56 protein-coding genes and 4 tRNA genes (1 of these 60 only partly in view) are annotated in these 53,424 nt (G+C 66.6%); 39 read left to right on the top strand and 21 right to left on the bottom strand.

Annotated features, from left to right (window positions below; genetic code table 11):
• Nucleotides 1–344: 344 nt before the first annotated feature.
• From G7Y50_RS09125 to G7Y50_RS09135, 3 genes are all read left to right on the top strand, one after another.
• The gene (locus tag G7Y50_RS09125; RefSeq protein WP_165053381.1) at nt 345–821 is read left to right on the top strand and encodes an FRG domain-containing protein; all 477 of its coding nucleotides are present in this window, start codon (nt 345–347) and stop codon (nt 819–821) included.
• A gap of 56 nt (nt 822–877) precedes the next feature.
• Nucleotides 878–1,120: a hypothetical protein gene (locus G7Y50_RS09130; RefSeq protein ID WP_165053384.1), complete on the top strand. Its 243-nt coding sequence runs from the start codon at nt 878–880 to the stop codon at nt 1,118–1,120.
• 84 nt (nt 1,121–1,204) lie between these two features.
• Nucleotides 1,205–2,116: a hypothetical protein gene (locus G7Y50_RS09135; RefSeq protein ID WP_165053387.1), complete on the top strand. Its 912-nt coding sequence runs from the start codon at nt 1,205–1,207 to the stop codon at nt 2,114–2,116.
• A 187-nt stretch (nt 2,117–2,303) separates the two neighbouring features.
• Here the strand turns inward: G7Y50_RS09135 and G7Y50_RS09140 are convergent, their stop codons facing one another.
• Both G7Y50_RS09140 and G7Y50_RS09145 read right to left on the bottom strand, forming a co-directional pair.
• Nucleotides 2,304–2,648 (bottom strand): type II toxin-antitoxin system PemK/MazF family toxin, encoded by a 345-nt coding sequence (locus tag G7Y50_RS09140; protein ID WP_165057034.1) that lies wholly within the window; start codon nt 2,646–2,648, stop codon nt 2,304–2,306.
• Nucleotides 2,635–2,910, bottom strand: coding sequence for a type II toxin-antitoxin system Phd/YefM family antitoxin (locus G7Y50_RS09145; RefSeq protein WP_165053393.1), 276 nt, complete (start codon nt 2,908–2,910; stop codon nt 2,635–2,637). Before G7Y50_RS09145 ends, G7Y50_RS09140 begins: the two co-directional genes overlap by 14 nt.
• A gap of 165 nt (nt 2,911–3,075) precedes the next feature.
• Between G7Y50_RS09145 and G7Y50_RS09150 the strand changes: the two genes are divergently transcribed.
• Nucleotides 3,076–3,243, top strand: coding sequence for a hypothetical protein (locus G7Y50_RS09150; protein ID WP_165053396.1), 168 nt, complete (start codon nt 3,076–3,078; stop codon nt 3,241–3,243).
• Nucleotides 3,244–3,442: 199 nt separating this feature from the next.
• Here G7Y50_RS09150 and G7Y50_RS09155 read toward each other — a convergent pair whose 3' ends face one another.
• Both G7Y50_RS09155 and G7Y50_RS09160 read right to left on the bottom strand, forming a co-directional pair.
• Nucleotides 3,443–3,715, bottom strand: a complete 273-nt coding sequence (locus G7Y50_RS09155; RefSeq protein WP_165053399.1) for a type II toxin-antitoxin system RelE/ParE family toxin — start codon at nt 3,713–3,715, stop codon at nt 3,443–3,445.
• Nucleotides 3,699–3,935, bottom strand: coding sequence for an antitoxin (locus G7Y50_RS09160; protein WP_165053402.1), 237 nt, complete (start codon nt 3,933–3,935; stop codon nt 3,699–3,701). The genes G7Y50_RS09155 and G7Y50_RS09160 overlap by 17 nt, the downstream gene beginning before the upstream one ends.
• Nucleotides 3,936–4,645: 710 nt before the next feature.
• Here G7Y50_RS09160 and G7Y50_RS09165 point away from each other — a divergent pair.
• Both G7Y50_RS09165 and G7Y50_RS09170 read left to right on the top strand, forming a co-directional pair.
• A complete protein-coding gene (locus G7Y50_RS09165; RefSeq protein WP_165053405.1) occupies nt 4,646–5,947 on the top strand; it encodes an AAA family ATPase in 1,302 nt (433 codons plus the stop codon).
• A gap of 1 nt (nt 5,948) precedes the next feature.
• Nucleotides 5,949–6,701 carry a hypothetical protein gene (locus tag G7Y50_RS09170; protein ID WP_165053408.1) on the top strand — a complete coding sequence of 251 codons (753 nt, stop codon included), beginning with the start codon at nt 5,949–5,951 and terminating at the stop codon, nt 6,699–6,701.
• 156 nt (nt 6,702–6,857) lie between these two features.
• On the opposite strand, the gene G7Y50_RS09175 is transcribed toward G7Y50_RS09170, so the two are convergent.
• Genes G7Y50_RS09175 through G7Y50_RS09185 form a run of 3 tightly spaced genes read right to left on the bottom strand, consistent with a single transcriptional unit; the run spans nt 6,858 to nt 7,678 of the window.
• Nucleotides 6,858–7,106 (bottom strand): hypothetical protein, encoded by a 249-nt coding sequence (locus G7Y50_RS09175; protein WP_165053411.1) that lies wholly within the window; start codon nt 7,104–7,106, stop codon nt 6,858–6,860.
• Nucleotides 7,107–7,130: 24 nt separating this feature from the next.
• A complete protein-coding gene (locus tag G7Y50_RS09180) occupies nt 7,131–7,433 on the bottom strand; it encodes a Txe/YoeB family addiction module toxin (protein ID WP_241156466.1) in 303 nt (100 codons plus the stop codon).
• Nucleotides 7,427–7,678 carry a type II toxin-antitoxin system Phd/YefM family antitoxin gene (locus G7Y50_RS09185; protein WP_165053414.1) on the bottom strand — a complete coding sequence of 84 codons (252 nt, stop codon included), beginning with the start codon at nt 7,676–7,678 and terminating at the stop codon, nt 7,427–7,429. The genes G7Y50_RS09180 and G7Y50_RS09185 overlap by 7 nt, the downstream gene beginning before the upstream one ends.
• A gap of 277 nt (nt 7,679–7,955) precedes the next feature.
• Between G7Y50_RS09185 and G7Y50_RS09190 the strand changes: the two genes are divergently transcribed.
• Both G7Y50_RS09190 and G7Y50_RS12255 read left to right on the top strand, forming a co-directional pair.
• Complete coding sequence (locus tag G7Y50_RS09190; protein WP_241156467.1) at nt 7,956–8,219, top strand: helix-turn-helix domain-containing protein; 264 nt, start codon at nt 7,956–7,958, stop codon at nt 8,217–8,219.
• 126 nt (nt 8,220–8,345) lie between these two features.
• Nucleotides 8,346–8,492: a hypothetical protein gene (locus G7Y50_RS12255; RefSeq protein WP_370458019.1), complete on the top strand. Its 147-nt coding sequence runs from the start codon at nt 8,346–8,348 to the stop codon at nt 8,490–8,492.
• A 214-nt stretch (nt 8,493–8,706) separates the two neighbouring features.
• Here the strand turns inward: G7Y50_RS12255 and G7Y50_RS09195 are convergent, their stop codons facing one another.
• A complete protein-coding gene (locus G7Y50_RS09195; protein WP_165053417.1) occupies nt 8,707–10,251 on the bottom strand; it encodes an NYN domain-containing protein in 1,545 nt (514 codons plus the stop codon).
• Nucleotides 10,252–10,440: 189 nt separating this feature from the next.
• Here G7Y50_RS09195 and G7Y50_RS09200 point away from each other — a divergent pair.
• The 3 genes from G7Y50_RS09200 to G7Y50_RS09210 all read left to right on the top strand — a co-directional run bounded on the left by G7Y50_RS09200 (nt 10,441) and on the right by G7Y50_RS09210 (nt 13,184).
• Nucleotides 10,441–10,517: transfer RNA gene (locus G7Y50_RS09200), tRNA-His, on the top strand.
• A gap of 85 nt (nt 10,518–10,602) precedes the next feature.
• Nucleotides 10,603–10,678, top strand: a tRNA-Lys gene (locus tag G7Y50_RS09205).
• Nucleotides 10,679–11,153: 475 nt separating this feature from the next.
• Nucleotides 11,154–13,184 (top strand): sodium:proton antiporter, encoded by a 2,031-nt coding sequence (locus G7Y50_RS09210; protein ID WP_165053420.1) that lies wholly within the window; start codon nt 11,154–11,156, stop codon nt 13,182–13,184.
• Nucleotides 13,185–13,318: 134 nt separating this feature from the next.
• Here G7Y50_RS09210 and G7Y50_RS09215 read toward each other — a convergent pair whose 3' ends face one another.
• The 5 genes from G7Y50_RS09215 to G7Y50_RS09235 form a co-directional block, all read right to left on the bottom strand.
• Nucleotides 13,319–13,807 (bottom strand): pyridoxamine 5'-phosphate oxidase family protein, encoded by a 489-nt coding sequence (locus tag G7Y50_RS09215; RefSeq protein WP_165053423.1) that lies wholly within the window; start codon nt 13,805–13,807, stop codon nt 13,319–13,321.
• 136 nt (nt 13,808–13,943) lie between these two features.
• The gene (locus G7Y50_RS09220) at nt 13,944–14,705 is read right to left on the bottom strand and encodes a TSUP family transporter (protein WP_165053425.1); all 762 of its coding nucleotides are present in this window, start codon (nt 14,703–14,705) and stop codon (nt 13,944–13,946) included.
• 104 nt (nt 14,706–14,809) lie between these two features.
• A tRNA-Ile gene (locus G7Y50_RS09225) sits at nt 14,810–14,884 on the bottom strand.
• 150 nt (nt 14,885–15,034) lie between these two features.
• Entirely contained in the window at nt 15,035–15,499 is a 465-nt protein-coding gene (locus G7Y50_RS09230) for a type II toxin-antitoxin system HicB family antitoxin (protein ID WP_165053428.1), read from the bottom strand.
• A gap of 23 nt (nt 15,500–15,522) precedes the next feature.
• Entirely contained in the window at nt 15,523–15,711 is a 189-nt protein-coding gene (locus tag G7Y50_RS09235; protein WP_165053431.1) for a type II toxin-antitoxin system HicA family toxin, read from the bottom strand.
• A gap of 200 nt (nt 15,712–15,911) precedes the next feature.
• Here G7Y50_RS09235 and G7Y50_RS09240 point away from each other — a divergent pair, with 200 nt between their 5' ends.
• From G7Y50_RS09240 to G7Y50_RS09255, 4 genes are read left to right on the top strand one after another with little or no spacing between them, the layout of a single operon-like run.
• A complete protein-coding gene (locus tag G7Y50_RS09240; RefSeq protein WP_206214822.1) occupies nt 15,912–16,520 on the top strand; it encodes an RNA polymerase sigma factor in 609 nt (202 codons plus the stop codon).
• Nucleotides 16,513–17,313, top strand: coding sequence for a hypothetical protein (locus G7Y50_RS09245; RefSeq protein WP_165053434.1), 801 nt, complete (start codon nt 16,513–16,515; stop codon nt 17,311–17,313). Before G7Y50_RS09240 ends, G7Y50_RS09245 begins: the two co-directional genes overlap by 8 nt.
• Nucleotides 17,292–18,260, top strand: coding sequence for an ABC transporter ATP-binding protein (locus tag G7Y50_RS09250; protein WP_165053437.1), 969 nt, complete (start codon nt 17,292–17,294; stop codon nt 18,258–18,260). The genes G7Y50_RS09245 and G7Y50_RS09250 overlap by 22 nt, the downstream gene beginning before the upstream one ends.
• Nucleotides 18,257–19,489, top strand: a complete 1,233-nt coding sequence (locus G7Y50_RS09255) for a hypothetical protein (protein ID WP_165053441.1) — start codon at nt 18,257–18,259, stop codon at nt 19,487–19,489. Before G7Y50_RS09250 ends, G7Y50_RS09255 begins: the two co-directional genes overlap by 4 nt.
• A 72-nt stretch (nt 19,490–19,561) precedes the next feature.
• On the opposite strand, the gene G7Y50_RS09260 is transcribed toward G7Y50_RS09255, so the two are convergent.
• Nucleotides 19,562–19,636: transfer RNA gene (locus G7Y50_RS09260), tRNA-Val, on the bottom strand.
• 210 nt (nt 19,637–19,846) lie between these two features.
• Between G7Y50_RS09260 and trpS the strand changes: the two genes are divergently transcribed.
• Entirely contained in the window at nt 19,847–20,893 is a 1,047-nt protein-coding gene (gene trpS, locus G7Y50_RS09265) for a tryptophan--tRNA ligase (protein ID WP_165053596.1), read from the top strand.
• Between the two features lie 124 nt (nt 20,894–21,017).
• Here trpS and G7Y50_RS09270 read toward each other — a convergent pair whose 3' ends face one another.
• The gene (locus G7Y50_RS09270; protein WP_165053444.1) at nt 21,018–22,145 is read right to left on the bottom strand and encodes a glycoside hydrolase family 5 protein; all 1,128 of its coding nucleotides are present in this window, start codon (nt 22,143–22,145) and stop codon (nt 21,018–21,020) included.
• Nucleotides 22,146–22,464: 319 nt separating this feature from the next.
• Here G7Y50_RS09270 and G7Y50_RS09275 point away from each other — a divergent pair, with 319 nt between their 5' ends.
• The 15 genes from G7Y50_RS09275 to G7Y50_RS09345 all read left to right on the top strand — a co-directional run bounded on the left by G7Y50_RS09275 (nt 22,465) and on the right by G7Y50_RS09345 (nt 40,871).
• The gene (locus G7Y50_RS09275; RefSeq protein ID WP_165053447.1) at nt 22,465–24,630 is read left to right on the top strand and encodes an ABC-F family ATP-binding cassette domain-containing protein; all 2,166 of its coding nucleotides are present in this window, start codon (nt 22,465–22,467) and stop codon (nt 24,628–24,630) included.
• On the top strand, nt 24,630–25,091 hold the full coding sequence (locus G7Y50_RS09280; protein ID WP_165053450.1) for a tRNA (cytidine(34)-2'-O)-methyltransferase: 462 nt from the start codon (nt 24,630–24,632) through the stop codon (nt 25,089–25,091). The genes G7Y50_RS09275 and G7Y50_RS09280 overlap by 1 nt, the downstream gene beginning before the upstream one ends.
• 626 nt (nt 25,092–25,717) lie before the next feature.
• Nucleotides 25,718–26,398: a site-2 protease family protein gene (locus tag G7Y50_RS09285; protein WP_165053453.1), complete on the top strand. Its 681-nt coding sequence runs from the start codon at nt 25,718–25,720 to the stop codon at nt 26,396–26,398.
• 19 nt (nt 26,399–26,417) lie between these two features.
• On the top strand, nt 26,418–27,209 hold the full coding sequence (locus G7Y50_RS09290) for a ScpA family protein (RefSeq protein WP_165053456.1): 792 nt from the start codon (nt 26,418–26,420) through the stop codon (nt 27,207–27,209).
• Nucleotides 27,210–27,211: 2 nt separating this feature from the next.
• The gene (scpB, locus tag G7Y50_RS09295) at nt 27,212–28,102 is read left to right on the top strand and encodes an SMC-Scp complex subunit ScpB (protein ID WP_165053459.1); all 891 of its coding nucleotides are present in this window, start codon (nt 27,212–27,214) and stop codon (nt 28,100–28,102) included.
• Nucleotides 28,103–28,336: 234 nt separating this feature from the next.
• Nucleotides 28,337–29,164: a pseudouridine synthase gene (locus tag G7Y50_RS09300; RefSeq protein ID WP_165053599.1), complete on the top strand. Its 828-nt coding sequence runs from the start codon at nt 28,337–28,339 to the stop codon at nt 29,162–29,164.
• 220 nt (nt 29,165–29,384) lie between these two features.
• A complete protein-coding gene (locus G7Y50_RS09305; RefSeq protein ID WP_241156469.1) occupies nt 29,385–30,701 on the top strand; it encodes a prephenate dehydrogenase/arogenate dehydrogenase family protein in 1,317 nt (438 codons plus the stop codon).
• Nucleotides 30,691–32,079: a 3-phosphoshikimate 1-carboxyvinyltransferase gene (gene aroA / locus G7Y50_RS09310; protein ID WP_165053462.1), complete on the top strand. Its 1,389-nt coding sequence runs from the start codon at nt 30,691–30,693 to the stop codon at nt 32,077–32,079. The genes G7Y50_RS09305 and aroA overlap by 11 nt, the downstream gene beginning before the upstream one ends.
• Before the next feature lie 3 nt (nt 32,080–32,082).
• The gene (gene cmk, locus G7Y50_RS09315) at nt 32,083–32,769 is read left to right on the top strand and encodes a (d)CMP kinase (RefSeq protein ID WP_165053465.1); all 687 of its coding nucleotides are present in this window, start codon (nt 32,083–32,085) and stop codon (nt 32,767–32,769) included.
• Nucleotides 32,766–33,614 (top strand): lysophospholipid acyltransferase family protein, encoded by an 849-nt coding sequence (locus G7Y50_RS09320; protein WP_165053468.1) that lies wholly within the window; start codon nt 32,766–32,768, stop codon nt 33,612–33,614. The genes cmk and G7Y50_RS09320 overlap by 4 nt, the downstream gene beginning before the upstream one ends.
• A gap of 3 nt (nt 33,615–33,617) precedes the next feature.
• On the top strand, nt 33,618–34,454 hold the full coding sequence (gene ispH, locus G7Y50_RS09325; RefSeq protein ID WP_165053473.1) for a 4-hydroxy-3-methylbut-2-enyl diphosphate reductase: 837 nt from the start codon (nt 33,618–33,620) through the stop codon (nt 34,452–34,454).
• Between the two features lie 163 nt (nt 34,455–34,617).
• Nucleotides 34,618–36,447, top strand: a complete 1,830-nt coding sequence (locus G7Y50_RS09330; protein ID WP_165053476.1) for an NAD(P)-binding protein — start codon at nt 34,618–34,620, stop codon at nt 36,445–36,447.
• Nucleotides 36,441–38,228 carry a [FeFe] hydrogenase, group A gene (locus G7Y50_RS09335; protein ID WP_165053479.1) on the top strand — a complete coding sequence of 596 codons (1,788 nt, stop codon included), beginning with the start codon at nt 36,441–36,443 and terminating at the stop codon, nt 38,226–38,228. The genes G7Y50_RS09330 and G7Y50_RS09335 overlap by 7 nt, the downstream gene beginning before the upstream one ends.
• A 3-nt stretch (nt 38,229–38,231) precedes the next feature.
• Nucleotides 38,232–39,344, top strand: a complete 1,113-nt coding sequence (locus G7Y50_RS09340) for an ABC transporter substrate-binding protein (protein ID WP_241156471.1) — start codon at nt 38,232–38,234, stop codon at nt 39,342–39,344.
• A 15-nt stretch (nt 39,345–39,359) separates the two neighbouring features.
• The gene (locus tag G7Y50_RS09345) at nt 39,360–40,871 is read left to right on the top strand and encodes an ATP-binding cassette domain-containing protein (RefSeq protein ID WP_165053482.1); all 1,512 of its coding nucleotides are present in this window, start codon (nt 39,360–39,362) and stop codon (nt 40,869–40,871) included.
• Here the strand turns inward: G7Y50_RS09345 and G7Y50_RS09350 are convergent.
• The 4 genes from G7Y50_RS09350 to G7Y50_RS09365 form a co-directional block, all read right to left on the bottom strand.
• Complete coding sequence (locus G7Y50_RS09350; protein WP_165053486.1) at nt 40,868–41,347, bottom strand: hypothetical protein; 480 nt, start codon at nt 41,345–41,347, stop codon at nt 40,868–40,870. The genes G7Y50_RS09345 and G7Y50_RS09350 overlap by 4 nt on opposite strands.
• Complete coding sequence (locus G7Y50_RS09355) at nt 41,344–41,622, bottom strand: type II toxin-antitoxin system prevent-host-death family antitoxin (RefSeq protein ID WP_165053489.1); 279 nt, start codon at nt 41,620–41,622, stop codon at nt 41,344–41,346. The genes G7Y50_RS09350 and G7Y50_RS09355 overlap by 4 nt, the downstream gene beginning before the upstream one ends.
• Nucleotides 41,623–41,766: 144 nt before the next feature.
• Nucleotides 41,767–42,189: a PIN domain-containing protein gene (locus G7Y50_RS09360; RefSeq protein ID WP_165057036.1), complete on the bottom strand. Its 423-nt coding sequence runs from the start codon at nt 42,187–42,189 to the stop codon at nt 41,767–41,769.
• Nucleotides 42,186–42,401 (bottom strand): hypothetical protein, encoded by a 216-nt coding sequence (locus G7Y50_RS09365; protein WP_165053497.1) that lies wholly within the window; start codon nt 42,399–42,401, stop codon nt 42,186–42,188. The genes G7Y50_RS09360 and G7Y50_RS09365 overlap by 4 nt, the downstream gene beginning before the upstream one ends.
• Before the next feature lie 540 nt (nt 42,402–42,941).
• Between G7Y50_RS09365 and G7Y50_RS09370 the strand changes: the two genes are divergently transcribed.
• The 4 genes from G7Y50_RS09370 to G7Y50_RS09385 all read left to right on the top strand — a co-directional run bounded on the left by G7Y50_RS09370 (nt 42,942) and on the right by G7Y50_RS09385 (nt 47,687).
• Entirely contained in the window at nt 42,942–44,477 is a 1,536-nt protein-coding gene (locus G7Y50_RS09370) for a DUF512 domain-containing protein (protein WP_241159515.1), read from the top strand.
• Nucleotides 44,478–44,540: 63 nt separating this feature from the next.
• Nucleotides 44,541–45,854, top strand: a complete 1,314-nt coding sequence (gene der / locus G7Y50_RS09375; protein WP_165053502.1) for a ribosome biogenesis GTPase Der — start codon at nt 44,541–44,543, stop codon at nt 45,852–45,854.
• A gap of 3 nt (nt 45,855–45,857) precedes the next feature.
• Nucleotides 45,858–46,565, top strand: a complete 708-nt coding sequence (locus G7Y50_RS09380; protein ID WP_165053505.1) for a glycerol-3-phosphate acyltransferase — start codon at nt 45,858–45,860, stop codon at nt 46,563–46,565.
• A gap of 117 nt (nt 46,566–46,682) precedes the next feature.
• Entirely contained in the window at nt 46,683–47,687 is a 1,005-nt protein-coding gene (locus tag G7Y50_RS09385; RefSeq protein ID WP_165053508.1) for an NAD(P)H-dependent glycerol-3-phosphate dehydrogenase, read from the top strand.
• Nucleotides 47,688–48,006: 319 nt separating this feature from the next.
• Here G7Y50_RS09385 and G7Y50_RS09390 read toward each other — a convergent pair whose 3' ends face one another.
• Nucleotides 48,007–48,498, bottom strand: coding sequence for a methylated-DNA--[protein]-cysteine S-methyltransferase (locus G7Y50_RS09390; RefSeq protein WP_165053511.1), 492 nt, complete (start codon nt 48,496–48,498; stop codon nt 48,007–48,009).
• A 403-nt stretch (nt 48,499–48,901) separates the two neighbouring features.
• Nucleotides 48,902–50,200, bottom strand: a complete 1,299-nt coding sequence (locus tag G7Y50_RS09395; protein WP_165053515.1) for a glycosyltransferase — start codon at nt 50,198–50,200, stop codon at nt 48,902–48,904.
• 72 nt (nt 50,201–50,272) lie between these two features.
• On the opposite strand from G7Y50_RS09395, the gene G7Y50_RS12260 reads away from it, so the two are divergent.
• From G7Y50_RS12260 to G7Y50_RS09415, 4 genes are all read left to right on the top strand, one after another.
• A complete protein-coding gene (locus tag G7Y50_RS12260) occupies nt 50,273–50,587 on the top strand; it encodes a CDP-alcohol phosphatidyltransferase family protein (RefSeq protein ID WP_165053518.1) in 315 nt (104 codons plus the stop codon).
• A gap of 90 nt (nt 50,588–50,677) precedes the next feature.
• Nucleotides 50,678–51,097 carry a YjdF family protein gene (locus tag G7Y50_RS09405; protein WP_165053521.1) on the top strand — a complete coding sequence of 140 codons (420 nt, stop codon included), beginning with the start codon at nt 50,678–50,680 and terminating at the stop codon, nt 51,095–51,097.
• A 385-nt stretch (nt 51,098–51,482) separates the two neighbouring features.
• On the top strand, nt 51,483–52,205 hold the full coding sequence (gene rpe / locus G7Y50_RS09410) for a ribulose-phosphate 3-epimerase (RefSeq protein WP_165053524.1): 723 nt from the start codon (nt 51,483–51,485) through the stop codon (nt 52,203–52,205).
• Between the two features lie 33 nt (nt 52,206–52,238).
• Nucleotides 52,239–53,424: the 5' portion of a cysteine desulfurase family protein gene (locus G7Y50_RS09415; RefSeq protein WP_165053528.1), read on the top strand. 17 nt of this gene lie beyond the right edge of the window; only the first 1,186 of its 1,203 coding nucleotides appear in the window; its start codon is at nt 52,239–52,241; the stop codon falls past the right edge of the window.

The raw sequence follows: 53,424 nt of genomic DNA on the forward strand, positions 1-53,424 counted from the left end.
TTTGACGTCACGTGCTACCCAACTTTATTGAGAGATTGGAAGATTTTTGCAAATCAACAAAGAAACGTGGGGGAGGCAGCATAAATGCCCCAAAACAGAGAAATCCCCCAACTTTTTAGAGAGAGCCGATTCGTCGCCGATAGCCTTCCGCGGTTTTAGGTGGTTCTGATGAAAGAGCGGGATTGGCGGCCTTTCCGAAAAGCCTCGTGTTGCCGCTAGGTTCAAAACAGGCCAATTTTGAGATGACGACGATCTCTCGTCTGTGATAACTTTTAGGCAACCGTAACGTCCGTGGGTGTTATCAATAGATCGAGCGTGCTGTTTTGGATCGTGGGTGAGATGCTGTGGAACAGGCGGAAGTCTCTTCGGGTACCGTAATGCTGGAGGTCCCGAAAACTCTTGCCGAGTTGCTTGAGCTGCTAAATGAAGGGGCCTTGCAGGAAAGCTATGTTTGGCGCGAGCAAAGTAATTATATGTGGCCGCTATTTCCGTCTTTGTACCGAAGGCTCAGGTGTTGTGGCTTTGCCGACTCGCAAATTGACGAGAGCTTGGTTCGCTGCGCCGAGGCTCTCCTCGTTGAGCATGCCAAGCTCGAGTCGTTGCTGGATGAAAAAGACGATGACTGCTTGGGTCTAATGGCGCAAATCCAGCATTATGGAGGAGCGACCAGGCTGTTGGACGTCACACATGACCCTTTGGTCGCATTGTTCTTTTCGTTAGGGGATTTGTCCACAAAGGGTGTTGTGCATCGCGCTGGTGCGTCGATCCGTCTTGTCGCGTCGATGTCGAGGACGGCTCTGCTTCATGGGATGATGTGCTGAGAAAGGGGGAGGGCGGGCGTCCGGTCTTGGTTTGTCCGCCAGCATGGAATAGGCGCATGAAAGTTCAGTCGGCTGCTTTTATTACGACGGTTCTTGCGAATCCGCTTAGCGAGCCGAGCATCTTTACCAACGAGACGTCGTCGTCGAGGGTTTTGACGATTTGGGTTGGGCAGCAAATGAAATCTGAGCTGCGTGATTATCTCGAATCTAAGGGAATTAGCAAGCAGACACTGCTGCCAAGCATTGAGTCTTTTGCGAGTAGGTGGGCGCGCGACAAGTCCTTTGAAGCGCTGGTGTAGCATAAATGCAGTTCCTTCGGTCGAGCATACTGGCTTGCTCGTCCTTTTCGAAATCTGGGCTCTTGATAAGAGGTGAGATTGAGCATGACCCGTTACATGGCTGAGATGCTTGAGAAGGCAACCTTGGTCCAAGTCGTGTCGGAGTACGAGCGGCAGTACTTCGACGGGGAGGTTCTCTCCCGTTCGGAGTCGGTTGAGGGTATCGATGGGTACAGGGGCATCCTCGAGTACCTCGGCTCGACGGGCTCGAGCCGAAGGAACTACAGGCACTATGCGACGCGCAGGCGAATAGCCAGCATCTTGGATGATTCGGCGTTTTACCTCACGGACGGCAGAAGCTGGAACGACAAGTATGACAGGGAGCGATTCAACCCTCGCGACTCATCGTTCAAGAGGTTTGGAATCTGCTTCTCGGCGATGACGAGCGAGAGCATCGCGATGTGGATGCTGTACGGCGGCATAGACGGAAACGGCGCGATGATCAACTTCGACAAGGGGACCTTGCGCGCGGCGATGTTGGCGCCCGAGTACGAGTGCGGGTACTTCGACCACGGCAGATTCTGCCCCGTCGGAGTCCTCGACGCGTCGGACATGGAGCTCAGGCTCATGGACGTGCTGTACTTCGGCGGCGGCGATGGCGACGGGAAGATGAGCATCGGGCGCGTTGGCGAAAGCGGGAGGACAAGGATCGCTCGTGAGGCGCTTCGCGGCATAGAGCCAATAGCGAAGCACAAGTCATGGTCGTACGAGGTCGAGGTGAGGCTCGTCGCCGCCGTGAGCAAGTCGGTGCTCGGAGACGAGGGCTCGAAGATCGAGGCGATAAGGATCCCCCTGAAGCTCAGCGGCGACTTCAGGCGCAGGAGAGTCTTCGACTCGCCGGTGTCGGACGGCAGCGGCGGGAACCTCGACAGCGAGCTTCACGGCATGGTCGAGTGGGACCTCTGCTCGGGCTGCGGCTGGCGGGTGGGCGAGGGTCTGCATGCGCCGAGCGCATGAGCGGCCGTAAGCCGAGATCCTTACACGCTTTTTGAAACTTAACCCTAGCTGCGGACCCTAGGGATGAAGAAAGCGCCGGATATATGTGAAATGCTCACCAATCGGGCGCTTTGCTGCCGCGATCATACCACCCCTACTTGACGAGCGCCGTGTTGCTATGGCATGCCAGGTCGGCTGTCCCGTATCTTCACAGACCTGCGAGCGCTTTCGCTATTACCTCCATGTACGGCCAGGTCAGCTTCCCGATCGGCTCGTCCCTGAGGAGCCCCTCAAAGGCGATCTCGAGCTTCTGGTCGAGCCGGATGTACGAGGGCTTCCTCAGGCCGCACGAATCCCAGTCGATGATCGGGACGCATCGACCCGACCCATCGGCTCGCAGGTCCTTCGACGTCACCTTCGCGGCCACGGCGACGCACCGGTCTCGCCGGACGTCGACTACGACGACGGGGCGCACCTTGCCCGCGCCCGGGTGGTCGGCGAACTCAACGTAGGCCAGCCAGACGTCGCCGACCTCCACCTCACGCGAGGTCATCGTAGAGCCCGTCGTCCTCGGGGTCGTCCCACTCCGCGGGGAGCGTCGTCTTGCGGGTCTCCTCGTCCATGCGCACCACGTCCTGCTTGGACCAGTCGATGTTCGGGATGCGGTCGCCGTACCCCCTGCCGACGGGTGCGACGAGCACCCAGGGCTTCGAGTTCCTGAACACGGTGACGGGCCTCCCCGTCGCGTTCACCGTCGCGGCGATCTTGGAGAAGTTGGCCCTCGTCTCGGCCACGGTCGCGGTCAGCTCGCTCATTGTGCTCTCCTTCGATGGCGGAGTGTGCTTTTCATCTAGCGCTTATTATAGCCATAAAAACGTACATGGGCGTGCATTCATGAGAGTATCAGGGTATCCAGGATTTAGCGTGAGTGCTTTAATCGTGCATGGTTCGGGAAGGGGCAGTAATGAGAGATGGGTCGCATGAGCTCAGAACGCCCGGACTTGTCGCTATGCGGTTATCTGCTGTTCTGCCTGCCCTACTATTTCAGGTGCCAGCTCTTGCACGGAGTCAAACCGATTCCCCTGTTCGTCTACAAAACCGACGAGCGGGTGTGGTTCCTGTCGTTCCTCAGCGGCTTCATCGAGTAGTTTCTCGATGAAAACCCGTGGAAACTCTTCGACGCAGACGAACTTGATGCTATCGACCAGAAGTTGCAGAGCCTGTAGCCGTCGGGATTCTGAGTCCTGGGGCGAACTCGCCCTTTGCCCGGCGAGGTGCGGTGGGTGCTAGGCACGAAGAAAGCGCCGGATATATGGGCTCTGAGGCCGGAGCGTGATGGGCTGCACCTCATCTGCGGTGTTTATATACCTCGCTGCGGTGGGCGACGTCCACGACGAGGACCAGCAAGACCTCATCCTCGATGTCACAGATGATCCGATAATCCCCGACGCGGTAGCGCCATAACCCCGCCAGGTTCCCGACGAGCGCTTTCCCCGCGCTTCTCGGGTCGTCGAGCTGGGCGATCTCGCGCAGCTTCGACGTGATGCGCCTGGCGGTTTGCTTGTCGAGTTTTGCAAGGGAGCGCTCGACGTCCTTGTCGAGCTCAATCCGCCAAGCCAAGGTGATCCTCCAGCTCGTCGAGCGTCACGGTCTCGAGGCGGCCAGCGCGGAAGTCCTCGACCTTCCTGAGGATGTCGTACTCGTACTCGAGCCTGTCTATCGAGCTCGAGAGCGCTTCTGTCATGTAGAACGTCTTAGTCCGGCCCGTCGCCTTCGCCAGCCGATCGTACCGGGCTGACAGATCCTCCGGTATCCTCAATGCTGCCGTCGCGGTTGCCATCCCGCACCTCCTTGCGTCATCTGAGCTGTAAACACGTTATACACTCTAACACAAATCAGGCCTCGCCCAACGTGATGTTGCCGGTTGTAGGCATGAAAAGAGCACCGGATACGTGCGGGATGCGGCATGGTCAAGCGACATCATCTCCTGCCTGTTGAGGTCCTTTCCTGGGGGGCCGGCTACCCGAGCCCCGCCTGTCTCTTGACCCTCTCGAGCGTCTCGTCCTCGATCTCGCGGTGCCTCTTCGCCAGGACGGTCACCTCGCCGTTGGTGAACTTCTCGTGCTTCGGGCTATGGGGGCATCATACGCCGCCAGAAGACGCTTGTTCAACGGTGGGTTCGCGAATCAAATCTCACTTTAGTCAGATAACATGTCATGTTCTAATGCATGTAATTGAATCTGCAAGCGTTTTATTCAAGATGCGAAGTGTAAGTCGATACCTGTAAGTTTTTGGGAGAAGAAACTTACAGGTATGCGAATGTCAGGGCAAGAAGCACCAGGAATTCAACTCTTTGATTTGGAAACATGTCAAATGACAAGCAATAGATCCCAGCGGTCGAGATCATGCGCTACTAATTGACAGCAAGGGCATACTTGATTCTCAATGACAAACTTGTAAGTTACTATAGCAAGTGTTGTTGACTGCTTGATGTCGTTCCTGCTAGAGTGGATCTATCGCAAAGCATCCTATGCGTCGGGAGGTGCGTGCATGAGAGTCACTGCCGTCACGGTGGGCGGTTTCAGGAACGTGGCCAAGACCAGGTTCGAGCTGGGCGGAATACTCGGGCTCGTATCGCCCAATAACTACGGGAAGTCGAACGTGCTGGCGGCTCTGGACTTCGGAGTCTCCTTCCTCAATGCGAGCCCGAAGGAGCGGCAGCGGCTCATGGGCTATCTCGGTGGCATGCCACTCAACCCCGAGCTCGAGAGTGACGACTTCACGTTCGAGGTCGAGTTCGACGATGAGTCCCTCGGCGAGTACCGCTACGTGCGCTACGGCTACTCGTTCACCTGGGTGCGTGACGATGGAAGCGGCCGTCGGGTGTCCGATGAGTGGTTGCTGGCCAACTCGAAGCCGGGCGGGCTGTGGTCGAGCTACATCATGCGCCGCAAGGGCAAATACCGCGCGAGCCATGCCACCCGCTCGCAGAGGACAATGCGTCTCGACGCGGACCAGCTAGCCATCGACGTGCTCACGGCGGTGGACGACATCGACATCAATCCCGTCATTCGCAGGGTGCGCGGCTTGCGTCTCGACGTGGCCGGGCTCATTGAGGCTGAGAGCCGCTACGCCGCGAGCCCCCTCGAGTTCGACGCCGACGACGATGGTGTCACGTTCGATTCCTCCGACGTCGCCAAGCAGCTTTTCTGCCTTCGCGAGCGTCATCCGGAGGGCTACGAGGCCTTCGAGGAGGCCGTCTACACGCTGTTTCCCGAGTTCGAGGCCTTCTCTGTTGATCCCTATGAGGTGAAAGACGAGTGGAAGAAGCGCTACGCGGGCCTCGTCGAGGCAGGGGAAAGCGGCGAGCTTCCCTTTCATATTCGCGACGAGCTGTACCGAATCACCGTTAAGAGCGCCTACCTCAACCAGCCGGTCGACATCTCGCGCATGTCGGCCGGGACGAAGAGGACCATATGGCTCCTGGCCAACACCATGACCGTCTCGGCACTCGGTGACCAGCTGCTCGGCGTTGAGGAGGTTGAGACGAGCATCCACCCCCGTATGGCGGGTGATCTCCTGAACCTGCTCAACGAGGCGCTCGGCGACACCTGCATGATCGTGACTAGCCACTCGCCCTATCTCGTGCAGTACCTCAAGCCTGAAAGGGTGTACGTGGGCGCGCCGTCCGAGGACGGTGTGGCGCGCTTCAGGAGGATCAGGGCTGACCGGATAGGGGGTTTCCTGTCGGCTGCGACGGACCGCGGCATGGGGTTTGGCGAGTACCTCTACGGGCTGATGTCGGCCGACGACGACGACGCGCGCGTGCTGATGTCCTATCTGGAGGACTGACATGGCAGAGCTTGCGGGCAAGCCCGTGGTCGGGATAGCGTTCATCATGGAGGGCGTGACAGAGAAGGTCTTCTACAAGGCCTACGCGAGGCATGCCGCGGCTCAGCTCGGCCTGTCCTGCGAGGAACTGATCGTGAGCGACACTTCCGCTTTCGTTGTTGGCGGCCCGCGCGGGTCGGCGCTGCTGCTCTTCCACAGCGTCGGTTCGGTCACCCAGATTCCCAACGCCGGAAGCTGGTTCGCACGTGTCTGCGTGGGCGGGTGGCCCTCTGCGCCCTGGCATGCTTTGCTCTGCTACGACACCGACGCATACAACGCCGATGTCACCAAGTTCCACGAGGGCGACTGGCTCCAGCTCCGCAGGGAGATTGGCCGTGACGCCTCGTCGGTCGTCGACCTCGCCGCAGAAGCCGACATCGAGGATGTGATGCTGTGCGACTCCGAGGGCGTGCTCTCGTTCCTCGGTCTACCCGCCGAGACTCCAATCCCCGGGGGCAGGAAGGGGAAGCGCAAGATGGCCAAGCTCTATCGCATGGTGGCGCCGAACGTCGCTTACCATGCCGGGGATAAGGCGCGCTCTCTGGTGGAGGCGCTCGATATGCAGCTCATAGCACGCAACGCGCCTGAAGGCGTTGATCTGCTGAGGATCGACAAGCTGCTCGCGACGCTGTTGGGCGCCGGGGCTGATGATGGCCTTGACGTGCAATCCGGGGGTGACCAGGCAAACCGTAGCCTCCAGGAATCGGAGGACTGATGCGACAATGCTGCGTTCGACGAACTTGATTGGGGGCTCGGCCTTGAGGCAAAGGTCGGGTTCCTCTCTTTTCGGGCGTCGGCGCGGCGGTCTTGCAAACGGCGGCTGAGCAAGGGCCGTGCTTGTATCAACTTTTCCTCGGTGACGCCTTTGCGGTTACGGTAGCGGAAGTGGGCTATGTGGATACCGCGAAGGGCGCTCGTGTTTCGCTGCGGTCGTTCTGGGGCGTCCGGCCTTGCGCGCGTCGGCCAGACGCGCGCCCACGCTCGCCTCGGTGACCCAGGTGTTGCGGCCCTCCCGCCATCCGTCGAGGAGGCCGCTCGCCAGCATCGCGGTGACGCGCGGGCGCGTGACGCCGAGGGCGCGCGCCGCCTCGGCCGCGCTCATTCGCGGGACCTCGGACATGGCGGCGTCGCCTTGATTTGCGAGCTAGATGTTCTCGTAATGAGTCCACATGCGAACGACCTTCACGACCCCCTCGTAGGATGCCCCGTTCTCGATGACCGGCTCTGCGTGCACCTGGTAGACGAGGCGATGCTGTAAGCTGATTCGGCGGGAGTAGAGTCCGGACAAGTTGCCGACCAGCTGCTCGTATGCGGGCGGGCTTCGGAAGGGGTCTTCTCGCACCACGTCGATGAGGGCTTTCGCCTTCTTGTCCAGACCGGCGGACTTCAGCTTCTTCGCGTCCTTGGCGGCTTGCCTCGTGAACTTCACCAGGTACATGGCTACCATTCCAGCTGGTCTTCGGAGACGCAGCTGTCAAGGGGCTCTGCCGCGCCAGCTTGCAGGGACTCGGCCATTCCCGGGATGCTGTTCAGGTGGAGCGTCTCCTCGATGGCTGCCCACTCGTCCTCTCCGACGAGGACGGCGCCCTTTCCCTTGCTGTTCGTGATGGCGATGGGAGCGCAGTTGGCGTTCACCTGGGCGATGGTCTGATAGATGTTCTGGCGTAGCGCCGTTGCGGTTATCGAGGTCATGGCCGCTCCTTTTCGTTTCCGCTATCTGGCAGTATGACGTACGTATCTACGTACGTCAAGATGCATCGCATAGTTTGCAAGCCTCCAAAGCCTGCGCGGGCGGTGCTTCGGGGGCGCTGCCTTGGCATATAACCCCTATGCTGCTGCGTCGAGCGCCATAACATCGGGCTTTATTACCCGAACGCATTGCAAGGTACGAGAGAGACATTCTATTACCTATAGGTTCTAGTCTATGTTACACTGCGCAATAAAGTACCTATAGGTAATAAGGAGTGCCATGAGAACGAAGCTTGACGCGCGGTTCGACCAGGCGGCGCGCACGCAGTGCTACAGCATGGTGGAAGTAGGCCAGGTGCTGCGCTTGCGGCGCCGAGAGCTCGGCTACACCCAGACGGACATCGCCGCCTTTGTCGGTTGCAGCCAGCGACTCATCAGCGAGATAGAGCGTGGCAAGCCGACGGTTGCTTTTGAGACGGTGCTGCGTATCGCAAATGGCCTCGGCATCGACCTGTGGCTGCAGATTAGAGGGAAAGATGAGTAGCCTGTCTGTTTGGCGCGAGTACCACGGGAATCTCGAGCTCGTCGGGAGCATCGCCTCTCCTTCCGGGAGCATTGAGTTTGCCTACGACCCTTCTTACGAGGGCCAGCCCATCTCGGTGCTCTTCCTGTGCGCCGCGCGCCCTACTCGGAAGCCGAAACCGCCCGGTTCTTCGAGGCCCTCATTCCCGAAGGAACGGCACGACTGGAGTTTGCCCGGATGCTCCATGCGGAAAAGGGGGAGAAAACGCATGGCCATGTGGGAAGTAACAAATAATATGCTAAATCCCACACGTTTTAAAAGACATCCGCTCGCCCTCCAAATCGGAGGGGCTAGCGCTCGCAACCCCGAAAACTTTACGCCGTGCAAGAATGCGAGAAGGCAATCGTTTTGTGTCTGAGTTCGCTCTTGGAGGAGCTGGGGGCGGGTGGGTGCGTTCCTACTGTTCCCTAGATGATGAAGGAGCCCCTTGCGGGGCTCCGGTGCTTTGCTATTCGGCGAGCTTGACGATGATGCTCTTGCCGATCTTCTCGATGGAGAAGTCGTCGATGCTGCTCACGTACTGGCGCAGCTGCGAGAAGCCGAGGTCGCGCACCTTGAAGTCCTTGAACTTCGCGCGCACGGACTCGCTGATCTGGGCGAGCTCGATGCCCGTCGCGCCGGACTCGCGCACGAGCTGGCGAATGTAGTCCTGCGGCGTCTCGGACGCAGGCGCCGCCTTCTTGCTCGAGCGGCGACGCGACTTGCGCGCGGGCTTCTTGGCGGGAGCGGGGGCTTCGGCCTTGGCTGCGGCCTCGGGTTCGGCCGCGGGGGCAGGGGCGGGGACAGCTTCGAGCGGCGTGGGCTCAGCTGGCGCAGGCTTGGCTGCAGGTGCTGTCGCCTGCTCTGTCGTGGACGCCGCTTGTTCCGTCGCATCGGGCGTGGCCTCGGGATTTGTCGCCTTGGCGGCTGCCTTGGCCGAGACGCGGTGGCTGCGGCGGCTGCGCTTCGGGGCCGCCGGCTTCTCGGCAGGCTTCTCTGCGCCCTTCTCCACGGGTGCGCCAGCAGTCTTCTCGGCGGCCTTGTCCGCAGGCTTCTCAGCGGTCTTTTCGGCAACCTTATCGGCGTGCGCCTCGGCAGCCTCGACGCCCTCTTTACCAGCGCCTTCGCCCTCCTCGGGCTTCGCCGCCGCAGCAGCAACTTCCTCAGCTGCCTGGAGCGCGGCCTTGGGGGCTTTCGAAGACCGACGCGGGCGCTTCTCCTCGCGCCGCTCGTCCGCCTTCGCGCCCTTCTCCTCGCGACGCTCATCGGCCTTCGCGGCCTTCTCCTCGCGCTTGTCCTCGCTGCCCTCGGTGAGCTCGACGGTCACCGAGCTGTGATCCTTCGTGATGCGCACGCGCGTGAACTCGCTCAGGAGCTTCGAGAGTAGGTTCGTGCCGTAGCTGCGCACGTCGAAGTCGGGGTAGCGCTTGAGCAGGCGGCTTCCCACCTCACCGAGGCCGGTCGACTTGCCGTTGTTCTGGTTGTCGGTGATGATGTCGACCACGGCCTGCTCCACCTCGTCCTTCGACATGGCGGGGCCGTTGGCGTTGCCGCTCTTGCCGCGCCTGTCGATGAGCAGCTCGAGCGTGGTGAACACGTCGCACGCGCGGCGGAAGGGCGTGGGGGTCTTCTTCTCGCCCATGCCGATGACGGTGCGGCCGCTCTCGCGCAGGCGGCTCGCCAGGCGCGTGAAGTCCGAGTCGCTCGACACGATGCAGAACCCGTCGACCGACTCCGTGTAGAGGATGTCCATGGCGTCGATGATCATGGCCGAGTCGGTGGCGTTCTTGCCCTGCGTGTAGCCGAACTGCTGGATGGGCGTGATCGAGTTCTCGAGCAGCGCGTCCTTCCACTTGGCGTGCAGCGTGAGCGTCCAGTCGCCGTAGATGCGCTTGATGGTGACGGTGCCGTACTTCGACAGCTCGTTGAGGATGGGCTTGATGTAGCGCGCCGACACGTTGTCGGCGTCGATGAGCAGCGCGAAGCGCTTGTCGGAAGATGTCTTGATTTCCATAGGGTGCTTTCTCGAGCCGGTCCCCCGGAGGGGATGCGTGCAGATATGTTTTGCGATGCCCTAGATGATAGCGCGTGACGGGCGCGTTTGGGGCCGCGTTGCGTCGGTTCGGGCAGAAACTTCGGAAATACGCGAAATTTCCCCTTGCAAGGCGAAGGGCGCATCCCTATAATATTGCCTTGCGCCATGGTGGGTGTGGCCTAGTTGGCTAAGGCGCCAGATTGTGGCTCTGGAGATCGTGGGTTCGAGTCCCATCATCCACCCCAGCGCGCGAATTGCTTGAAAAAGGGTCTTGCGCAAACGCAGCGCTTGGCCTAAAATAGCAAAGCGCTTTGAGCGCAAGCGACTTTTGCACCATTAGCTTAGTTGGTAGAGCAGGGGACTCTTAATCCCAAGGTCGAAGGTTCGAGTCCTTCATGGTGCACCACGAATTTCGAAAGCCCCTCGTCGAGGGGCTTTTTTGCTGCACGGGAACGGCGAGGCGCTGCGGCATGGGGCGGCGGGGCGCTTGCTGCGGCCGGATCCTTCGACTGCGCGCCCTCCGGGCGCTCCGCTCAGGATGACATGGGGGGATGACGCCGCGGGCGCTCCGCCCGGGATGGCATGCAGGATGACGCAGGGCGATAAGGGCGGGTGCGTTTCTCCGCTTCTGCGCCCGCCGCACCTGCCGCCCACCTGCCCACGATGCCCTGCGCGTAACGCTTCGGTCACGTACCGCGCAGCATCCCACTGCAACGCCGCCCACCTGCCCACGATGTCTCGCGCGTAACGCTTCGATCGCGCTTTTCTGAAGAACCCGTGCCTTATGACGCGCAGGGCGGGCGCGGCCGTGCTTTTTCCCTACAATGGGGGCGAAACACGAATCATAACCAAAGAATCACTTGCCCGAAGGAGGTCCCTGCGTGGAAACGCTCACGCTCGGACTGCTGCTGCTTGCCGCCGTCCTCGTATCGTCTGTCATCGACCAGATCGTCCCCAAGGTGTCGCTTCCGCTCATCCAGATCGCGCTCGGCGTGGTGGTCGCGCTGTTCGCCTCGGGGAGCATCCAGATCGCGCTCGACCCTGAGCTGTTCTTGGTGTTCTTCATCGCGCCTCTGCTCTACGACGAGGCGAAGCATGCCGACAAGGCGCTGCTGTGGCGCGACCGGAAGCCCATCCTGTCGCTGGCCATCGGGCTCGTGGTCGCCACCACGCTCATCATCGGCTTCGCGGTGAACGCCGTCATCCCCTCGATCGGCCTGGCCGCCGCCTTCGCGCTCGGCGCTGCGCTCGGCCCGACCGACGCCGTGGCCGTGTCGTCGCTCTCCAAGCAGATCGACATCCCCGAGCGCCAGAAGAGCGTCCTCAAAGGCGAGCTGCTCCTGAACGACGCCTCGGGCATCGTGTCGTTTCAGTTCGCGCTCGCCGCGGCCATCACAGGCGCGTTCTCGCTCTTCGACGCCACCGCCGACTTCCTCGTCGAGTTCTTCGGCGGCCTGGTGGTGGGCATCGTGCTCGGCGCGGTGGGCAACTTCATCGTGCGCAAGGTGCGCGACATCGGCGTGGAGAACACCACCTTCCACGTGCTGTTCGAGGTGTTCACGCCGTTCCTCGTGTACCTCATCTCGGGCGCGCTCCACGTGAGCGGCATCATCGCCGTGGTGGTGGCGGGGCTGGTGAACGTCATCTCGCCGCGCATGATCGGGCCGTCGGTGGCGCGCATGAACATCGTGTCGTCGAGCGTGTGGCGCGTGCTCACCTTCGCGCTCAACGGCGTCGTGTTCGTGCTCTTGGGCACGCAGCTGCCCAACGCCATGCGCCACACCTGGGACGACGTGTCCATCGGCAACGGCATGCTCGTCGGCTACATCATCGGGCTCACGTTCGTCCTTCTGGCCGTGCGCTTCGCGTGGTGCCTGGCCATGGAGTTCGCCTTCGTGCGGAGGGTGGGGAAGCGCCCCTTCGGGCGTGCCGACGCGAAGAGCGCGCTCATCACCACGCTGTGCGGCGCGAAGGGGACCATCACGCTGTCGATCCTGTTCACCATCCCGGTGTTCATCGCGCCCGGCGTCCGCTTCCCGCAGCGCGACCTCATCATCTTTCTGGCCTGCGGCGTCATCGTGTGCACGCTTCTGCTCGCCACGTTCGTGGTGCCGCTTCTGGCGCCGAAGCGCGACGCGAAGAAGGCCGAGCTCGACGCGAAGATGCGCGAGGTGGAGTGCAACCTGGAGATCATGCGCAGCGTGATCGAAGAGCTCACCACGCGGCAGACGCCGCAGAACCGCTTGGAGACGCAGGCGGTCATCCGCTCGTACAACGACCGGCTCGAGCGCATCAAGGAGATCAACGACATCGAGGGCGAGCCGAACGTGAAGCTGCGCATCGAGGCGCTGCATTGGGAGCGCGAGCGCACGCTTGAGCTGATCGAGCAGAAGGGCGTGTCGGGCATGGTGGGATACGGCTACCTCGCGCGCCTCGAGCAGGTCGAGCAGCTGCTCGAGCACCATGCGGGCCGCCTGTCGCCCAAGCACCTGTGGATCCGCGTACGCGCCATCATGCGCCGCGGCCTGCACAGCCTGCTGATCGAGCTGCCCACGAACTCCGACATGAGCCTGCGCGCCGAGGAGCAGCGCAAGCTGCAGGTTGAGACGGCGACGTACGCGATCGCGCGCTTGGAGGAGAAGGTGGCGTCGACCGAGGTGCCCACCGAGGATGCCGCCGCGCTGCTGCTCGAGTACCAGGGCAACAAGCGCAAGCTCCTGAACGCCACGCCGAGCGTGTCGACGGTCATCAAGACGGTCGACCGCACCGACGACATCCGCCGCTACGCCCTGCAGCTCGAGCTCGAGCAGATCCAGACGATGTACGAGGAGGAGCGCCTGAGCCGCGCCGCCGCCAAGCGCATGCGCGAGAACGTCCACCTCATGCAGCTGGACCTGGACAACCACGTGTAGGGGGAGCGGGAGCCGCAGGCGGCGTGCGGGCGCGGGCGCGGCGCGGGATTGCGGGCGCGCGCGAGCCACGTGCGGCTCCCGCGCGCGAGCAGTCGTCGCCCGCACGCGGCTTGGCCGGCCCGCAGGCGGGCGCCTTATACGCGGGCGCGCACGAGCTCGATGGCCTCCTTGCCGCTCAGGTGCTCGATGGCGAGGCGGATCATGCAGGTGCGGTCGAAGAGCTTGTCGGCCTCGGCCTGGCGGCCCTCCTCGTCATCGGGCGTGTAGCGCGCCGCCAGCAGGTCGAGCGCGCGCCGCTTCTCCGCGGGGTTCTCGATGATGCGCGCCCGCCCGAAGGCGATCACGCTGCGGAAGTACGTGGTGTACTCCTCTTCCACCACCTCGTCTTGGTCGATCACGCAGAACGACGCCTTGTCGCTGCGTGCGAGGGCGTCGATCTTGTGCCCGGCGAGCGCGCTGTGGAAGTAGAGGCTCTCGCCGTCGAACACGTAGCTGAGCGGCACCGTGTAGGGGTAGCCTTCGTCGCCGGTGAGCGCCAGGACCCCGGAGGTTCCCCGTGCGAGGACCTCAGCGCACTCCTCGTGCGACAGCATCTGTTTCTTGCGTCTCATCTCGCGGAACATGGCTTGCGTCTCCTTTCGGAAGGGCTTTGCGCGATTCCTTCGTCATGCGCTGTTTTGTCATGCGCCATTGTAGGGCATGGGCCCCGCCCTTGTCATTCGGCGCCCTCCTTCGCGCGTGATCGGGCGGCGCGGGGCGCTACAGGCAGAGCTCGCCGGCCAAATCGGCGATCACCTTGCAGAAGAAGAGCGCCATCACCACGAGCATGACGGGCCGCGCGATGGCCGAGCCCTTGCCCGAGAACGCGCCCGCCCCCAGGTAGTTGCCCGCGATGTTGAACGCGCCCGCCGCCAGGCCCAGGGGCAGGACCACCACGCCGTTCACCAGGAACACCGCGAGCGCGGCGAGGTTGGTGGACAGGTTGATGGCCTTGGTGGTCCCCGCGGCGGTGCGCACGTCCTGGCGCGCGAGCGCCGTGAGCGCGAGCATGAGCAGCGTGCCCGTGCCCGGGCCGTAGAAGCCGTCGTAGAATCCCACGCCAAGCGCGATCGCCGCGGTGACGCAGAGCGCGCGGCGGCGTGGGATGGCGGTGCGCGCGAAGGAGTCGAGGTCCTTGGTGCGCAGGACGAACGCCGCCATGGCGGGCAGAGCCACGAGCATGACCACCTTGAGCGCCGTGTCGCTCGCGAGCAGCGCGGCGTTGCTGCCCGCGCATGAGCCGACGAGCGCGCAGGGCACGGCGGCCAGCACGAAGGCACGCACCATGTAGCCGGCGCGCGCGTAGCGGATGGTCGCGATGAGCGTGCCGAGCGAGCTCGAGAGCTTGTTCGTGCCGAGGGACGCGTGCATGGGCAGCCCCGCGAGCACGAACGCGGGAAGCGATATGAGCCCGCCGCCTCCGGCGATGGCGTCAACGAAGCCCGCAACGAATGCGAGCGGGCAGATGATCAGGTATTCCACAGCCTCGTCTTTCACGCGCGGATGAGGGGCGCACAGGCTCCGCAGGGGGTGTGCGGCGCCAGAGACAGGCGTACCCTCGCATGAGGGTACGGTCAGCGTCGAAGTGGTGGGCCCGGCCGGATTCGAACCGACAACCAAAGGATTATGAGTCCCCTGCTCCACCGTTGAGCTACAGGCCCGCTTGCGCGTTGGCTATTTTAACCCATTTCGGCGAAAGCGCCAGGTGATTCTCGGCACGCTCACATATCGCGTTGGCCAGAGGCGCAGCCCGAAGTGGTCGCAGGGCGTGGGCAAGGGCAGGGGCGAGCGCGGCAGGCTGCGATGCGGGTTCACCCCTGCAGGACTTCTTTTCGCGGCCTTCCTGCGCTGCACGGGTCGGCTTTCCGCTGCTTGATGGACTCGACGCTCACGTAGGTTCTCCTGCCGTTGCGGTAGCCGTCAAGCAGCCCCGCGTCAATCATGTGGGTTACGCGTCCTGCTGAAATGCCCAGATCACGCGCGGCTTGGGCGGCTGACACAACCTTGCCGCGTACGACATAGCTCTCGTCTGTCTCAAAGAAGACGGCTATGACGATCTCCCCGTCGCCGGCTTCGTGGCCGATGTGCGAGATGGGAACCTCATCTCCGTGCAGCAGCAGGGATGCCACATAGGTCCTCATCGCATCAGCCATCATGCTCGCAGCTTCGTTTATCGTGCTGCCTTCGCTCACGCATCCGGGAAGGTCAGGTGCGTCAACCCAGTAGCCGCCCTCTTCCGCAGCGTGAAACACGGCATCGTAGATGTACTTTCCCATGATGCTTCCTTTCGGGGGGGCGCCTACAGCCAGCCTGCGCATTTTGCTATCGCCCGGTAGGTGCCCAGCTTGACTTCCTTGCTCGACGTGGGAACGGAAACGGTCCGCCCGTCCTTCCTGAATACGAGGTGGCTTCCTTTGCCAGTCTGCTCTTCCCAGCCTTCTTTTCGCAGCCTCTTTACGATCTCCTTGACCTCCTGCTCCTTCGGCATGCCAGTTCGCCTTCTCTCGGATGGCAAATATATTATAAAGTGTTGCTATTTTTAATCAAGGTCTCAAGATTGCGTATAGTCAAGGGTAAAACGCATGTTGCGAGAAAAGCTCGACTCAATAATAATACAAATGTTCTAGTAGATATAGAGGAGCGCGAAGATTTCTTGCAACGATAGGGGCGCGGGCTGCGAATATAGGAGTGAAGGGCGGTGAGGTGGTGGGAGGGAAGGCGACAGACGCGAAGGGCACCCGTGACATGCGCGGGCTGAGCAGCGCGCGGGAGCGGAAGCTCATCCGTGATGTGCAGCGGCGGGGATCGCGCGAGGCGGCCGAGGAGCTCGTGCGCGCGTACTACGACGAGGTGTATGTGTTCGCGTTTCGCCAGTGCGGGCGCAAAGAAGATGCGCTTGACCTGACGCAGGGCATTTTCGTGGCGGCGCTGCATTCCCTTCCGCGATTCGACCACCGCCGCGCTTCGTTTCGCACATGGCTCTACCGCATCGCCGCGCACAAGGTCATTGACGCGCGGCGGCGCGTGCGCGCCGACGTCGCCCCGCTCGGCGACGCTGACGTGCCTGACGGGCAGGACTTCGCGGCTCAGGCGTGCGACCGCGTGCTGCTTGAGCAGATCGAGTCCTATGTCTGCGCGCTCGACGCTGAATCGCAGGCGGTGTATCGGCTGAGGCTGTATGCCGAGCGTACGTTTCCCGAGATCGCCGAAGCGCTTGGGATGTCAGAGCCTGCCGTCAAGGCGCGGTACTACCGATTGACGGCCCGCTTGAGGAAGGAGTTCGGATCCCATGAATGATCCCGTAGCCAAAAGCGTGTGGGGTGCGATGGGCGCGCCTGGCGCTGCGGACCTGCCCAGCGCTGCGGAGCGCGAGCGCAGCATCGCCGTCATCGTGGATGCGGCGCTGCCCGCGCGCATGGGCCTGTGCGCACAGCTTGCGAACCTCTTGCACGAGGTGCCTGTTCGCGAGTTTGTCTTCGGCGTGGAGGACTGCCTCTTTCTGGCTCTTGTTGCATCGGCGCTCGTGTTTGCGCCCGCCGTTCTCGCCGTCGCACAGCAGGGTGACCTGCTCGCGCCTTTGCTCTTCGTCTGCTCGCCCCTTCTGTACGCCTTGGCAAGCGTGCTCGTTCGCTGGAAGGAGTCGATGCGCAAGGTGCTCGAGTGGCGGCTGACCTGCCGCGTCTCCCCTCAGGCGTTCGACGCGCTGCGCATGCTGCTGTTCGGCGGCGCATCGACGGCATCATCTGTGGCGCTTGCGCTCGCTTTGTGGGGTGTGACAGGACAGCGGATGTCGCTCGTCTGGCTTCTGGCGCTGGCGTGCTCGAGCCTGTTCGCGTACGCCGCCGCAGCGCTTGCGTGCGAGCGGTTTGCGCGGGGAGGGTGGGCTTGCCTTGTGCCGCCAGTCGCATGGGCGCTCGTGGGCATGGTGCTCGTGGCGTTTCAGCCGGCTTCGTCGGCGCTTGGGCAGGTGCCCCTCGCGGTGCTCGTGGTCGTGGCCGCGGGTGCGGCCTTCGTCTACGTCGGTGAGCTGCGGCGCTGCGTCCTGCGGCCAGTGGAAGGAGGCATGGCATGCTGCAAGTCGATCATGTGACGAAGCGTTTCGGAGGGGTGACGGTGCTCGAAGACGTCTCGCTCGTCTTTGGGCCAGGGGTGTACGGGCTTCTGGCGCCGAATGGCGCGGGCAAGACGACGCTCGTGAAGATGCTGGTCACCTTGATGGCCCCCACGGAAGGTCGCATCCTGTGGAACGGGGAGGACGCGCTTTGCCTGGGGGAGGAGTATCGCGCGTGCTTCGGCTATCTTCCGCAGGAGCTCGGCTTCTATCCCCGTTACACGCCTCGACGGTTTCTGCGCTATGTCGCGACGCTGCAGCGCATGCCGCGCGCGCAGGCTGATGCGCGCATCGACCGCCTGCTTGACGCGGTTGGCCTGTGGGACGTGGCTGATCGGAAGATGCGCGAGTTCTCGGGTGGGATGCTGCGCCGTGTGGGCATTGCCCAGGCGCTTCTCCGCGACCCCCAGCTTCTCGTGCTTGACGAGCCCACGGCGGGCCTCGACCCGCGCGAGCGCGTGCGGTTCCGCAACCTTGTGCGCGCGGTAGCGGACGATCGCATCGTCATCATGTCCACGCATGTCGTGTCCGACGTGGAGGCCATCGCCGATGAGATCGTCTTGCTGAAGGACGGTCGAGTGCTTGCCTGCGAGCCTCCGGCGAGCGTATGCGCGCGGGCGGCGGGCAGGGTGTTCGAGGTGCCCCTGCCTGCGCCGCTCCCGTCTGCGTTGAGGCCGGTTCTGGGGCAGGCTTCGCCTGCGCCGCTCCCGTCGGGATGGCGGGTCTTGAGCGAGCGCCAACGCGGCGGGCATGTCGTCACGCGCATCGCATGTGACGAAGGCGGCGCAGGCACGGCATGTCCGCCTGTCGGTGCCGTTCCCGTTGAGCCATGTTTGGAGGATGCGTTTCTGTATCTGTATGACGACGGGTTGGAGAAGGGCTCTTCCTTCGCTTGGACGGGCCGAGAAGGGGGCGTGACGGTATGAGGCTGCTTCTCTGTGAGATGCGCAAGATATGGCGTCCGGGTCTGATCGTGGTCATCGTGGCGCTTGGCTTGGCGTACTGGGTGACGGTCGCGAGCTTTGACCTGCGCTACCTGAACAACGGCCCTTATTTCCAGGCTGATGCTGCGTTGGCCGAAGGCTGGCTCGAGGAGTTTGGTCTCACCATGGAGCCCGAGGAGCGCGCGCAGCTCGACGCGCGGCTGGAAAGGGAGATCGCTGCGTTCGACGAGCAGGTGGCCGACTTGCCGGAGGCGGTTGAAGCGGGCATTGACGGCTACGCGGCGTATCGGGCTGCTCTGTCGGAGCGGCCGCCCGAGGGGGATCTCCCGCGTGACGCGGACCTTGCCCGGGTGCTTGCTTCGAAGACGAACTATCCGACGATCCAGCAGCTCGAGTTGTTCATGGAGTCCTATGACATGACGGAGGAGGCTGCCGCTGCGCGTGCTGCCGAGGCGTCGGACGTCGCTGATGCGCCATGGAGCGGCGGCCTCGTTGGGCCGCGGGCGGCTGCCGTCGACCAACGCATGCTCGCGGCGCACGAAGGAGGCGAGCGCGGGTTCCTGCCGCACGGCATGCTCGAGCGCGTTATGAGCTACGCGGGGCATCTGGCGTCGTGGACGGTGCTGAGCGTGATCCTGCTGCTCATACCCGTGATGACGCGCGATCGGCTGCACGGCACGTGCGTCATCCAGCGAACGTCGCGCGCGGGGCGCGAAAGCGTGCGCGCGCAGATCGCGGCAGGCATGTCGTCGGCGGCGCTGCTCGCACTGGCGAACGTGGTGGCGTGGGGCGTCCCGCTTGCGCTCAGCGGCACGCTGGCGCTTGCGAGCTGCCCGCTCCTCAACTACGCGAACAGCTTCTACGTGCCGTGGCTGAGTGTGACGTACGGGCAGTATCTGCTGATTCTCGCGGTGCTGACGGTGGCTTGGGGGCTCGTTGCCGCTGCGGGCGCGCTCTTCCTCTCGCAGCTCAGCGACAACTACGTGTCCGCGCTGCTGAAGGCATTGCCGCTGTTCGCCGTGCTCGGGATGGTGCTTGCGCCGTGGGCGACGGAGGGGGCGCTCATGATCCGGGATGTGGTTCCTGGCTCGTCGGTGCTCATGCCCTGCGGCATGGAGGTGGCCGTCCTGGTCGTGCTTCTCGCCGTCGGGGCGGTTCTGCTTGCGCGCCTCGCGCGAAGTTGGGAAGCGCCAGCGCGCGAGGAATGGTGAGCGCCATTTTAACTCTCGGCTTTGCAATCAACGAAAAAGGCCAGAGCAAATAACGCTCTGGCCTGTTGTTCATGGTGGTCGCTACAGGATTTGAACCTGTGACCCCCGCCGTGTGAAGGCGATGCTCTCCCGCTGAGCCAAGCGACCGAATATGCTGCCGTCTCTCAACGGCGTTTGACTATGATAACGGCACTTCGCCTCGAGCGCAAGCCCCTTTCTCCGCTTTCTCGCGATTTTTTGCGCAAGGCGCGCCGGCGTGGCGATGCTATACTATTTTGTCGGGTTTGAACTCATGTGCGCGCGGTCGCCAAGCGCCGCGCGTGCTGGCGAAAGAGAGAGACAGACATGGCATCCGACATGACATCCGACACCTTCCTGGCCTCCAAGAAGATCAGCGACGAGATCAAGGCCGACCTGGCCGTGCATCCCGAGAAGTACACCATGCTCACGGGCGACCGCCCCACGGGGCGCCTGCACATGGGCCATTACTTCGGCACCATCCGCGAGCGCGTGCGCCTGCAAGACGCCGGCATCACCACGCGCATCATCATCGCCGACTACCAGGTGATCACCGACCGCGACACCACCGAGCACATCGCCGACAACGTGCACAACATGGTGATCGACTATCTGGCCTGCGGCATCGACCCGGAGAAGACCATCATCTTCACGCACTCGGCCATACCGGCCTTGAACCAGCTCATGCTGCCGTTTCTGTCGCTCGTCACCGAGGCTGAGCTGCAGCGCAACCCCACCGTGAAGGCCGAGCAGGAGGCGAGCGGGCACGCGCTCACGGGGCTTCTGCTCACCTACCCCGTGCACCAGGCGTGCGACATCCTGTTCTGCAAGGGCAACATCGTGCCGGTCGGCAAGGACCAGCTGCCGCACATCGAGCAGACGCGCCAGATCGCGCGCCGCTTCAACGAGCGCTACGGCCGCGTGTTCCCCGAGCCGCACGGCCTTCTGACCGACGCCGTGGAGATCCCCGGGCTTGACGGCCGCAAGATGTCGAAGAGCTACGGCAACTCCATCGCGCTGTCGGCCACGGCTGAGGAGACCGCCAAGCTCATCAAGAAGTCCAAGACCGACTCCGAGCGCTTCATCACGTTCGACAAGGAGAACCGCCCTGGCGTGTCGGCCCTGCTCACCACGGCGGCGCTGTGCACCGGCCGCACCGAGGTGGAGATCGCCGAGGAGATCGGCAACGACGGCTCGGGTGCGCTCAAGAAGTACGTGACCGAAGCCGTGAACGCCTACCTGGCCCCCATCCGCGCGCGCCGCGAGGAGCTCGCCGCGCGCCCCGCGTTCATCCGCGAGGTGCTTGCCGAGGGCAACCGCCGCGCCAACGAGCTGGCGAACGCCACCCTCGACCAGGTGCGCGAAGCCATGGGCATGGTGTACTAGTCGCAAGCCCTCCTGCGGGATGCGAGATCGGCAGCGCGTCGCAAGAGAGGAAGAAAATCATCATACGATGCGGGTCTATTTCATGCCAATGATTGCGGGCGAGTTCTCCTTAGTCAGGCGCTGCTTATGAGCGTGCGATGGCTTCTTTGAACCAGCGGCCGGCCTCGGAGAGGTCGGCTTCTGCCCAGCCTGACGTCGCCTGCGTGCCAGGCGCGATGAGGGCGGACGTCTCGTTCTTGTTCGAGAGGCTCCATGCGACGAAGCTCACGTTGCGGCTGTTCAGCAGGTTGAGCCACGTTGCGGCCGAGTCTCCGTCGATGTGCCCGTTGCCCGAGGCGTCGGTGATGCTGCACTCGCTCACGAACGCGGGCACGCCGGCGTCGAGCGCGCGCATGAGCTTCTCGCGGATGCCGTCCTTGTGCGTGGCGGCGTAGAAGTGCAGCGTGTACATGACGTTAGGATCGTCGATGCGGTTGCCGATCACTTCGTCGATGTCCTGCGACCAGGTGTTGGTGCCTACGAGCACCACGGCATCGGGGTCGTGGGCGCGGATGGCGTCGAGCGCCGCCTCCGCATAGGGCTTGATGACGGTGGAAAACGGCGAGCTTTGCGGCTCGTTGCATACCTCGTAGATCACGTTGTCGCTCTCGGCGTAGCGTGAGGCCACGGTGTCGAAGAACTCGAGCGCCTCCGCCTGATGCGCGGTCGGGTTGCCGTCGCTCAAGATGTGCCAGTCGATGATGACGTACAGATCTGCTGCCGTGGCCGCGCGCACGCCCTCGTCGATGAGCGCGAGGAGCGCCGATCGGTCGCCGTCCGTGCAGTACCCGCCGCTCTCGGCCGTGTACATCGCCAGGCGCACGACGTTGGCGCCCCAGTCTTCGCGCAGTGTGGCGAACGCGTCGGCGTTCACGTATTGCGGGAACCATGCCAGCCCGTGTGTGCTCACGCCGCGCAGCTGCACGGGGTTGCCCTGCTCGTCGGCGAGCCCGGTGCCCTCCACGTGCAGCTTGCCGGCCTTGGAGAACGCTGCGACGTTGTTGGAGGCTGCGTCTGCAGCTGCCCCCTCGCCTGCGGTTGCGTTTGTCGGCGGGCGCACCGGCTCGGGGTCTGCGGGCTGGCAGCTGGTGAGGCTGAAGGCGAGGGCGGCGGCGATCAGGAGCGCGAAGGCGGCTGCGAGGACGGCGGTTCTGCCGGCAGACGCCGGAAGGGCGGTGCTGGCGGGTCGGGCGCAAAGCGGCGGGCGGATCATGGGGTGGTTCCTCTCTCGTGCGCCCGGTATGCCCTGGTGACGCGCTTGCGCGCGTGGGCACGAGGCGGGCGCTCTTCTTTTCGCCTCCTATGGTAAACCATCGCGGCGTGCTTGCGCGTGCTGCAAGGGTGAGGGGTGGCGTGAACCTCGCGCCTGCGCTTCGCCCCGCGTTCGCCGAAAAACCCTTATAATCAATCTTTACGACGAAAACCGGCCTTGCGGCGAGCTGGGCTGGCTGGCCAAGAACCGGCCCGGCGCGCCGCCAGGCCGCTCGGTCGGCTGAGACGAACTGACAAACCAACCAAGCAGAGGCACCTCCATGATCCTGCAGACCGAACATATCTCGAAGTCCTACGGCGGACGCCAGCTGTTCCGCGACGTCACCTTCCGCCTGGAGGAGTACGACCGCCTGGCGCTCGTGGGCCCCAACGGCGCGGGCAAGACCACGATGCTCAACATCATCTCGGGCGAGGACGAGCCCGACGAGGGCCGCATTCTCTTCGCGAAGGGCGCGCGCGTGGGCTACCTCGAGCAGGAGGCCATCGAGATGGGCGTACGGCCCATCTTCGACGAGGTCATGTCCTCGCAGGTGGAGGTGCTCGAGGCCGAGCGCCGTCTGCACAAGCTGGAGTCCGAGCTCGGCGAGAGCCCCACGCCCCAGCAGCTCGCGGCGGCGGGCCGCGCCCGCGACGCGTTCGAGATGCTCGGTGGCTACACCATTGAGGCGAAGGTGCGTGGCGTGCTGTTCGGCCTGGGCTTCAAGGAAGAGGACATGACGCGCCTGACCAGCGAGTTCTCCGGTGGTTGGCAGATGCGCATCGCGCTGGCGAAGCTGCTCATCCGCAATCCCGAGGTGCTGTTGCTCGACGAGCCCACCAACCACCTCGACCTGGAGTCGGTGAAGTGGCTCGAGGGATTTTTGCGCTCGTACGCGGGCACGGTTATCGTGGTCAGCCACGACCGCGCGTTCATGGACAACATGGTGGACCGCGTGGCTGAGATCGACAACGGTGAGGTCATCCTCTACAAGGGCAACTACTCGGCCTACCTGCGCGCCCGCGCCGAGCGCATCGAGCGGCTGCGCGCCGAGAAGGCCAAGCAGGACGAGGAGATCGCGCACCTCGAGGCGTTCGTCGAGAAGTTCCGCTACAAGGCCACCAAGGCCAAGCAGGCGCAGGACCGCGAGAAGAAGCTCCTCAAGATCAAGGAGAACCGCATCGTCATCCCCGAGGAGAAGAAGACGGTGCACTTCAACTTCCAGCAGCCGCCGCGCACCGGCGACATGGTGGTGCGCGCGCAGGGCCTGCGCAAGCACTACGGCGAGAAGAAGGTCTACGACGGCGCCGACTTCACGATGTACCGCGGCGACAAGGTGGCGCTCGTGGGGCCCAACGGCGCGGGCAAGTCTACGCTGCTCAAGATGATTGCGGGCGTGCTCGCGCCCGACGCGGGCAGCATCGAGTACGGCGTGCACGTGTCGCACACCTACTACGCGCAGCACCAGCTCGAGGAGCTGCACGCGGGCAACACCGTGTTCGAGGAGCTCGACCGCGTGGCGCCGGGCTGGTCGATCAGCCAGGTGCGCACGCTTTTGGGCGCGTTTCTGTTCGCGGGCGACGACGTGGAGAAGAAGGTGGGCGTGCTCTCGGGCGGCGAGAAAAGCCGCCTGGCGCTGGCGAAGATGCTCGTGGCACCCAAGCCGCTGCTCTGCCTCGACGAGCCCACCAACCACCTCGACATCTCGAGCGCCGACATCCTCGAGCAGGCGCTGCTGCACTTCGAGGGCACGATCCTGTTCATCACGCACGACCGCCACCTCATCCGCAGCGTGGCGAACCGCATCGTGGAGGTGACGCCGGGCAAGATCACCAACTACGACGGCGACTACGACTACTACTTGTTCAAGTCGGGGCAGCTTGACAACCCCGACCCGGCGGACCGCTCGCTGGTGGACGAGGTGTTCGAGGGCGAGGGTGCCGCGAAGGGGAGCGCCGCGCGCGGCGGCGTGGCCGGCAGGGTCGCGGGCGCGAAGGGGGGCGCGAGGGCCGCGACGGGCGCGGGCGGCGCGCAGGCGGGCTCGGCCAGCAAGGCGGGCTCGGGCACGACGGGTGCGCAGGCGAGCGCGAAGATAGCCGCTGCCAAGGCCGCCGACGCCGCGCTCACGGCTCCGAAGGCGAGCGCGCCGAAGTCCAAGGAGCAGAAGCGCCGCGAGGCCGAGGCGCGCAACCGCGCCTACGCCGCGCTCAAGCACCACCGCCGCCGCATCGCCGAGCTCGACGCGCAGCTCGAGCGCGACAACGCGCGCATGGCCGAGTTGCTCGAGCTCATGGCCGACCCCGACTTCTACATCAACGAGAGCGCCTCGTCTGACGCCGTCGCCGAGCACGGCAAGCTCAAGGTGCGCATCGCCGAGGCCGAGGAGGAGTGGTTCATGCTCAACGAGGAGCTCGAAGAGGAGATGGCCCGTCAGGCGGAGCGCGCCTGATGCTGAACGTCGTCTTGGTCGAGCCCGAGATCCCGCAGAACGCGGGCAACGTCGCGCGCACCTGCGCGTGCGCGGGCGCGCGGCTGCACCTCGTAGAGCCCATGGGTTTCCACGCCACCGAGCGCAACCTCAAGCGCGCGGGCTGCAACTACTGGAACGACGTGGACATCGAGCGCTGGCCTTGCGCCGAGGCGTTCTTCGAGGCGCATGAGCATGACGAGCTGCACTTGTTCACGGGCGCGGCGACGCGCAGCTACGCCCAGGCGGGCTTCGGGCCGGATGCCTACCTGGTGTTCGGGCGCGAGAGCCGCGGGCTCGACCCCGCGCTCATCGAGCGCTTCGCCGAGCGCTGCGTGCGCATTCCCTTGCGCGCGGGCCTCGACTCGCTCAACGTGTCGAACGCCGCCGCCATCGCGGTCTTCGAGGCCCTGCGCCAGCAGGGCTTCCCCGGGCTTGTGTAAGGTGTGGCGTAGGGGGATGGTGCAGCGCATGGGGATGGGGCTTCCCCCCTCGCGTCACCCCGGGTGAGCTTTCCCTCTCTGTATCGCCTTGGATAGGCGTTCCCCTCCCCGTGTCATCCTGAGCGTCCTATATCATCCTGGGTGGGCGTCCCCCTTCCTGTGTCATCCTGAGCGAGCGAAGCGAGTCGAAGGATCTGGCCCCGGGCACGATGTGCTTGCATGCGCAGCCCACGTGCGGCCAGATCCTTCGACTCCGCGCCCTGCGGGCGCTCCGCTCAGGATGACACGTAATAGCAACCAGCTGCCCGGGATGACGCACGGGAGCAACTTGCTGCCCGGGACGACGCGCAGGAGCAGCCTGCTGCTCGGAATGGCGTGGGAAGGCGGCCAGCTGCCCGGGATGGCGCGAGGGGTGAACGCAAGCGCGTGTGTCCGCGTCATGATGCGTGGGAGCGCCCAAGCCTCGTGGCATTGAAAGCAAGCGCGTTAGCGCTGAGCACTTTCACGGCAGGTGCTCTGAATGGCATGAGGGAGCGCGCATTGCTCAAGCGGGTTTATGTGCGTTTCACGCCCCGTATGCGGGCTGGTGGGCGCGCGGGCGTGCGCATGAGCTAAACTTACACGCCATGGACACCAACTACCTCATCTACATCATCTGCTCCATCTTGAGCTTCGTGCCGGCGCTCGTGCTGCACGAGGTGGCGCACGGCTTCGCGGCCTACAAGCTCGGCGACCCTACGGCCAAGCGCGCCGGGCGCCTCTCGCTCAACCCCGCGAAGCACATCGACCCGTTCGGCACGGTGCTTCTGCCGCTCATGCTCATGGTGCTCAACTGGCCCATCTTCGGCTACGCGAAGCCGGTGCCGTACAATCCCACGTACTTCAAGGACCCGCGCAAGGGCGACTTCATCGTGGGCCTCGCGGGCCCGTGCGCGAACCTCGTGATGGCGGGCGCGGCGGCGCTTCTGGCCCACGCGCTCTTCGGCGTGGCGCCGGACCTTCTGGGAAACGAGGCGTTCCAGTACTTCTACCTGATGTTCTTGCCCATGTTCGCGCTGATCAACCTGTACCTCATGTTCTTCAACCTGCTGCCCATCCCGCCGCTTGACGGCTCGTCCATCTTCGCGCTCCTCATCCCGCGCGCGTACCTGCCGAAGTACTACGAGATCCAGCGCTACGCATTCCCCATCTTCATGATCGCTGTCGTGGTGGTCCCGTACGTGTTCAACTTCAACCCGTTCTCCTGGTATCTGGATCTCACGGCGTGCAACCTGGCCAACCTGATGTTCCCGTTCCGCGTGGCGTAAAGGGGGCGTCGGGGACCGCATGTCGTACAAGGTGCGCATTGACAGCTTCGAGGGTCCGTTTGACCTGCTGCTCTACCTCGTGAGCCGCCAGAAGGTGGACATCGGGGCCATCTCGATCACCGAGATCGCCGACCAGTACCTCGAGGAGGTGTCCCACATGGACCGCCTCGACCTGGACGTGGCGAGCGACTTTCTGCTGGTGGCCTCCACGCTGCTCGAGATCAAGGCGCAGAGCCTCATCCCGCGCGATCGCACCGAACTCGACGACGAGCTGGCGGAGCTCGCGCCCTCCGAGGCGCGCGACCTGCTCGTCGAGCGGCTGGTGGAGTACAAGAAGTACAAGAACGCGGCGGGCGCGCTGCATGCGCGGCTCATCGCCGAGGGGCGCATGCACGTGCGTCCCTTCGGGCCTGACGCGAGCTTTCTGGGGCTCATGCCGGACTTCCTGGCCGGCGTGAGCGTCGACGCGCTCGGGCTTTTGGCCGCGCGCGCCATGGCGCGCCGCGAGGTGTTCCTGCTGGAGAGCGAGCACATCGCCGCGAAGCCCATCCCGGTCGAGGTGCACGTGCGCGCCATCCACCAGCGCATCGTGAACCGCAAGCACCTGCGCTTCTCGGACTTGGTGAGCGCCGAGACGCCGCCCGAGGTGGTGGTCGTCACGTTTCTGGCGATCCTCGAGCTGTACAAGCGCTCCATGGTGCGGCTCGAGCAGCCCGAGACGTTCGGCGACATCGCGATCGACTACATCGAGGGCTCGGGCGAGCTGAACCTGGTGGGCGAAGACGCGCTCACGTCGGTGGGAGAGGAGTAGCCATGTTCCAAGGACTTCAAGCTGACCAGGTCAGAGGCGCGGTCGAGGCCCTGCTCTTCGTCACCGATGAGCCGGTGGGCACCATCACGTTGGCCGAGATGCTCGAGTGCGACGTCGCGCTCGTGGAGGACGCGCTCGTAAGCCTGCGCAACGCGCTCGAGTTCGAGAACCGCGGCATCCAGCTGCGCGAGGTGGCGGGCGGATGGCGGCTGTTCACGCACCCGGCCTACCACGAGCTGATCGAGAAGTACGTGCTGTCGTGGGACACGCGCAAGCTGTCGGCGGCGGCTATGGAGACGCTCGCCATCGTGGCTTATACGCAGCCGGTCACGCGCGCGGGTGTGGCGAGCGTGCGCGGCGTGAACTCCGACAGCTCCATCAACTCGCTGGTGGAGAAGGGGCTTCTGCGCGAGGTGGGCACGGCCGACACGCCGGGCAACCCCGTGCTCTACGGCACCACGCGCGGCTTTCTGGAGAGGTTCGGCCTGCGCTCCGTGGCCGACCTGCCGGATCTGGCCGACTTCGCGCCCGACGAGGAGACGCGGCGGCTGATCATGCAGCGTCTGAGCGCCACGCGCGACGACGCGGCGGTGTCCGACGCGCAGGCGCGCGCCATGGCCGAGGCGCTCGTGTACGGCGACGAGGAGGACGGCCCGGACGCGGGCGTGCCTGCGGGCGGCGAAGAGGCTGAGGGCGGTGCGGAAGCTGCGAGCGCGGTGGACGTCCCAGGCGCTGCGGGCGGTGTGAACGTGCCGGGTGTCGCGGGTGCGCCGGGAGCTGCGTCCACGGGCCGGTCGACCGAGGCCATGTTCGCCGAAGCCATCGCGAGCACGCTCGGCGTGGTCGACAAGATCGACTTCGACGCCCTCGTTTTCGAAACCGATGACGAATAACTGCGAGCAGAGGTGCGAGAAACACGCGATCTGATACCGCGTGAGAGCGTCTTGGCATGCCTTCGTCGTATTATCTTGTAGAGAGAATGGTTCTGGCCAGGTGTTTGTTTTCGACATAATTGCATGGGTGGAGGTCGACGGCGTCATTTTGGCTCGCGACGGTATCAGATCGCGTGTTTCTCGCACGTCAGGCGCCTCCAACTTGCATTCTAAGGGTGGTGCCCGGTGAATGAGATGCGCTTGCAGAAGTTCCTGGCGCGCGCGGGGGTGGCCTCGCGGCGCGGGTCCGAGGAGCTCATCAGCGCCGGGCGCGTGCGCGTGAACGGCGCGTGCGTGACTGAGCTGGGCAGCAAGGTGGACGCCGACGTTGACGCGGTGGAGGTCGACGGCGTGCGCGTGGAGCTGCCGCGCGAGAGCGTGACCCTCATGCTGCACAAGCCCGCGGGCTACGTGACCACCATGTCCGACCCGCAGGGGCGCCCGACCGTCGCCGAGCTCGTGCCGGCGGGGGAGGGCCGCTTCGCGGGGCTCTACCCGGTAGGGCGCCTCGACGCCGACACCACGGGGCTTCTGCTCTTCTCCACCGACGGCGAGCTGGGCAACGCGCTCCTGCACCCGCGCCGGCACGTGACCAAGCGCTACGTGGCGCTCGTGGAGGGCGCGCCCGGCGCGCGCGACGTCGAGCGGCTGCGCCGCGGCGTGCAGCTTTCCGACGGCATGACGCTTCCGGCCGAGGTGTCTGTGCTTGAGGGGAAGGCGGCGAAGCGCGCCGCGGCGCTCATCGGCGAGGGGCGCGCTTCGAGCGGGAACGCCCGCCGGCACACGGGCAAGCGCTCGCGCGCGGCCCTCGAGCGCGCCGGCGCGTGCAGCTACGTGGAGGTGGGCCTGCGCGAGGGGCGCAAGCGCCAGGTGCGCCGCATGCTCGAGGCAGTGGGCTGCCCCGTGGTGGCCTTGCACCGCGCGACGTTCGGCCCGCTTGAGCTGGGGAATCTTCCCCGCGGGCAGTGGCGTGAGCTTACGGGCGACGAGGTGGCGGCGCTGCGGGAGGCCGTGCGGGGGTAGGGCTTCGACGTGGGGCTTCGCTGCCGCGCCCTGGCGCGCCTGGGGGCGGCGGGGCACAGCCCGCTGGCTGACGCTCTCAGCGCCTCGGCGCGCTCGCCGACCGCCGCGGCATGGGCCGCGTGGGAATTCGCGTCGCTTTCGTCCGTTCACCTTCCAAACGTATACAATACTGTCACGCTCAAAGCGAGTTCAAGACTAAGCAAGAGGAAGCACCACCTTTATGCCTGACCAGACTCAACCCACGTCCGCGCCGGCAGGCGCGAGCGCCCCGGACGCCCCGGGCGCCGCATCAGCGGCGATGCCCGCGCTCACGGGCGCCGCAGCATCCGCGCCGGCGGCTACCGCGGCATCCGCGCCTGCCGGCGCGGCGCATGGCGACCCGCAGCGCGAGACGCCGTTTCGCTTCGTCGCCGTCATCGGCCTCGGCCTCATCGGCGCGTCGTTCGCCGCGGCCGTGCGCGCCGCCTACCCTGACGTCACCGTGTTCGGCGTCGACGTCGACGGGCGCACCTGCGTGGTGGCCGAGGAGCGCGCATGGGTGACGCGCGCCACGCGCCCCGACGACCCCGCGTTCGAGCAGTTCATCCGCACATCCTGCGACCTCGCGGTCATCGCCACGCCGGTTGCCGCCGTCGACGACTACCTGCGCCGCCTCGCCGCGTGGGGCTTCCGCGGCGTGCTCACCGACACCGTCTCCACCAAGGCGCACATCCTCGAGGCCGCCGCGAGCATCCTGCCCGCGCCGCAGAACTACGTGCCGGGCCACCCCATGGCCGGCTCAGAGCATAACGGCATCGACGGCGCGCGCAGCGACCTGTTCAAGGGCGCGAACTGGATCCTCTGCCCCGACGAGCAGACCGTCCCCGAGCACTTCCAAAAGCTCCACGAGCTCATCACAGGCGGCATCGAGGCGCGCGTGGTGTCGCTGCGCCGCGAGGAGCACGATCGCGCCGTGGCCATCGTGAGCCACGTGCCGCACATGGTGGCGTCCTCGCTCGTGAACCTGGCGTGCCGCCACGCCGATGACTCCCAGGCCCTCATGCGCCTGGCTGCGGGCGGCTTCAAGGACACCACGCGCATCGCCGCGGGCTCGCCGAAGCTGTGGTGCGGCATCGCGTTCGACAACGCCGAGGCGCTCTCAGACGGGCTCGCCGAGATGCAGGGCATCATCGGCTCGTTCGCCACGGCGCTCGCCGAGGGCGACCGCGAGGGATTCACGCGCCTGCTCGCGGAGGCGTCAGACGCGCGCCGCGCGCTGCCGGCGGCCTGGGTGCCCTCCACCGAGAAGCTGCTCGAGGTGCGCATCCCCATGGTCAACCGCACCGGCGTGGTGGCCGAGGTGACCACCATCGCCAGCTCGGTCGGGTGCAACATCCAGTCCATCGACATCGACCACATCTCCGAGGGCAACGCCGTGCTCTCCCTCATCCTCACCGACGAAGGCGATATCGGCCAGCTCTCGTTCCAGCTGATCACCGCTGGTTTCTCGGTATCGTTCAGTCCCTTGAGCCCGAAGGAGCACGCGCATGTCGACTAAGCTCTCAACCACGTCCGCGCCCGGGGCGCCCGCCGCGCCCGCCTCGTCCGCAACGCCCGCCGCGACCCTCATCAGCCCGCTTCCCGGCCCGCTGCGCGGCAGCGTCACCGTGCCCGGCGACAAGTCCATCTCGCACCGCGCGGTGCTGTTCAGCGCCATGGCCGAGGGCACGTCCACCGTGAGCGGCGTGCTCGACTCCGAGGACGTGCGCTCGTCGCTCGCCGCCGTGCGCGCGCTCGGCGCGCAGGCTGACCTCGAGAAGCAGCCCGACGGCTCGCTGGCGGGCACCATCACCGGCTGGGGCGCGAAGGGCCCCTCCCAGCCCGACGGGCCCATCGACTGCGGGAACTCCGGCACCACGGCGCGCCTGCTCATGGGCGTCTTGGCCCCGTGGGACATCCGCGTGGAGCTCACGGGCGACGAGTCGCTGTGCCGCCGCCCCATGCGCCGCATCACCGCGCCGCTCATGAAGATGGGCGCGCACTTCGACCCCGCGGGCAAGGAGACGCTGCCCATCACGGAGGTGGGCACGCGCTCGCTGCGCGCGCTCACCTATGACGCACCCATGGCATCAGCCCAGCTCAAGACCTCTGTTCTGCTCGCAGGCGTGTTCGCCGAGGGCACCACCACCCTAAACGAGCCCGCGCCCTCACGCAACCACACCGAGCTCATGCTGCCCGAGTACGGCGTGCCCACCACGGCCGGCACGCGCGTGGCGAGCGTGCAGGGCCCGGCCGCTATGCGCGCGAGCGCGGTGGCGGTGCCGGGCGACCCCTCCTCGGCGGCCTTCATCGCGGTGGCGGCGCTGCTTTCGCGCGGCAGCAGCGTGACCATCGAGAACGTGAGCCTCAACCCGGCGCGCATCGGGTTCGTGCGCACGCTCGAGCGCATGGGCGCCGAGATCGCCACGCACCGCGAGGGCTGCGCGGGCAAGGAGCCCTCCGGCAGCATCCACGTGGAGCACACGCCCGCGCTGCGCGGCTGCGAGGTGCCCTCGCAGCACATCGCCTCCATCATCGACGAGATCCCCGTGCTCTCGCTCGTGGCGGCGCACGCGCGCGGCGTCACGGTGTTCAAGGGCGTCTCCGAGCTGCGCGTGAAGGAGTCGAACCGCCTGGCCGCCATCATCGAGGGGCTCGGGCTTCTCGGCGTCGACGCGTGGGAGGAGGGCGACGACCTCTGCATCGAGGGCGACCCGCAGCTCGAGGTGCCGCGCGGCCTCACGTTCGCCACGCGCGGCGACCACCGCCTCGCCATGACGTGGGCGCTCGCGGGCCTCGTGGGCGACGTCCCAGTATCCGTCGAGGACTTCGCGTGCGTGGCCGTGAGCTTCCCCGAGTTCCTCGCCACCATGCAGAAGCTGGCAGACAAGGAGTAGAAGATGATCATCGCAATTGACGGCCCGTCGGGCGCGGGCAAGTCCACGGTCGCGAAGGCCGTGGCCCAGAAGCTCGGCTTCTCGTGCCTGGACACGGGCGCCATGTACCGTGCGGTTGCGTGGCAGGCGCTGCGAGACGGCGTGGCGCTCGACGACGCCGAGGCGCTCGGGAACGTTGCGCGCACCCATGAGATCGCCTTCGGGCACGTCGAGGGCGACCCGGTTCCGAAGCGCGTGTTCATCGGCGGCGCGGAGGTGACCGACGCCATCCGCACGGCCGAGATCGACCGCGCGGTGAGCCCGGTGAGCGCGGTGCCCTCGGTGCGCGCGGCGCTCGTCGACCAGCAGCGCCGGATCGGCGATGCGGGCGACTACGTGGTCGAGGGGCGCGACATCGGCACGTGCGTGTTCCCGGGCGCCGAGGTGAAGGTGTTCCTCACGGCGTCTGACGAGGAGCGCGCGCACCGCCGTGTGCGCCAGAACGTCGATCGGGGCGTGGGCTCCATCGACTACGACGAGGTGCTCGCCGACCTGCGCCGCCGCGACGAGCTCGACTCGAGCCGCTCCGCGTCGCCTCTGCGCGCGGCCGACGACGCCGTGCTCATCGACTCCACGAGGCACTACATCGAGGAGGTCATCGACCAGATCTGCGCGCTGGCCGCCGACGCGCGCTCGCGTGCCCGAGGATGAGGGGAGCTTCCTTGTTTCTAAAATACTCTGAGATGTGGGACATGCCGCTCGGCGGCACCTCGGCCGACCGGCAGATTCCGCACTGGTTCGGCAACGCGGCGTGGGCGTTCATCGGGGCGATCTTCAAGGTGTGCTTCCGCTACCGCGTGGACGGGCGCGAGAGGCTGCGCGCGTTCGACGGCAAGTCGGGCGCGGTGGTGGTGTGCAACCACACCTCGTTTCTCGACGTGGTGATGATCTACCTCGCGGCGCGGCCGAGGCAGTGGGTGCGCTTCATGGGGCGCGACACGCTGTTCGACAACGCGGGCGGCCTTCTGGGCCAGGCGCTCTCACGCGTGGGGGCGTTCCCGGTCAAGCGCGACTCAGCCGACCGCACCTCCATCAAGCGCGCGACGCGCATGCTCAAGAACAACGAGCTCGTGGTCATCATGCCCGAGGGCACGCGTCGCGGCAAGGGCTCGGCGACGCCGACCATCCACGCGGGCGCGGCGTTCGTGGCGCGCATGGGGCACGCGCCCATCCTGCCCATGACGGTGCGCAACGCCGAGCTGGTGAAGCAGAAGGGGAAGCGCCTGCGCTTTCCGAAGATCACGGTGGAGTACGGCGACCCGATCCTGGTGGGCGACTTCGACTTCGTGCCGAAGGACGAGCGGCTCGACGCGTGCACGTGGTACGCCATGCGCGAGTGCTTCGCGCTCTCGCAGCGCGTGCCGCGCGAGGAGGTCGACATGCGGGCGCTCTTCCCCGAGGGAAAGGACTACGCCGCCCTGTTCGCCGCGCACCCGCTGCCGCGCCACAGCGCCGTGGAGCTCGCGGAAGCGGCGGCGAACGCGAAGGAGGCGTGAGGCATGCAGGTGATCCAGGCGAAGCACGCGGGCGCATGCTACGGCGTGCAGCGCGCGCTCGACATGGCGATGGCGGTGGTGGAGCGCGGCGGCGAGGTGGCCACGCTCGGGCCGCTCATCCACAACCCGAAGGTGGTGGCCGACCTCGAGGCGCGCGGTGCGCGCGTGGCCGCCTCGCCCGCCGACATCCACGGCGGCACGGTGATCATCCGCAGCCACGGCGTGACGCCCGAGGTGCGCGCCGAGCTCGAGGAGCGCGGGCTCGACATCGTGGACGCCACCTGCCCGCACGTGGCGCGCGCCCAGGCGGCCGCAGCCGAGATCGCCGGCGCAGGCTGCCGCGTGATGGTGGTCGGCGAGGCGGGGCACCCCGAGGTGGAGGGCCTCACCGCGTGCGCGCAGGCCGCGGGCGGCAAGGTCGACGTGGTGGCCGCGCCGGCCGACGTGCCCGAGGGGCTCTACGACCCCATCGGCGTGGTGGTGCAGACCACCCAGGTGCGCGAGAACCTCGACGCGGTGGTGGCGGCCCTCGAGGAGCAGGGCCTGAGCCCCATCGTGAAGAACACCATCTGCTCGGCCACGAGCCAGCGCCAGAGGACGGCCGCCGACGTGGCGGACCGCGTCGGCGCCATGGTGGTCATCGGCGGGCGCAACTCCTCGAACACCACGCGCCTCGCCGAGATCTGCGCCGAGCGCTGCGCGCGCACCTTCCACGTGGAGAGCGCAGGCGAGCTTACGCCCGGGCAGTTCGCGGGCTGCGCGGCCGTCGGCGTGACAGCCGGCGCCTCCACGCCCGAGGACCAGATCCAGGCCGTGGTCGCCTTCCTCGAGGAGCTGTAGGGAGGCGAAGAGGCGAACGGCCCGCAAGGCGCGGGGCGCGCAAGGCGTGAAGCGCGGCAGGGCTGCCGCCAAGCCGCCGCGCCGCCAAGCCGCCGGATGACGCTGTGTGTTCTACCTGTTCGGAGCTTTACCTACCCGAAGGAGAGAGAGGAAGAGAGGGACCATGTCGCGTCTTACCATCGAGACGAGGGCGGTGGACGCCGCGGGGCACGAGCGCCTGTCAGCGCTCGCCGGCGCCCGCCTGGCGGCGCTGCCGCCCGAGCAGTGCCCCGTTGACCTGACCGTTTCCCTGACGAGGCTGTACCTGTCCGAGTCGTGCGGAAAGTGCACGCCGTGCCGCGTGGGCCTGGCCCAGTGCGCGGCCATCATGGACCGCATCCTGGCGGGCGAGGGGAAGCCTGCCGACGTCGACGTCCTGCGCAAGACGGCGCAGGTGGTCTACGACAGCGCCGACTGCGCTATCGGGTTCGAGGCGGGGCGCACGCTTCTGGCCGCGCTCGACTCGTTTGCCGGTGACTTCGCCAGCCATGTGGAGGACGACTTCTGCACGCGCACGGTGAGCGCCTTCGCGCCGTGTCGCGCCACCTGCCCCGCCCACATCGACATCCCGGGCTACCTCGCCTGCGTGCGCGCGGGTCGCGACGTCGACGCGCTGCGCGTCATCCGCAACGACAACCCGCTGCCCACGGTGTGCGGGTACGTGTGCGAGCACCCGTGCGAGATCAACTGCCGCCGCGCGCTGGTCGACAGCTCGGTGAACATCTGCGGCATCAAGCGCTACGCGGCCGACAACGCGCCGGCGTACGATCCGCCTGCGTGTGCGCCTGCCACGGGCAAGCGCGTGAGCATCGTGGGAGGCGGCCCGGCGGGCCTTTCCGCCGCGTACTACCTGGCGCTCATGGGGCATGATGTCACCGTGTACGACCAGCGCGAGAAGCTCGGCGGCATGGTGCGCTACGGCATCCCCGACTACCGCCTCCCGCAGGACAAGCTGGACGCCGACGTGGACTTCGTCCTGCGCACGGGCGTGAAGGTGGTCTCGGGCTGCGCCGTGGGCACTGACGTGCCCTTCTCCGAGGTGTCGAGCGGCTCTGACGCGGTGTATCTCTCCATCGGCGCGCACCTGGATAAGAAGCTGGGATGCGAGGGCGAGGACGCCGCGGGCGTCATGTCGGCGGTGACCTTCCTGCGCGCGGCGGGCGCGGGCGCGCCGGTCGACCTGGCGGGCAAGCGCGTGTGCGTCGTGGGCGGCGGCAACGTGGCCATGGACTGCACGCGCACGGCGCGCCGCCTCGGCGCGGCGAGCGTGGAGTGCGTCTACCGCCGGCGCATCGCCGACATGACGGCGCTTCCCGAGGAGATCGAGGAGGCGCAGGCCGAGGGCTGCCAGATCACGCAGCTCGAGGCGCCGGTGCGCATCGAGGCCGACGCTGCGGGGCGCGTGGTGGCGCTCATCACGCAGCCGCAGATCATCGGCGCTGTCGGGCGCGGCGGCCGCCCGGCCCCGCGCGCAGCCAGCGTGTCTGAGCACCGCATCGCGTGCGACGTGGTCATCGTGGCCATCGGGCAGGCCATCGACGTGGCGGCGTTCGAGGGGGCCGTCAAGACCGAATGGGGCTGCATCGTGGCGAACGAGGACGGCTCCATCTCCCAGACGCCGGGGCTCTTCGCTGGCGGCGACGCGGTGTCGGGCCCGTCCACGGTCATCAAGGCCATCGCGGCGGGCAAGGTGGCTGCGGCCAACATCGACGTGGCGCTTGGGTTCTCCCATGACGTGCACGATGAGGTGGACGTGCCGCCCGCGCACTTCCCGCTGGGCCCCACGGGCCGCGTCGAGCTTCGGTGCGTGCCCTTTGCCCAGGCGGCGACCACGTTCGACCTTGCCAAGCTGGGCATGAGCGCCGAGGAGGCCTTCCAGGAGACCTCGCGCTGCCTGCGCTGCGACCACCACGGGTTCGGCGCCACCTGCAGGAAGGAGGAGCTCGCATGGTAGAGCTCATCATCGACGACGTGACGGTCTCCGTCGAGGAGGGCGCGACGCTTCTGCAGGCCGCGCGCGCCGCGGGCGCGGAGATCCCCACGCTGTGCTACTTTGAGGGCCTCAACGAGATCGGCGCCTGCCGCGTGTGCGTGGTGGAGGTCGAGGGGGAGGATCGCCTGTCCGCCGCCTGCAACACCGCGGCGCGCCCCGGCATGCGCGTGCGCACCGACACCGAGCGCGTGCGCGAGGCACGGATGGCTGCGCTCCAGCTCATCCTGTCGCAGCATGACCTGAACTGCGCGTACTGCACGCGCGACGGCACCTGTCGCCTGCAGAAGCTGCTCTTGGCGTACGACCTCATCGAGCGTGACGAGCTGTTCGACATGGTGACCGAGGCTCCGAGCCCCTACGCGAAGCAGCTCGTCCGGGGCAAGCGCTCCCAGTGGAAGGCGCAGGCGCCCATCCAGCGCCGCACCAACCTGTGCGTCAAGTGCGGCCGCTGCGTGGCGGCGTGCAAGCGCCTCGAGGGCATCGGCGTGTGGGACTTCGTCGGCTCAGGCGCCGCGTCGAACGTCGGCGTGCGGAACGGCTCGTACATGAAGGCCGAGGGCTGCGTGGCATGCGGCCAGTGCATCACGCACTGCCCCACGGGCGCCCTCTCGGAGCGCGACGACATCCAGCTTCTGCGCGACGCCATCGCCGACCCCGACGTGACCACGGTGGCGCAGATCGCGCCCGCCACGCGCACGTCATGGGGCGTGGGCCTCGGCGCCGAGGAGGGCGCGCTTCCCGTCGAGCGCATGGCGGCTGCGCTCAAAAAGCTCGGCGTGGACTACGTGTTCGACACCTCGTTCTCCGCCGACCTCACCATCATGGAGGAGGCCACCGAGCTTCTGCACGTGCTCGCCGAGCGGGCACCCGACGAGAACGGCGTCGTGTGGCCGATGTTCACGAGCTGCTGCCCGGCGTGGGTGACGCACGTGAAGAACGCACACCCCGACGTGCTGGACCGCCTGTCCACGGCGAAGAGCCCCATGATGATGTTCGGCGCCGTGGCCAAGACGTGGTTCGCGCAGAAGCGCGGGCTTGACCCCGCGCGCGTGTTCTCGGTGGCGCTCATGCCGTGCACGGCGAAGAAGACCGAGGTCAAGCTGCCGATGGCGGCGAACGAGGGCGTTTTTGACATGGACGCGTCCCTGACTACGCGCGAGCTCCAGCGCCTGATCCGCGACGCGGGCGTCGACGTGGCGGCGCTCGAGGACGTCCCGCTCGACGACCCGCTCGGCTCCTACACGGGCGCGGGCGTCATCTTCGGCACCACCGGCGGCGTGATGGAGGCCGCGCTGCGCAGCGCGCACTGCTTCGTCACGGGCTCGGTCCCGGCCGACCCCGAGGGCTTCGCGTTCAGCCCGGCGGGTGCGGGGCGCCCCTGGAAGGAGGCGTCGTTCGACCTGGCGGGCACGCGCGTGCGCTGCGCCGTGGCGAGCGGCCTGGCCAACGCGGGCAAGCTTTTGGACGCCATCCGCGCGGGCGAGGCGGCCTACGAGTTCGTGGAGGTCATGGCGTGCCCGAGCGGGTGCGCGGGCGGCGGCGGCCAGCCCATCGACGGCACCGACCGCGAGCTGGGGCTTGAGCGCGGGCAGGTGCTGCGCGGCATCGACCGCACGGTGACGTCTCTGCGCTACAGCCACGAGAACCCGGTCATCAAGGTGCTCTACGAGGAGTTCTTGGGCGATCCGTGCGGCGAGCGCGCGCACCAGCTGCTGCACGTCGACCACCGGGCGAAGGGGTAGGGCATGGTGAAGCTGACGAAGGCGACGAGGGTGGTGAAGACCGCGAAGGCTGCGAAGGCTGCGAAGGCTGCGAAAGCTGCGAGGCTCGCCGTGCTCGCCGCTTGCGCCTGTATGCTCATGGTGCTGGCGTGCGCGCTCGCGGGCTGCGCGGGGCAGGGCGCGGGCAGCGCGGGCGGCGCGGACGCGGGTGCGAGCTCGGCCGCGGCGCAGGCCGAGGACGCCGCATCCGTTGCGCAGGCGGCCGACGAGCTGCGCATCGTGTCGATGAAGGGCCCCACCTCGGTGGGCCTCGCGTCCATGATGGCGCAGGAGCAGGGCTCGTTCACGGTGGTGGGCGCGGCCGACGAGGTGGCGCCGCTGCTTCTGAAGGGCGAGGCCGACATCGCGTGCGTGCCCGCGAACCTGGCGGCGACGCTCTACCGAAAGACCGACGGCGCGATCCGCGTGATCGACGTGAACACGCTCGGCGTGCTCAACGTGGTGACGGCCGACGCGTCGGTGGACTCGGTGGAGGCGCTCGTCGGGCGCACCGTGTACATGACGGGCAAGGGCACCGTGCCCGAGTACACGCTTTCGGCGCTGCTCACGGCCGCAGGGCTTTCCGAGGGCGACGTGGACGTGCAGTTCAAGTCCGAGCCGGCCGAGGTGGCGGCGCTCGTCTCCGCCGACGCGAGCGCGGTGGGCATCCTGCCGCAGCCCTATGCCACGGCCGTCACGCTCAAGAGCCCCGACGTGAAGGTGACGGTCGACCTCACGAAGGCGTGGGAGGAGGTCGCCGGCGCGGACGGCAGCGTGCCCGTCACGGGCGTCACCGTCGCTAAGGCGTCGACAATCGAGGAGAACCCTGAGGTCATTGGCGAGTTTCTGGCGCGGCACGCCGCCTCGGCCGTCGTCGCGCAGACCGACCCGTCTGCCATCGCGCAGGTCGTGGTGGACCTCGGCATCATCGAGAGCGCGCCTTTGGCGCAGGCGAGCATCCCGCGCTGCAACGTGGTGTGCTTCACGGGCGCGGAGATGAAGGCGGCGCTCGCAGGATACCTGGGCAAGCTCTACGAGCAGGATCCCGCCTCCGTGGGCGGGCAGCTGCCTGGCGATGACTTCTACTACACGGGATAGCGCTTGGCGCGCCGCATGAGAGAGCGCGCCTCGGCGCTTGTCGGGAAGGGGGCGGCCGTCCTGTTCTGGGTGGCCGTCTGGCTCGTCGCGGCTGCGTGCGTTGACAACGCCATCCTTCTGGCCGGTCCCGGCGAGACGCTCGCAGCGCTGGCGTCCCGCCTCGTCGACGCGAGCTTCTGGGGCGCGGTCGCCCGCACGGGCTCGCTCGTGGTGGGCGTGGTGCTGGCCTCGGCCGTCGCGGGAGCGGTGCTCGGGATGGCGGCCGCGCGCTTCGCCGCGGTCGAGACGCTGCTCGCCCCGGCGATGCAGGTGGTGAAGAGCGCGCCGGTGGCGTGCGTGGTGGTGATCCTGCTGGTGGCGCTCGGCTCGCGTGGCGCGGTGGCGGCCATCGTGGTGTTCGTGGCGCTGCCGCCGTTCTACGTGGCGGCGCTCGAGGCGGCCGCGGCGCGCCCGCGCGACTTCGAGGCGGTGCTGCGGCTGCTGGGGCTTGCGCGGCCGCGCGTGTTCGCGGCGGCCACGTGGCCCGCGTGCCTGCCGCTGTTCACGGCGGCTGCCAAGACGTCGGTGGCGCTCGCATGGCGCGCGGGCGTGACCGCCGAGCTTCTCGGCATCCCGCTCGGCTCCATCGGCGCGGGCGTGTACGCGTCCAAGCTCACGCTTGACACGGCGGGCCTGCTGGCCTGGACCATCGCGGTGATGGCGCTCGCCTGGCTCAGCGAGAAGGCGGCGGTGGCGCTGCTCGGCCTCACCGGCAGAAGCCCTCGCCTGGCGCTGCCGCGTTCCCTCAGGAGGAGGGAAGCGGCTCAGAGCGGCGTTTCCCGCGGCAATGCTTCCGCAGCGGGCTTCCGCTCCTGCAAGGCGGCTGAATGCCGTGCGGACGGCTCAGGCTGCTCCGCCGCATCCGAAGGATCTGCGGGCCCCGTCAGCGCCTCTTCGGCTCCAGGGCCTTCGCTCGCCCCCGTTCTCGCTGTTTCCTCGCTGCGCAAGGCGTACGGCGGGCAGGTCGTCCTCGACGGCGTCAGCCTGTCGCTTGCGGCGGGGGAGCGCGTCTGCCTCATGGCCCCGACGGGCGCGGGCAAGACCACGCTGCTGCGCATCCTGCTGGGGATCGATCAGCCCGACGCCGGCACGGTGGCGCGCCCGGCGCGCTGCGGCTGCATGCTGCAGGAGACGTGCCTGGTCGAGAGCATGACGGCGCTCGAGAACGTCCTTCTTGCAGTCTCGCCGCAGATCAGCGCGCCTGTCGTGCGCGCGCAGCTTGACGCGCTCCTGCCCTCGGGCTGCGTGGACAAGCCGGCGCGCGAGCTCTCGGGCGGCACGCGCCGCCTGACGGAGATCGCGCGCGCCGTCTTCTCGGACGCTCCGCTGCTCGTGCTCGACGAGCCCTTCGCCGGCCTCGACGAGCGCACGCACGAGCGCGCCTGCGCCTTCATCGCGGACAACCTGGGCGGGCGTGCTCTGGTGGTGGCCACCCACGACGCGCGCGACGCCGAGCTCCTCCAAGCCGCCGTCATCGCGCTCGACTAGCCCCTCGCAATCCAGAAGCCGCCGCCGTTCCGCTTGATCGGTTTCGCATGTTTTCCGTCTCTTACCTTGGCGAGATCAATCTCTTGCCGAGGCGCATCATTGGCTTGCGACGCTTGAGGACAGGTCGGCTCCTCCTCGTAGGGGTATATGCCGTAGAAGCGGTTCAGGGGGTTGCGTCGCTGGTCTTCGATGAAGAGGACGCGTACGAGCTTCGGATGCTCCTCAACCACGTAGTAGATGCCGCAGCGGTCCGCGTAGGTGACGCGCATCCTCACGTCAGGGCGCGCGGCCGGGTAGTCGGGGTCGTAGACGCGCCCTATCTCGGGGACGGTATCGAGAAGCTCGAGCATCTTCTTGACCTTCGGAAACGCGCTGCTTGCGGCAAGGTCACGGTAGATGATCTCGGCGGCTTCGGAGAGCTTCACCTCGTAGGGAGGTCTCTCGCTTTCGCTGCGGGATCCCTGCTCCGCGCTCATGTCAGCCCCATCTCGCGGTTAATCTGCTCGAGCGACTTCTCTTTTCCGGCCCTCATCTCCTCGTAGGTGCGATTGGCGCGGTCGCGCAGCTCCATCTCGTACGCGCGCACCTGCTGGCTGAGGAGGGCCTGCTGCTCGTAGGCGCGGGCGCTCATGACGACGAGGTCGGCATGGCCGTTGCGCGTGATGTAGACAGGCTGGTCATGCTGTTCGCACAGCTCGTACACTTCGCTGATGTTTCGCTGCAGGTCAGATGAGGTTCGCGTTATGGGCATGGTGCACCTTCCTCGGATCCGGCGGGCATGCAGCTAATATAGCATACATTCAGAATATATTCAGAAACATGACGGACCTGACCTGTCATGTGATGAGCTGTGGGAGCACGGCGAGGATGGCAGCTACGTATTCGAGGAAATGACCTAATTGTCAAGATCCAGTTGTGCCACGAATTCGGCGGGGGTAATGACTTTGGTGATTGCCGACCGATAATCGCTGATGTTGCGCGTGATGATGGCCTCTGCTTTTTCTTCCTGGGCCGTTTCGTCCATCACGGCGTCTTCGAAGTCGCTGATTGCGGAAAAGCTTGCTCTTAAACAAGCGCGAGCTGTCGTGTCTGCTACGCTGAAAATCTCATACAGGCTCCTGATCACCTGATTACATTTCTCATTGTCGTGGAAATGCCGATGCATGAGATAGAACACGTCCGTTATGGCTTTGGCCGTTGTCATTCCCTCAATGGCGTTGTTTGCGCTTGCGAGGAAGACGCGCTTGGAGTTTTCCAGAAAGGGCTCGCGTGCCTGGAGAACGTCGATTAGCACGCACGTGTCGACGAGGACTTTCAAATCGCAGCTCTCCTGTCATCGAGGGCGGCTTGAGCGTCGAAGTCGGGTGGCAAAATGCCGACGAGTGATTCCACCAGGGCTTCTTTGTCGGAGTGGGTAGAGGCTGGGCTGGTCGCAGCATCCCAGTCTTTCCTCGCAAGATCGGTTTTTTGCCGAGAAGCATCGAGAAAACGCTTCGGTTTTTTCTTAGACTCTGCCACCGCAATCTCCATGGTGTCCTCCATTGCGTGATGCTGATGACTGATTGGGCTCATTGTATTCCCATCCTGCGTGCTTTCGCTTGTGATTCATTTGATTTTACAGCTCGTTTGCTTGTGCTCCATGCTTGGTCTAGGTGTCCTGTCATCCAAGCTCCACTGGTCTGCTTGCCCTTCCGGCTGTCATGGCGACCTCTCCTCATCAGCCTCGTTTACAATCTTATTGATCCCATTTACAATCCCCTCAATCCTCTCTTGTCGAAGGATCGAAACGAGAAGCGCTTGCCAATACGGTTGTCGCAATAATCATGACGCTCGTGAGCTGATTGAGGTGCGCATGCTTTCCGGTAGGATAAATCTTCTCGGCTTCTCCGACGCCGAATGCTCGATCAGCATTGAAGAAATGAATTAGCTTTGAGCGGTCGTGCTTTCTGGCAACAACCTATGCTCGGACAAGGTGGAGGGTAGAGGTAAACGGGGGAATGTCCCGAAAGCGCTGGGGTTGGCGGTTTCGGCAGGGGAGAGAAAGCGGCAGACTTGAAGAAGGCGGGTTGCGTGGAGACATACCCTTCACCAGACATAGTGCGGCAGGCGGGCGACCGCCCGCGCGCTTGCGCCTGCAGCGACGCGGAAGTCCCCGCGCCTGCAGCAGCGCCTGCCGGCGCGCCCTCGTCGGCGCCGGAGCCTGCCCTCGCGCCCCGCCCGCGCGCAACGCGCTCTGCGGTGCCGCCGCGCGCGCTCATCACCGCCGTCGCGCCTGACTCGCCCGCCTATGACGCGGGCTTCGAGCCGGGGTGCTACCTCACCAGCGTCGACGGGCAGCCCCTGCGGGACATCATCGACTGGCGCTGGCTCTCTGCTGAGGACGTCATCGAGGTGGGGTACGTCGACCTCGACGGCGACTCAGGTGTGGTGGAGCTCGAGCGCGAGGAGGGGGAGGACTGGGGCTTCACCTTCGAGGGCGTGGTGTTCGACGCCGTCAAGCTGTGCCGCAACGCGTGCACGTTCTGCTTCATGCGCCAGCTGCCCGCGCACATGCGCCCCTCGCTCTCGCTGCGCGACGACGACTTCCGCCTGAGCTTTTTGTCCGGCACGTTCGTGACGCTCACCAACTTGAGCGTCGAGGACGAGGCGCGCATCATCGAGCAGCGCATCTCGCCCCTGCGCGTGTCGCTGCACGCGAGTGACCCTGTGGCGCGTCGCGCGCTCATCGGCCGCCACGCGCAGCACGGGCTCGACGCGCTCGACCGTCTGCTCGCGGCGGGCATCGAGGTGCACGCGCAGATCGTGCTCGTGCCCGAGGCGAACGACGGCGACGTGCTGCGCGGGACGCTGAACTGGGCATATGCGCGCCCGAACATCCTGAACATCGGCATCGTGCCCCTCGGCTTCACCAAGCACCAGACCTTCTTCGACCACAGCTTCAACGATCCGGCCGCCGCGCGCGCGGTCATTGACATCGTAGAGCCCTTCCAGCGCCGTGCGCTTGCCGAGCGCGGCGAGCCGTGGGTGCACGCAGCCGACGAGTTCTACCGCAACGCCTACTTGGCCGACACGGCGGAGAAGATCCCTCCCGCCAGCCACTACGGCGACTTCTCGCTCTTCGAGGACGGCATCGGCATCATCCGCTCCTACGTGGACGAGTTCGATTCTGCCTGCGCGGACGGGCTCGCGCGCCGCGCCGCCGACGCGCTCGACGCCGCCGGCCTGCGCGTGCGCTTCGTGGTGGGCGAGGCCATGCAGCCCTTCCTGGACCGCATGGTGGAGCGAAGCCCGCTGGCCGGTCGCCTCGTCCCCCTCACGGTGCGAAACACCTACTTCGGCGGCAACGTGGACGTCACCGGCCTCCTCTGCGCCTGCGACATCGTGCCCGCGATACAAGCTGCTCGCCCCGCGCCCCCCGCCTCCGTGCCCCGCGACCTCTTCGTCATCCCGCGCGTCATCTTGAACGACGCCGGCGTGACGCTCGATGACGCTACCGTAGAGGATATGGAGAAGGCCGCGGGCACGCCCATCAGCGTGGTATCCTGTAACCCGTTAGATTACCTAACTGAAATTATCAACCTGGCCGCTGCGGGGCGGGCCGTCTGAGCGTGCGCCTGGGGCGCCGCGCAGGGCAGGTCGCGAAGCCCTCGACCATAGAAGGAACGAATCATGGCATTACCTCTCGTCGCCGTCGTCGGGCGTCCCAACGTGGGCAAGTCCACGCTGGTGAATCGCATCGCGCAGACTGGCGAGGCCATCGTGCACGAGATGCGCGGCGTCACGCGCGACCGCTCGTACCACAAGGCCGACTGGAACGGCATCGACTTCACGCTCGTCGACACGGGCGGCATCGAGATGGGCAACGAGGACGCCTTCCAGAGCTCCATTCGCGCGCAGGCCTTCGAGGCCACGCGCCAAGCTGACGTCATCGTGTTCCTCGTCGACGGCAAGACCGGCATCAACGCCGACGACGAGGAGGTGGCGCGCATCCTGCGCCGCGCGAACAAGCCGGTGTTCCTCGCGGTGAACAAGATGGACAACCCCTCGAAGGAGGACGCCATCTGGGAGTTCTACAACCTGGGGCTCGGCGACCCGTGGCCGGTGTCGGCGACGCACGGGCACGGCACGGGCGATTTGCTCGACGAGATCACGGCCGAGCTGGCCAAGCTCGACTACGACGGGCAGGACGAGGTGCCAGCCGTCAACGTGGCCATCATCGGCCGCCCGAACGCGGGCAAGTCCTCGCTCACCAACCGGCTCACCAACGACGAGCGCTCCATCGTGAGCGACGTGGCGGGCACCACGCGCGACGCCGTGGACACGCTCGTGGAGCACGAGGGCGAGCTCTACCGCATCGTCGACACGGCGGGCCTGCGCCGCAAGAGCCACATCGACGAGGACGTGGAGTACTACGGGTTCGTGCGCGCCATGCGCGCGATCGACCGCGCCGACGTGGCGCTGCTCGTGATCGACGGCACGCTCGGCCTCACCAACGAGGACCAGCGCGTGGCGGGCTACGCGGCCGAGCGCGGCTGCGCGATGGCCATCATCCTGAACAAGTGGGACATCGTGGAGGGCCCTGAGGCCAAGCAGAAGATCCGCGAGCTCATCGAGGACCGCATGACGTTCGTGGGCTATGCGCCCGTGATCGCCGTCTCGGCGCTGACCGGCAAGAAGGTCGACCGCGTGTGGGACGTCATCGACCAGGCGTATGCGGGCTACTCCACCGAGATCTCCACGAGCCAGCTCAACGCGTGGCTCGCCGGCATCCGCGAGACGGGCCACACCGTGAGCAAGGGGAAGGCCCTCCTGCGCATGAAGTACGTCACGCAGACCTCCACGTGCCCGCCGCAGTTCACGTTCTTCTGCAACCGTCCCGACATCGTGGACGACAACTACGAGCGCTACCTCGAGAACCGCCTGCGCGAGCAGTTCAACCTGGAGGGAACGCCCATCCGCCTCAAGTTCAAGAAGAAGGACTAGCCCATGCTCGGCGTGCTTCTGTGGGCCATCGGCCTGTTCGTCGCCTGCTTCCTCCTAGGCTCCATCCCGTGGGGCGTGATCATCTCGCGGGTGTTCTTCCACAAGGACATCCGCGACGAGGGCTCGGGCAACATCGGCACCACCAACGCCATGCGCTCGATGGGCAAGGCGGGCGGCGGCGCGGTGTTCGTGCTCGACTTCGGGAAGGGCGTGATCTCGGGCCTGCTCGCGACGCTCGTGGCGCCCTGCATCCAAGGCTCGCTCGCCGTGAGCGCCGCCCAGGCGGGGAGCTTCGGCGGCGTGCTCGTGGCGACAACCGCGCCTGTTGCCGAGAGCGCGCTGGCGCTCTGCTTCGGCGTGGCCTTCTTCGGCTGCGTGTGGGGGCACATCTTCAGCCCGTGGCTGGGCTTCAAGGGCGGCAAGGGCATCGCGGTGGCCGTGGGCTGCCTGTTCGTGGTGTTCGGGCCCGTCGGCGCGCTGCTCGAGATCGCGATCTTCGCCGTGCTGGTGGTCACCACGCGCTACGTGTCGGTGGGCTCGATCGCCGCGGCGGCCGCCTGCCCGTTCTTCTCGCTGTACTACCTGTGGGGCCACGGGCTCGCCGTGGCGCTCATGACGGTGGGCGCGCTCACGGTGGTGTGGGCGCACCGCGGCAACATAGCGCGCCTGCGCGCGGGCAACGAGCGCAGGATCGGGGACAAGAAGAAGTAGGGAGCTCCGCCGTGCTGACGCAGCGGCGGAACCTGCCGACGCTGCGAAGCGCTGCAGAGCCTCTCGCTGGCTTTGCCGGACAGGTGACTCTGAGGTTTTGAAGGAGTTGAACGCACTATGAAGGTTGCGGTTATCGGCGCGGGGTCGTGGGGCACGGCGCTCTCCCAGGTGCTCGCGACGAACGGGCACGACGTGGCGCTGTGGGCGCGCAACCCCGAGGTGGTCGCGGGCGTGAACGAACAGCACAAAAACCCGCGCTACCTGACGGGCTCCGCGCTCTCGCCGCGCGTGCGCGCGACGCTCTCCTACGCCGAAGCGCTCGCCGACGCGCGCGCCGTGGTGGTGGTCACGCCCTCGCACATCATGCGCAGCGTGGGCGCTGAGCTTTCCGGGCTCGTCGGACCTGAGACCCCCATCGTCATCTGCTCGAAGGGCGTCGAGGAGAAAACCGGCATGCTGCCCATCGACGTCCTCGCCGACGAGGTGGGGAACCCCGCGCGCATGGCCGTGCTCTCCGGCCCCAACCACGCCGAGGAGATCATCTGCGGGAAGCCCGCCGCCACGGTTGTCGCGAGCGCGTCGGAGGCGACGGCAGTGCTCTTCCGCGACCTGTTCGCCACGGACACCTTCCGCACCTACACGTCGCTCGACGCGGCGGGCGTGGAGCTCTGCGCGGCGTTCAAGAACGTGATCGCCATCGCCGTGGGCATCTCCTACGGGCTGGGCAACGGCGACAACACCGCGTCGCTCCTGATCACGCGCGGGCTCGCCGAGATGAGCCGCATGGTGGTGGCCTGCGGCGGCGAGGCCATCACGTGCATGGGGCTCGCGGGCGCAGGCGACATGGTGGCCACGTGCATGTCGAAGCACTCGCGCAACCGCCGCTTCGGCGAGGACTACGTGGCGCGCGGCCGCACGCTCGACGACTTCGCCGCCGACACGCACATGGTGGTGGAGGGCGCGCTCGCGTGCAAGACGCTCGAGGTGCTCTCAAAGCGCCATCACGTGGAGCTGCCCATCACCGACACGGTGCGCGAGATCGTCTGGAAGGGGGCCGACGCGGCCACCGCCGCGCGCCTGCTCGCCGACCGCCCGCTGACCACGGAGTTCTACGGGCTGTAGGCTCCGCCGCTGCCGCGAAGCGGTGGAGCCGGCTGACGTCGCGAAGGGCCGAGGTGCCCCGAGTTGTCGCTCCAAGCGCTTGTCGCGCACGGAGTTCTACGGGCTGTAGGTTCCCCGCTGCTGTGCGACGGCTGAGCCGGCTGACGCCGCGAAGGGCCGGGGCACCCTGCCTTGCCGCTCCAAGCGCTCGCTGCGCACGAAGTGCGCGTCCGCGCGCTTTTCGCGGCAACTCGGGGCACCCCGGCCCTTCTCGCTGACGTTGCCAATGATGGGGGTAAGGGGGCGCGCAGGGGTCTTGCGCCTTGGCCGAGTGGGCTCGCTATGCGTGCCTTCGCTCCAACTCAAGGAACGCGGCGCGCAGCTGGGCGCTTCGGTCGGCGCCGGTGGGGCGCCCGTTGGCGCCCACCACGCGGTGCGCGGGGACGAGCACCGCGAGCGGGTTCTTCCGCACGGCGGCCCCGACCATGCGGTAGGTCTCGGGCTGGCCGATCGCCTCGGCGATCTCGCGGTTGGTGCGCGTCTGCCCGTAGGGGATGGCCTCGATGGCGCGCCACACCCTCACCTGGAAGTCACTCCCCTCGAGCACGGCGGGTACGTCGAAGGAGGTGCGCTTGCCGGCGAAGAACTCGAGCAGCTGGGTTGAGCAGGCGTTCGTCGCCTCGGCAGGTCGCCGCTCGCCGTCCAGGCGCACGTCGCCGAGCGCCACGGCGCAGACGGCGCCCGCGCGCTCGGCGATGGTGACGGGCCCGTACGGCGTGGGGTAGACGTAGTAGGTGAGCTTGTCGTGGGGGCTTGCGGCGAAACGGGCCATGCGGCGTCCTTTCAGATGAAGCATGCGGCCATTATAACGCGGAGCGCGCGTCGTGCCCACCGTGCCGCCCCGAGCGGAGCACCCGTCAGGTGCTCCCCCCCCATGTCATCCTGAGCGCAGCGCCCGCAGGGCGCGGAGTCGAAGGATCTGGTCGCGCGCGAGTTGCGCATGCGAGCGCGCCATGCCCGGGGCCAGATCCTTCGACTCGCTTCGCTCGCTCAGGATGACACGGGGTGGGTAGCGCAGCGGGCGCGCCATGCCCGGGGCCGGATCCTTCGACTCCGTTCTGCTCGCTCAGGATGACACGGGGGGAGAGCTGCTCCGCTCAGGATGACACGCGAGCATGACCCTCCGTTGCGTCAAGGCGCGCCACGCTGCCACGCGCTCTTGCCGTTGCTTTGCGTTACGCCGAGATGACCTGCTGATACAGCGCCTCGAGGCGTACGACGAACTTCGACTGGGCGTAGCGTTCGAACACGCTCTCTGCGATGCGCTCCCGGCGCAGCGGCGTCGCGGCCGTGCGGTCGAGCTCGCTCACGATGGCACGCGCGAGGGCCTCGGCGTCGTCGACGTCGACGAGCGTGCCGCATTCCTGCGTGACGAACTCGGGCAGGCCGCCTTGGTTCGTCGCCACGACGGGCAGTCCGCACGCCATGGCCTCGAGCGCCACCAGGCCGAACGGCTCGCGCCGCGACGGCATGGCGAACAGGTCGGCCGCGTTGTAGAGCCTGCGCAGGCTGTCCTGCAGCTGGTGCCCCAGGAAGTACGTGCGCGAAAGTTCCAGCTCAGCGTGAAGGCGCTCGAGCATCTCGCGCTCCTCGCCGCTGCCGGCGAGCAAGGTGACGACGTCGGGATGCTCGCGCTCGTAGCGCGCGGCGGCGCGCAGCAGCACGTCGACGCCCTTGAAGTTGGTGAGCTTTCCCGCGAACAGCACGACGCGCTCCCCCTGGTAGGGAACGTGGTGCTCCTCGAGCAGCGACGCGCGGTCAATGTCCTCGCGGTAGAAGACGTCCTCGTTGTAGCCGTTCAGCAGCAGCACCATCTTCTCGGCTGCGGCGGGAATGGTCGACACGGTGTCCTCGTAGTTGTCCTTCGAGATGGCGATGATGCTGTGGCTGAGAAGCACCGTCTCGTCGGCGAGCTCGTGAAAGCGCGGCCACTTGCGGTAGCCCATCATGTCGGTGCCGTGCGCCGTGACGATGGTGGGCACGCCGGTCTTCGCGGCCACGTTGGCGAGCAGCCACACGTGCTGGGCGTGGATGATGTCGGGCTCGAACTCGCGCACGGCGGCGCCGACGGCTGCGGTGAACGCTCCCAGGTAGCGCTCAAGCTGGCTGTCGCTGAGGTCGTCGAACGTCGTCAGGCTGCGCGGATGCGTGGTGAAGCAGGGGAAGTTGAACGGCAGCGGGCTCGTCGGGCTGCTGCCGTCGCCTACGTTGCCGCCTGCGCTGCCGCTCGCTGTCGGCTTGCCCGCGGGCGCGTCGCTGACGGCCGGGTCGCCGGCCGGTGCGTGTTGCCCGCCTGCGGCGTCGAAGTAGACCGGACGCAGCGAGACCCCGTCGAGCGGCGCTGGGACGCGGTTCTCGGGGAACACGATGCAGACGTCGTGCCCGCGCTTGGCGAGGTGCTGCGCGGTGTTCATGGTGTAGGTGCCGCTTCCCGACCCTTCGAGCGGGAAATGGTTGACCAGGAGAATCTTCATGGGGGCCTCCAATGCGTGCGAGACGATGGCGGGCGGGCGCCTGCGCGCACGTCCAGTGCACCATTGTACCGCATGCGCCCTCGTCCGTGGCCCATCTGCCGCCCCGCGCTCTCGCCGGAAGGGTCTCTTGGGTTGATTCAAGCAAGCTTTCTGCCTGCTTTTGTCATCTATGCCGTTGCTGGCCTGGTGGACATGCTCGATGGCTTTGCGACGAGAAGGGCGGGAACGGAAAGCGAGCTCGGCGCCAGGCTCGACAGCGCTGCGGACGCCGTCCTGCGCATCGAAGGCCGCTCGCGCGACTCCGTGTGTCGTCCTGCTCCGCGAGAGCACGGCGAAGAAGGTATAATGCTTCCCATCAGAGATGAAAACACAGTCCCCGTCGGGTAGTCGTGGGCGTGCGGGAACGCCGCATCAGTAACCTGCCTCCTTGGTTGTCCCTTCTCTGCATGGTCGATCTACATAAAGGAGGAATACGCCATGCAGATCAGCGTGTCATCCACCCTGACCGTGTTCCACGACGGCCAGTTCTGGGTCGGCGTCGTGGAGCATGTGGAAGGCGGCGAGCTGTCCGTCGCGCGCATCGTCTTCGGCGCGGAGCCGTCGAACGAGGAGGTCCTGCAGTTCGTCGTTCGGAAATGGGAGTCCCTTAGCCTCCACGGAAGCGCGGAGGTCGAAGCCCCGAAGGAGGCGAAGAACCCGAAGCGCCGCATGCGCGAAGCGTCGAGAGAGCTGTCCAGACGTCCCGTCAGCACCAAGTCCCAGCAGGCCCTCTCGGAGGCGAGGGAGGCTCAGAAGGCGGACGAGAAAGCCCGCCGCGCCCGAGCAAGGCGCGAAGCGCAGGAAGCGCAGTTCTCCCAGAAGCAGGAGAAGAAGAAGCAGAAGCGGAAAGGCCATTAGCCGTGCAAAACGCCCTCCATCATGACATAGCGAGCCGCATACCGCTTGACCTGTCAATGCCGGAGCCCAACGAGGAGTCGCTTCAGGCTGTACGGGAGGCGGATGACTTCTTTTCCTCCGGGAAGCCGGCGCGGTTCAAGACAGCCGCTGACATGATCGCATCTCTCGAGGAATAACATGCTCGAAGTCGAATACGGCTCTCAGTTCAAGCAGGATTGCAAGCGCCGCGAGAAGAGGCATCTGCTTGGGACGCGGATATGAGCTTGCGCCCATGAGCGGCCGCGCGGGTCGTGCGTAATGTGGACGAGATAATAACTCGGAATCTCGCCGCGTTGCTGCGCTAGAATAGGCGCGGTGCGTACATCCGCGAGTGCAAGGACATTCCATGTTTCAACCAGTGAAGATCGCCCCCTCCATCCTGTCCGCCAACTTCATGAGCTTCCAGGCCGACATCGACCTGATCGAGCGAGTGGGCGCAGGGTACGTGCACTACGACGTGATCGACGGGCACTTCGCCCCGAACCTCACGGTGGGCATCCCCGTGCTCAAGCAGCTGGTGAAGTCGACGAGCCTGCCTGTCGACGTGCACCTCATGATCGACAACCCGGAGCGCGAGCTGCCGTGGTTCCTCGACGTGCTCCAAGGCGCTGCCGACCCGACGGCCTGCGTCGTCACCGTGCACGCCGAGGCGCTCTACGGCCCGCAGCTCGCACGTGCCGTCGAGGTCATCCACGCGGCGGGCTGCAAGGCGGCCGTGGCGCTGAAGCCGTGCACGCCGGTCGCGGTGCTGGCCCCGGTCATCGCCGAGCTCGAGATGGTGCTCGTGATGAGCGTCGAGCCCGGGTTCTCGGGGCAGAGCTACATCGAGGGGTCGGACGCGAAGGTGGCCGAGGTGGCGGCCCTCGCGCGCGCGGCGGGCGCGAGCCCGCTCATCGAGGTGGACGGCGGCGTCGGCGTGGCCACGGCCCCGCTCGTGGCAGCCGCAGGCGCCGACGTGCTCGTGTGCGGGAACGCCGTGTTCGCGGCCGAGGACCCGGCAGCGGCCCTCGCGCGCATCGAGCAGGCGGCGAACGAGGCGCGCGAGGCGGCCCTCGCCGCGCAGGCGTAGAGGCGGGCGGCGAAGAAGGAGGCTTGAAGCTGCATGCCAGCTAAGGTAACGGACACCTACGTGTACCTCGACTACGCGGCCACCGCGCCTCTGTGCGAGGAGGCGGCGCGCGCGATGGAGCCCTACCTCGTGCCGGGGCGCGCGAACCTCGCCGCGGGCGGCAACGCGAACTCGCTGCACTCCGCGGGCCGCGCGGCGTTCGAGCGCATGGAGCGTGCGCGCCGCCAGGTAGCGCACGACCTCGGCGCCACGCGGCCCGACGAGATCGTGTTCACCTCGGGGGCCACCGAGGCCGACGACGCGGCCGTGCTCGGGCTCGCTCACGCCGCCGCCGGCGCGCGCCGGCGCAAGGGGGCGGGCGGCTTCACGCCGCACGTCATCACCACGGCGCTCGAGCATGACGCGGTGCTCGCGCCCGCGCGCCGCTTGGAGGCGGACGGCATGCGCGTGACGTACCTGGCGCCGAACGCGCGCGGGTTCGTGGAGCCCGCCTCGCTCGAGGCGGCGATCGACGCGGACACGGTGCTCGTGTCGGCGCAGATGGCGAACTCGGAGGTGGGCTCCATCCAGCCCGTGGCCGAGCTCGCGCGCATCGCGCACGCCCACGGGGCGCTCTTCCACACCGACGCCACGCAGGCGCTCGGCAAGGTGCGCGTCGACGTGGGCGCGCTCGGCGTCGACGCAGCCTCGTTCTCGGGCCACAAGGTGGGTGGGCCGAAGGGCGTCGGCGCGCTGTACCTGCGCGCCCGCACGCCGTTCGCCCCGCAGCAGCTCGGCGGCGGGCAGGAGGGCGGCCGGCGCAGCGGCACGCAGAACGTGTGCGGCATCGCGGGCTTCGCGGCGGCGGTCGCCGCGGCGGCGGACGCCGAGGCTGAGGCCGAGCGCCTGCGCGCGCTGCGCGACCAGCTCTACGCGGGCCTTACGGCGTTCGAGCCCGTGAGCGCCACGGTGCCGGTGGAGCCCGGCTCGCGCGACTACCTGCCCAACATCGTGCACGTGCTCGTCGACGGCCTCGAGAGCGAGACGCTCATCCTGCGCTTCGACATGATGGGCTTCGGCGTCTCGGGCGGCAGCGCGTGCTCGTCGCACTCGCTCGAGCCGAGCCACGTCCTGCGCGCCATCGGCGTGCAGGGGGACGCCGCCTACGGCGCGCTGCGCGTGTCGATGGGCCGCTACACCACGCAGGAGGACGTCGAGGCGTTCCTCGCCGCCGTCCCGA

This window comes from Adlercreutzia sp. ZJ176 (genome assembly GCF_011038975.1).
Lineage (GTDB): Bacteria > Actinomycetota > Coriobacteriia > Coriobacteriales > Eggerthellaceae > CAAEEV01.

What these genes read in the sequence shown, in the direction of transcription:
- G7Y50_RS09130 (WP_165053384.1), top strand. Translation starts at nt 878, where the DNA reads ATGAAAGTTCAGTCGGCTGCTTTTATTACGACGGTTCTTGCGAATCCG.
- G7Y50_RS09135 (WP_165053387.1), top strand. Translation starts at nt 1,205, where the DNA reads ATGACCCGTTACATGGCTGAGATGCTTGAGAAGGCAACCTTGGTCCAA.
- G7Y50_RS09140 (WP_165057034.1), bottom strand. Translation starts at nt 2,648, where the DNA reads ATGACCTCGCGTGAGGTGGAGGTCGGCGACGTCTGGCTGGCCTACGTT.
- G7Y50_RS09145 (WP_165053393.1), bottom strand. Translation starts at nt 2,910, where the DNA reads ATGAGCGAGCTGACCGCGACCGTGGCCGAGACGAGGGCCAACTTCTCC.
- G7Y50_RS09150 (WP_165053396.1), top strand. Translation starts at nt 3,076, where the DNA reads ATGAGCTCAGAACGCCCGGACTTGTCGCTATGCGGTTATCTGCTGTTC.
- G7Y50_RS09160 (WP_165053402.1), bottom strand. Translation starts at nt 3,935, where the DNA reads ATGGCAACCGCGACGGCAGCATTGAGGATACCGGAGGATCTGTCAGCC.
- G7Y50_RS09165 (WP_165053405.1), top strand. Translation starts at nt 4,646, where the DNA reads ATGAGAGTCACTGCCGTCACGGTGGGCGGTTTCAGGAACGTGGCCAAG.
- G7Y50_RS09170 (WP_165053408.1), top strand. Translation starts at nt 5,949, where the DNA reads ATGGCAGAGCTTGCGGGCAAGCCCGTGGTCGGGATAGCGTTCATCATG.
- G7Y50_RS09175 (WP_165053411.1), bottom strand. Translation starts at nt 7,106, where the DNA reads ATGTCCGAGGTCCCGCGAATGAGCGCGGCCGAGGCGGCGCGCGCCCTC.
- G7Y50_RS09180 (WP_241156466.1), bottom strand. Translation starts at nt 7,433, where the DNA reads ATGGTAGCCATGTACCTGGTGAAGTTCACGAGGCAAGCCGCCAAGGAC.
- G7Y50_RS09185 (WP_165053414.1), bottom strand. Translation starts at nt 7,678, where the DNA reads ATGACCTCGATAACCGCAACGGCGCTACGCCAGAACATCTATCAGACC.
- G7Y50_RS09190 (WP_241156467.1), top strand. Translation starts at nt 7,956, where the DNA reads ATGAGAACGAAGCTTGACGCGCGGTTCGACCAGGCGGCGCGCACGCAG.
- G7Y50_RS09195 (WP_165053417.1), bottom strand. Translation starts at nt 10,251, where the DNA reads ATGGAAATCAAGACATCTTCCGACAAGCGCTTCGCGCTGCTCATCGAC.
- G7Y50_RS09215 (WP_165053423.1), bottom strand. Translation starts at nt 13,807, where the DNA reads ATGTTCCGCGAGATGAGACGCAAGAAACAGATGCTGTCGCACGAGGAG.
- G7Y50_RS09230 (WP_165053428.1), bottom strand. Translation starts at nt 15,499, where the DNA reads ATGGGAAAGTACATCTACGATGCCGTGTTTCACGCTGCGGAAGAGGGC.
- G7Y50_RS09235 (WP_165053431.1), bottom strand. Translation starts at nt 15,711, where the DNA reads ATGCCGAAGGAGCAGGAGGTCAAGGAGATCGTAAAGAGGCTGCGAAAA.
- G7Y50_RS09245 (WP_165053434.1), top strand. Translation starts at nt 16,513, where the DNA reads ATGAATGATCCCGTAGCCAAAAGCGTGTGGGGTGCGATGGGCGCGCCT.
- G7Y50_RS09250 (WP_165053437.1), top strand. Translation starts at nt 17,292, where the DNA reads ATGCTGCAAGTCGATCATGTGACGAAGCGTTTCGGAGGGGTGACGGTG.
- G7Y50_RS09255 (WP_165053441.1), top strand. Translation starts at nt 18,257, where the DNA reads ATGAGGCTGCTTCTCTGTGAGATGCGCAAGATATGGCGTCCGGGTCTG.
- trpS (WP_165053596.1), top strand. Translation starts at nt 19,847, where the DNA reads ATGACATCCGACACCTTCCTGGCCTCCAAGAAGATCAGCGACGAGATC.
- G7Y50_RS09270 (WP_165053444.1), bottom strand. Translation starts at nt 22,145, where the DNA reads ATGATCCGCCCGCCGCTTTGCGCCCGACCCGCCAGCACCGCCCTTCCG.
- G7Y50_RS09275 (WP_165053447.1), top strand. Translation starts at nt 22,465, where the DNA reads ATGATCCTGCAGACCGAACATATCTCGAAGTCCTACGGCGGACGCCAG.
- G7Y50_RS09280 (WP_165053450.1), top strand. Translation starts at nt 24,630, where the DNA reads ATGCTGAACGTCGTCTTGGTCGAGCCCGAGATCCCGCAGAACGCGGGC.
- G7Y50_RS09285 (WP_165053453.1), top strand. Translation starts at nt 25,718, where the DNA reads ATGGACACCAACTACCTCATCTACATCATCTGCTCCATCTTGAGCTTC.
- G7Y50_RS09290 (WP_165053456.1), top strand. Translation starts at nt 26,418, where the DNA reads ATGTCGTACAAGGTGCGCATTGACAGCTTCGAGGGTCCGTTTGACCTG.
- scpB (WP_165053459.1), top strand. Translation starts at nt 27,212, where the DNA reads ATGTTCCAAGGACTTCAAGCTGACCAGGTCAGAGGCGCGGTCGAGGCC.
- G7Y50_RS09300 (WP_165053599.1), top strand. Translation starts at nt 28,337, where the DNA reads ATGCGCTTGCAGAAGTTCCTGGCGCGCGCGGGGGTGGCCTCGCGGCGC.
- G7Y50_RS09305 (WP_241156469.1), top strand. Translation starts at nt 29,385, where the DNA reads ATGCCTGACCAGACTCAACCCACGTCCGCGCCGGCAGGCGCGAGCGCC.
- aroA (WP_165053462.1), top strand. Translation starts at nt 30,691, where the DNA reads ATGTCGACTAAGCTCTCAACCACGTCCGCGCCCGGGGCGCCCGCCGCG.
- cmk (WP_165053465.1), top strand. Translation starts at nt 32,083, where the DNA reads ATGATCATCGCAATTGACGGCCCGTCGGGCGCGGGCAAGTCCACGGTC.
- G7Y50_RS09320 (WP_165053468.1), top strand. Translation starts at nt 32,766, where the DNA reads ATGAGGGGAGCTTCCTTGTTTCTAAAATACTCTGAGATGTGGGACATG.
- ispH (WP_165053473.1), top strand. Translation starts at nt 33,618, where the DNA reads ATGCAGGTGATCCAGGCGAAGCACGCGGGCGCATGCTACGGCGTGCAG.
- G7Y50_RS09330 (WP_165053476.1), top strand. Translation starts at nt 34,618, where the DNA reads ATGTCGCGTCTTACCATCGAGACGAGGGCGGTGGACGCCGCGGGGCAC.
- G7Y50_RS09335 (WP_165053479.1), top strand. Translation starts at nt 36,441, where the DNA reads ATGGTAGAGCTCATCATCGACGACGTGACGGTCTCCGTCGAGGAGGGC.
- G7Y50_RS09340 (WP_241156471.1), top strand. Translation starts at nt 38,232, where the DNA reads ATGGTGAAGCTGACGAAGGCGACGAGGGTGGTGAAGACCGCGAAGGCT.
- G7Y50_RS09345 (WP_165053482.1), top strand. Translation starts at nt 39,360, where the DNA reads ATGAGAGAGCGCGCCTCGGCGCTTGTCGGGAAGGGGGCGGCCGTCCTG.
- G7Y50_RS09350 (WP_165053486.1), bottom strand. Translation starts at nt 41,347, where the DNA reads ATGAGCGCGGAGCAGGGATCCCGCAGCGAAAGCGAGAGACCTCCCTAC.
- G7Y50_RS09355 (WP_165053489.1), bottom strand. Translation starts at nt 41,622, where the DNA reads ATGCCCATAACGCGAACCTCATCTGACCTGCAGCGAAACATCAGCGAA.
- G7Y50_RS09365 (WP_165053497.1), bottom strand. Translation starts at nt 42,401, where the DNA reads ATGGAGATTGCGGTGGCAGAGTCTAAGAAAAAACCGAAGCGTTTTCTC.
- der (WP_165053502.1), top strand. Translation starts at nt 44,541, where the DNA reads ATGGCATTACCTCTCGTCGCCGTCGTCGGGCGTCCCAACGTGGGCAAG.
- G7Y50_RS09380 (WP_165053505.1), top strand. Translation starts at nt 45,858, where the DNA reads ATGCTCGGCGTGCTTCTGTGGGCCATCGGCCTGTTCGTCGCCTGCTTC.
- G7Y50_RS09385 (WP_165053508.1), top strand. Translation starts at nt 46,683, where the DNA reads ATGAAGGTTGCGGTTATCGGCGCGGGGTCGTGGGGCACGGCGCTCTCC.
- G7Y50_RS09390 (WP_165053511.1), bottom strand. Translation starts at nt 48,498, where the DNA reads ATGGCCCGTTTCGCCGCAAGCCCCCACGACAAGCTCACCTACTACGTC.
- G7Y50_RS09395 (WP_165053515.1), bottom strand. Translation starts at nt 50,200, where the DNA reads ATGAAGATTCTCCTGGTCAACCATTTCCCGCTCGAAGGGTCGGGAAGC.
- G7Y50_RS12260 (WP_165053518.1), top strand. Translation starts at nt 50,273, where the DNA reads ATGCGCCCTCGTCCGTGGCCCATCTGCCGCCCCGCGCTCTCGCCGGAA.
- G7Y50_RS09405 (WP_165053521.1), top strand. Translation starts at nt 50,678, where the DNA reads ATGCAGATCAGCGTGTCATCCACCCTGACCGTGTTCCACGACGGCCAG.
- rpe (WP_165053524.1), top strand. Translation starts at nt 51,483, where the DNA reads ATGTTTCAACCAGTGAAGATCGCCCCCTCCATCCTGTCCGCCAACTTC.